48 protein-coding genes and 1 pseudogene (2 of these 49 running past the window's edge) are annotated in these 57,291 nt (G+C 62.9%); 19 read left to right on the forward strand and 30 right to left on the reverse strand.

Features of this window, described 5'->3' with window-relative positions:
- The 5 genes and pseudogenes from B9N88_RS04705 to B9N88_RS04720 form a co-directional block, all read left to right on the forward strand.
- On the forward strand, positions 1-643 hold the 3' portion of the coding sequence (locus B9N88_RS04705; RefSeq protein WP_027603552.1) for a pectate lyase family protein. The gene continues 296 nt to the left of window position 1, outside the view; only the last 643 of its 939 coding nucleotides appear in the window; its start codon lies beyond the left edge, outside the window; the stop codon is at positions 641-643.
- 251 nt (positions 644-894) lie between these two features.
- Positions 895-2,145, forward strand: coding sequence for a glycoside hydrolase family 68 protein (locus B9N88_RS04710; RefSeq protein WP_027603553.1), 1,251 nt, complete (start codon positions 895-897; stop codon positions 2,143-2,145).
- Between the two features lie 920 nt (positions 2,146-3,065).
- Positions 3,066-3,485 (forward strand): annotated as a pseudogene (locus tag B9N88_RS33195) (HAMP domain-containing protein); the annotation flags it as partial.
- Between the two features lie 102 nt (positions 3,486-3,587).
- Complete coding sequence (locus B9N88_RS33200) at positions 3,588-4,343, forward strand: methyl-accepting chemotaxis protein (protein ID WP_371263347.1); 756 nt, start codon at positions 3,588-3,590, stop codon at positions 4,341-4,343.
- A 17-nt stretch (positions 4,344-4,360) separates the two neighbouring features.
- A complete protein-coding gene (locus tag B9N88_RS04720) occupies positions 4,361-5,281 on the forward strand; it encodes a substrate-binding domain-containing protein (protein WP_027603555.1) in 921 nt (306 codons plus the stop codon).
- A 73-nt stretch (positions 5,282-5,354) separates the two neighbouring features.
- Here B9N88_RS04720 and B9N88_RS04725 read toward each other — a convergent pair whose 3' ends face one another.
- Complete coding sequence (locus tag B9N88_RS04725) at positions 5,355-6,773, reverse strand: MFS transporter (protein ID WP_027603556.1); 1,419 nt, start codon at positions 6,771-6,773, stop codon at positions 5,355-5,357.
- An 88-nt stretch (positions 6,774-6,861) separates the two neighbouring features.
- Between B9N88_RS04725 and soxR the strand changes: the two genes are divergently transcribed.
- Positions 6,862-7,314 carry a redox-sensitive transcriptional activator SoxR gene (gene soxR, locus B9N88_RS04730; RefSeq protein ID WP_027603557.1) on the forward strand — a complete coding sequence of 151 codons (453 nt, stop codon included), beginning with the start codon at positions 6,862-6,864 and terminating at the stop codon, positions 7,312-7,314.
- Between the two features lie 5 nt (positions 7,315-7,319).
- Here soxR and B9N88_RS04735 read toward each other — a convergent pair whose 3' ends face one another.
- The 4 genes from B9N88_RS04735 to xylA all read right to left on the reverse strand — a co-directional run bounded on the left by B9N88_RS04735 (position 7,320) and on the right by xylA (position 12,743).
- Entirely contained in the window at positions 7,320-8,456 is a 1,137-nt protein-coding gene (locus B9N88_RS04735) for a sugar ABC transporter permease (protein ID WP_027603558.1), read from the reverse strand.
- A complete protein-coding gene (xylG, locus tag B9N88_RS04740) occupies positions 8,457-10,001 on the reverse strand; it encodes a D-xylose ABC transporter ATP-binding protein (RefSeq protein WP_027603559.1) in 1,545 nt (514 codons plus the stop codon). It lies immediately after the preceding gene.
- A gap of 5 nt (positions 10,002-10,006) precedes the next feature.
- On the reverse strand, positions 10,007-11,008 hold the full coding sequence (gene xylF / locus B9N88_RS04745; RefSeq protein WP_027603560.1) for a D-xylose ABC transporter substrate-binding protein: 1,002 nt from the start codon (positions 11,006-11,008) through the stop codon (positions 10,007-10,009).
- Positions 11,009-11,426: 418 nt separating this feature from the next.
- On the reverse strand, positions 11,427-12,743 hold the full coding sequence (gene xylA / locus B9N88_RS04750; protein ID WP_027603561.1) for a xylose isomerase: 1,317 nt from the start codon (positions 12,741-12,743) through the stop codon (positions 11,427-11,429).
- A gap of 139 nt (positions 12,744-12,882) precedes the next feature.
- On the opposite strand from xylA, the gene B9N88_RS04755 reads away from it, so the two are divergent.
- On the forward strand, positions 12,883-14,109 hold the full coding sequence (locus B9N88_RS04755; RefSeq protein WP_051429293.1) for a XylR family transcriptional regulator: 1,227 nt from the start codon (positions 12,883-12,885) through the stop codon (positions 14,107-14,109).
- 189 nt (positions 14,110-14,298) lie between these two features.
- Entirely contained in the window at positions 14,299-14,970 is a 672-nt protein-coding gene (locus B9N88_RS04760) for a hypothetical protein (RefSeq protein WP_133822149.1), read from the forward strand.
- An 86-nt stretch (positions 14,971-15,056) separates the two neighbouring features.
- Here B9N88_RS04760 and B9N88_RS04765 read toward each other — a convergent pair whose 3' ends face one another.
- The 4 genes from B9N88_RS04765 to B9N88_RS04780 form a co-directional block, all read right to left on the reverse strand.
- Entirely contained in the window at positions 15,057-17,465 is a 2,409-nt protein-coding gene (locus B9N88_RS04765; RefSeq protein ID WP_027603562.1) for a glucose/quinate/shikimate family membrane-bound PQQ-dependent dehydrogenase, read from the reverse strand.
- A 209-nt stretch (positions 17,466-17,674) separates the two neighbouring features.
- Positions 17,675-18,421 (reverse strand): IclR family transcriptional regulator, encoded by a 747-nt coding sequence (locus B9N88_RS04770; protein ID WP_027603563.1) that lies wholly within the window; start codon positions 18,419-18,421, stop codon positions 17,675-17,677.
- 100 nt (positions 18,422-18,521) lie between these two features.
- Complete coding sequence (locus tag B9N88_RS04775) at positions 18,522-19,847, reverse strand: MFS transporter (protein WP_027603564.1); 1,326 nt, start codon at positions 19,845-19,847, stop codon at positions 18,522-18,524.
- A gap of 82 nt (positions 19,848-19,929) precedes the next feature.
- Complete coding sequence (locus B9N88_RS04780; RefSeq protein WP_027603565.1) at positions 19,930-20,907, reverse strand: hydroxyacid dehydrogenase; 978 nt, start codon at positions 20,905-20,907, stop codon at positions 19,930-19,932.
- A 313-nt stretch (positions 20,908-21,220) separates the two neighbouring features.
- On the opposite strand from B9N88_RS04780, the gene B9N88_RS04785 reads away from it, so the two are divergent.
- Positions 21,221-21,895 (forward strand): RraA family protein, encoded by a 675-nt coding sequence (locus tag B9N88_RS04785; RefSeq protein ID WP_027603566.1) that lies wholly within the window; start codon positions 21,221-21,223, stop codon positions 21,893-21,895.
- Complete coding sequence (locus tag B9N88_RS04790; RefSeq protein WP_027603567.1) at positions 21,892-23,112, forward strand: MFS transporter; 1,221 nt, start codon at positions 21,892-21,894, stop codon at positions 23,110-23,112. Before B9N88_RS04785 ends, B9N88_RS04790 begins: the two co-directional genes overlap by 4 nt.
- Before the next feature lie 28 nt (positions 23,113-23,140).
- On the opposite strand, the gene B9N88_RS04795 is transcribed toward B9N88_RS04790, so the two are convergent.
- Both B9N88_RS04795 and B9N88_RS04800 read right to left on the reverse strand, forming a co-directional pair.
- Complete coding sequence (locus B9N88_RS04795; protein ID WP_027603568.1) at positions 23,141-24,184, reverse strand: LLM class flavin-dependent oxidoreductase; 1,044 nt, start codon at positions 24,182-24,184, stop codon at positions 23,141-23,143.
- A gap of 194 nt (positions 24,185-24,378) precedes the next feature.
- Positions 24,379-24,864 (reverse strand): flavin reductase family protein, encoded by a 486-nt coding sequence (locus B9N88_RS04800; protein ID WP_027603569.1) that lies wholly within the window; start codon positions 24,862-24,864, stop codon positions 24,379-24,381.
- Positions 24,865-25,186: 322 nt separating this feature from the next.
- Here B9N88_RS04800 and B9N88_RS04805 point away from each other — a divergent pair, with 322 nt between their 5' ends.
- Positions 25,187-26,593: a purine-cytosine permease family protein gene (locus B9N88_RS04805; RefSeq protein WP_027603570.1), complete on the forward strand. Its 1,407-nt coding sequence runs from the start codon at positions 25,187-25,189 to the stop codon at positions 26,591-26,593.
- Here the strand turns inward: B9N88_RS04805 and B9N88_RS04810 are convergent.
- The 7 genes from B9N88_RS04810 to B9N88_RS04840 all read right to left on the reverse strand — a co-directional run bounded on the left by B9N88_RS04810 (position 26,581) and on the right by B9N88_RS04840 (position 34,290).
- Entirely contained in the window at positions 26,581-27,147 is a 567-nt protein-coding gene (locus B9N88_RS04810; RefSeq protein WP_043293246.1) for a sarcosine oxidase subunit gamma, read from the reverse strand. The genes B9N88_RS04805 and B9N88_RS04810 overlap by 13 nt on opposite strands.
- Positions 27,148-27,150: 3 nt before the next feature.
- On the reverse strand, positions 27,151-30,048 hold the full coding sequence (locus tag B9N88_RS04815) for a 2Fe-2S iron-sulfur cluster-binding protein (protein ID WP_027603572.1): 2,898 nt from the start codon (positions 30,046-30,048) through the stop codon (positions 27,151-27,153).
- Positions 30,045-30,344, reverse strand: coding sequence for a sarcosine oxidase subunit delta (locus B9N88_RS04820; RefSeq protein ID WP_027603573.1), 300 nt, complete (start codon positions 30,342-30,344; stop codon positions 30,045-30,047). Before B9N88_RS04820 ends, B9N88_RS04815 begins: the two co-directional genes overlap by 4 nt.
- A gap of 13 nt (positions 30,345-30,357) precedes the next feature.
- Positions 30,358-31,599 (reverse strand): FAD-dependent oxidoreductase, encoded by a 1,242-nt coding sequence (locus tag B9N88_RS04825; protein ID WP_027603574.1) that lies wholly within the window; start codon positions 31,597-31,599, stop codon positions 30,358-30,360.
- Positions 31,581-32,486 (reverse strand): bifunctional methylenetetrahydrofolate dehydrogenase/methenyltetrahydrofolate cyclohydrolase FolD, encoded by a 906-nt coding sequence (gene folD / locus B9N88_RS04830; protein WP_027603575.1) that lies wholly within the window; start codon positions 32,484-32,486, stop codon positions 31,581-31,583. Before folD (B9N88_RS04830) ends, B9N88_RS04825 begins: the two co-directional genes overlap by 19 nt.
- Positions 32,483-33,349: a formyltetrahydrofolate deformylase gene (gene purU, locus B9N88_RS04835; RefSeq protein WP_027603576.1), complete on the reverse strand. Its 867-nt coding sequence runs from the start codon at positions 33,347-33,349 to the stop codon at positions 32,483-32,485. Before purU (B9N88_RS04835) ends, folD (B9N88_RS04830) begins: the two co-directional genes overlap by 4 nt.
- Positions 33,350-33,690: 341 nt before the next feature.
- Positions 33,691-34,290 carry a helix-turn-helix domain-containing protein gene (locus B9N88_RS04840; protein ID WP_027603577.1) on the reverse strand — a complete coding sequence of 200 codons (600 nt, stop codon included), beginning with the start codon at positions 34,288-34,290 and terminating at the stop codon, positions 33,691-33,693.
- 282 nt (positions 34,291-34,572) lie between these two features.
- Here B9N88_RS04840 and glnT point away from each other — a divergent pair, with 282 nt between their 5' ends.
- The 5 genes from glnT to B9N88_RS04865 all read left to right on the forward strand — a co-directional run bounded on the left by glnT (position 34,573) and on the right by B9N88_RS04865 (position 40,365).
- Entirely contained in the window at positions 34,573-35,907 is a 1,335-nt protein-coding gene (gene glnT / locus B9N88_RS04845; protein ID WP_027603578.1) for a type III glutamate--ammonia ligase, read from the forward strand.
- A gap of 22 nt (positions 35,908-35,929) precedes the next feature.
- Complete coding sequence (locus B9N88_RS04850) at positions 35,930-36,835, forward strand: class II glutamine amidotransferase (protein ID WP_027603579.1); 906 nt, start codon at positions 35,930-35,932, stop codon at positions 36,833-36,835.
- An 11-nt stretch (positions 36,836-36,846) separates the two neighbouring features.
- Positions 36,847-37,521 (forward strand): GltB/FmdC/FwdC-like GXGXG domain-containing protein, encoded by a 675-nt coding sequence (locus B9N88_RS04855; protein WP_027603580.1) that lies wholly within the window; start codon positions 36,847-36,849, stop codon positions 37,519-37,521.
- A gap of 14 nt (positions 37,522-37,535) precedes the next feature.
- Positions 37,536-38,858, forward strand: coding sequence for an FMN-binding glutamate synthase family protein (locus B9N88_RS04860; protein WP_027603581.1), 1,323 nt, complete (start codon positions 37,536-37,538; stop codon positions 38,856-38,858).
- A gap of 181 nt (positions 38,859-39,039) precedes the next feature.
- Positions 39,040-40,365: an ammonium transporter gene (locus tag B9N88_RS04865; RefSeq protein ID WP_027603582.1), complete on the forward strand. Its 1,326-nt coding sequence runs from the start codon at positions 39,040-39,042 to the stop codon at positions 40,363-40,365.
- Positions 40,366-40,907: 542 nt separating this feature from the next.
- On the opposite strand, the gene folD (B9N88_RS04875) is transcribed toward B9N88_RS04865, so the two are convergent.
- The 9 genes from folD (B9N88_RS04875) to B9N88_RS04915 form a co-directional block, all read right to left on the reverse strand.
- Positions 40,908-41,843, reverse strand: a complete 936-nt coding sequence (gene folD, locus B9N88_RS04875; protein ID WP_043293248.1) for a bifunctional methylenetetrahydrofolate dehydrogenase/methenyltetrahydrofolate cyclohydrolase FolD — start codon at positions 41,841-41,843, stop codon at positions 40,908-40,910.
- A gap of 73 nt (positions 41,844-41,916) precedes the next feature.
- On the reverse strand, positions 41,917-43,596 hold the full coding sequence (locus tag B9N88_RS04880; RefSeq protein WP_027603584.1) for an APC family permease: 1,680 nt from the start codon (positions 43,594-43,596) through the stop codon (positions 41,917-41,919).
- Positions 43,597-43,670: 74 nt separating this feature from the next.
- Positions 43,671-45,980: a DUF1989 domain-containing protein gene (locus B9N88_RS04885; RefSeq protein WP_027603585.1), complete on the reverse strand. Its 2,310-nt coding sequence runs from the start codon at positions 45,978-45,980 to the stop codon at positions 43,671-43,673.
- A gap of 2 nt (positions 45,981-45,982) precedes the next feature.
- Positions 45,983-47,350, reverse strand: coding sequence for an NAD(P)-binding domain-containing protein (locus B9N88_RS04890; RefSeq protein ID WP_027603586.1), 1,368 nt, complete (start codon positions 47,348-47,350; stop codon positions 45,983-45,985).
- Between the two features lie 20 nt (positions 47,351-47,370).
- On the reverse strand, positions 47,371-48,237 hold the full coding sequence (gene purU, locus B9N88_RS04895) for a formyltetrahydrofolate deformylase (RefSeq protein ID WP_027603587.1): 867 nt from the start codon (positions 48,235-48,237) through the stop codon (positions 47,371-47,373).
- 30 nt (positions 48,238-48,267) lie between these two features.
- Entirely contained in the window at positions 48,268-49,398 is a 1,131-nt protein-coding gene (locus B9N88_RS04900) for an aminomethyltransferase family protein (RefSeq protein WP_027603588.1), read from the reverse strand.
- 30 nt (positions 49,399-49,428) lie between these two features.
- Entirely contained in the window at positions 49,429-50,445 is a 1,017-nt protein-coding gene (locus B9N88_RS04905) for a heme-dependent oxidative N-demethylase family protein (protein WP_027603589.1), read from the reverse strand.
- Between the two features lie 11 nt (positions 50,446-50,456).
- Positions 50,457-51,386 carry a PDR/VanB family oxidoreductase gene (locus B9N88_RS04910; RefSeq protein WP_027603590.1) on the reverse strand — a complete coding sequence of 310 codons (930 nt, stop codon included), beginning with the start codon at positions 51,384-51,386 and terminating at the stop codon, positions 50,457-50,459.
- Positions 51,383-51,829, reverse strand: a complete 447-nt coding sequence (locus B9N88_RS04915; RefSeq protein ID WP_027603591.1) for a dimethylamine monooxygenase subunit DmmA family protein — start codon at positions 51,827-51,829, stop codon at positions 51,383-51,385. Before B9N88_RS04915 ends, B9N88_RS04910 begins: the two co-directional genes overlap by 4 nt.
- 249 nt (positions 51,830-52,078) lie before the next feature.
- Here B9N88_RS04915 and B9N88_RS04920 point away from each other — a divergent pair, with 249 nt between their 5' ends.
- Genes B9N88_RS04920 through B9N88_RS04930 form a run of 3 tightly spaced genes read left to right on the forward strand, consistent with a single transcriptional unit; the run spans position 52,079 to position 54,494 of the window.
- The gene (locus tag B9N88_RS04920; protein ID WP_027603624.1) at positions 52,079-53,125 is read left to right on the forward strand and encodes an ATP-binding protein; all 1,047 of its coding nucleotides are present in this window, start codon (positions 52,079-52,081) and stop codon (positions 53,123-53,125) included.
- Positions 53,094-53,753 (forward strand): response regulator, encoded by a 660-nt coding sequence (locus B9N88_RS04925; RefSeq protein ID WP_027603592.1) that lies wholly within the window; start codon positions 53,094-53,096, stop codon positions 53,751-53,753. Before B9N88_RS04920 ends, B9N88_RS04925 begins: the two co-directional genes overlap by 32 nt.
- Positions 53,754-54,494 (forward strand): PAS domain-containing protein, encoded by a 741-nt coding sequence (locus tag B9N88_RS04930; RefSeq protein ID WP_027603593.1) that lies wholly within the window; start codon positions 53,754-53,756, stop codon positions 54,492-54,494.
- Positions 54,495-54,609: 115 nt separating this feature from the next.
- On the opposite strand, the gene B9N88_RS04935 is transcribed toward B9N88_RS04930, so the two are convergent.
- The 3 genes in view from B9N88_RS04935 to B9N88_RS04945 are tightly spaced (at most 17 nt apart) and all read right to left on the reverse strand, a layout consistent with a single transcriptional unit that may run on beyond the window.
- On the reverse strand, positions 54,610-55,764 hold the full coding sequence (locus B9N88_RS04935; protein WP_027603594.1) for an ABC transporter ATP-binding protein: 1,155 nt from the start codon (positions 55,762-55,764) through the stop codon (positions 54,610-54,612).
- 17 nt (positions 55,765-55,781) lie between these two features.
- Positions 55,782-56,591: an ABC transporter permease gene (locus B9N88_RS04940; protein ID WP_010567348.1), complete on the reverse strand. Its 810-nt coding sequence runs from the start codon at positions 56,589-56,591 to the stop codon at positions 55,782-55,784.
- A 6-nt stretch (positions 56,592-56,597) separates the two neighbouring features.
- Positions 56,598-57,291, reverse strand: the 3' portion of a protein-coding gene (locus B9N88_RS04945; protein ID WP_027603595.1) for an ABC transporter permease. 224 nt of this gene lie beyond the right edge of the window; 694 of the gene's 918 nt are visible here — the last part of the coding sequence; its start codon lies off the right edge, out of view — the gene reads right to left on this strand; it ends in the stop codon at positions 56,598-56,600.

The following is a 57,291-nucleotide window of genomic DNA, read 5'->3' on the forward strand; positions in this document are numbered from 1 at the left end:
TATCTTCAAGCATTCGGCAAGTATTAAGGCCAATGACGATATTCAGGTCTACCTGAACTACGGCAGCAAGTACTGGATTGATCATTGCTCCTTTGTCGGTCACAGCTGGTCAACCACTGACGGCAGTGAAGATAAACTGCTGTATATCGGTGAAAAAGCCGATTATGCCACCATCAGCAACTGCTTCTTTGGCAGCCACAAGTACGGGCTGATCTTCGGTCACCCGGCGGATGATAATAAGGCAGAGTTCAACGGTTATCCGCGCCTGACGTTGTGTCATAACCGCTTCGACAATATGGAAGTGCGCGCACCCGGCTTGATGCGCTACGGTTACTTCCATGTGTACAACAACTACATCAATAACTTCCACCTCGGTTTTACCCTGGCGCAGAACGCCAATATCCTGTCTGAAAGTAACTATTTTGGCGAAGGCAGCCAGAATAAAGGCATGTTGGATGACAAAGGCACCGGGACGTTCACTGATATAAACAGTGTGCCGCCGATCACCAACCAGAAGTCGCCCAAAGCACAATGGACGGCCAGTTCCAACTACGCCTATACCTTGAAGACCGCGACGCAAGCCAAGGACTTCACCCAGAAGAATGCCGGTGCCCAGGCTGCGGCGCTGGTATTCGGTAGTTGAGTAGCTAGCTTTCTATTGAGCTGTCATTTATTGCAAGTGCCACTGTATTTATATCAAGGATATAAATACAGTGATGGCCTTTGTAATCTAAATAATTCTTCATGTTGCGATAAGCAAGTGCCCATGTTAAACCTTGGGGCGCACTTGCAGGGCCAACTATCTCTTGCTCTTTCAGTCAGTATTAAGTTGCTGGCTGCCAGGTGCTATTTAATCTTCGCTTGTCACTTAAGCGTCAGCAAAAGGACATCATCATGAAACATGCGAATCACACACCCACTCGCTGGACACGGGCCGATGCGCTGAAAGTTAATGAAAATGACCCGACGACGACACAGCCGTTAGTGAGTCCTGACTTTCCTGTCATGAGTGACACGGTCTTTATCTGGGACACCATGCCCTTGCGTGAACTGGATGGCACGGTGGTATCGGTGGATGGCTGGTCGGTGATCTTCACCCTGACCGCCGATCGTCGCCCCCATGATCCACAATTCATCAATGCCGATGGCCGCTACGACATCAAGCGCGATTGGGAAGACCGTCATGGTCATGCGCGGATCTGCTACTGGTATTCGCGCACCGGCAAGGACTGGATCTTCGGCGGCCGGGTCATGGCCGAAGGGGTTTCGCCGACCACCCGTGAATGGGCGGGTACGCCGATCCTGCTGAACAACAACGGCGATATCGACCTGTACTACACCTGCGTCACGCCGGGTGCCACGATTGCCAAAGTCCGGGGCCAGGTCATTACGTCCGACACCGGTGTCACCCTCCAGGGCTTTGATCAGGTCAAGTCGTTGTTCGACGCCGACGGCACCTATTATCAAACCGAAGCGCAGAATGCGACCTGGAACTTTCGCGATCCCAGCCCCTTTATCGATCCCGTCGATGGCAAGTTGTACATGGTGTTCGAAGGCAATGTCGCCGGTGAGCGCGGCACTCACGAAGTGGGCCCGAACGAGCTGGGCCTGGTGCCGCCGGGGCACGAGGACGTGGGCGGTGCCCGCTACCAGGTGGGCTGCATCGGCATCGCCGTGGCCAAGGACCTCAACGGTGACGAGTGGGAAATCCTGCCGCCACTGGTCACGGCCGTCGGCGTGAACGACCAGACCGAACGGCCGCACTATGTGTTCCAGGACAACAAGTACTACCTGTTCACCATCAGCCACAAGTTCACCTATGCCGATGGCGTGACGGGGCCGGATGGCGTCTATGGGTTTGTCAGCGATCATCTGTTCGGGCCCTATACGCCGATGAACGCGTCCGGGCTGGTCCTCGGCAATCCGCCGTCGCAACCGTTCCAGACGTATTCCCACTGCGTGATGCCCAACGGCCTGGTGACGTCGTTTATCGACAGCGTGCCCACCACCGGCGATGACTATCGCATCGGCGGCACCGAAGCGCCGACGGTCAGGATCGTGTTGAAGGGCGCACGTTCGTTTGTGCAGGAGGCTTATGACTATGGCTATATTCCGGCGATGCGGGATGTGGTGTTGAGCCAGTGACCGCAGTGCAAAACCCAGCCTGATTTCATCAGGTAGGTGGGAGGGGGCTTGCCACCTCCCACTTTTTTTTGACCGCATTTCAGCCTGCCTTCAAGGCTCAAGTCCTCGCCCACCTGGCCGATACAGGCACTAGCAGCACGAGTGATCCCGAACTCGTAGGTGCACGCCTGGTCGTCGCTCAGGTCAACGAATAAAAATCAAAAGGGGTGGCCATGACCATATTGCAGCGTGTGATCGGCGGGTTTGCGGTGTTGGTGCTGTTACTGCTAGTCATGGCGGGGATCAGTTATCAGAACACCCAGTCCATCAGCAGTCGCTTGAACATTATCACCGGCGAGTCGGCACCCTTGAGCCGGGCCGCCAGTGAGCTATACGTGCACATCCTGCGCGCCAACCAGGCGTTGCTGGCCCTTCAGATCAGCACCGACCCCAAGCAGATCGAGGACGGCAAGCGACCGTTCACCGAGAGCATCGCCCAGTTCAATCAATTGCTCGACAGCACCGTTGCCTATACGGGCGAGCATGAGGCGCTGCGGGCGAACCTGGCGCAGCAGCGCCAACAGGTCGCGGCCTACGCCGAACAGGCGCAGGCGCTGATGGCGTCCCACGTGCAACACGTGCAGCAATTGGCGCTGACCCGCCAACTGCAAGGCTACAGCAGTGCACAGGCGATACAGCTGACCAGCTATCTGCGCGATTACATTGCCCATGCACGCAGTGTCGGCGAACCGCAACAGGTGGCCGCAGCGGAAAAGCTGCTGTTGGAAGTCAACAAATCCTACGATGGCTTCGCGGCTCATACCGTCACGCCGGCCATTGATAAATTACAGCGTGTGCTCAATCTCCAGGACGAAGTGATCAGCACCCGGGCCCAGGCCCTGGCGGCGATTGACCCCAGGGTCGGGCGGATTGCCGGCGTCATGGTCAATCGCCTGCTGACTGACCTGACCGCCCCTGACGGCCTGTTCCAGGCTTATCAGGTGGAGGCAAAACTGGCCACGCAGGTGCAGCAGCAACGCAGTGCGGTTGACGCGGCGCTGAAAGCCACCCTGGACAGGATTGGCGAGTTCGGCAGCCAGTCCCTGGAGGTCGCCAACCAGGCCAGCCAGTCGGCCAATGCCACCATCGGCACCAGCCGCAGCTTGCTGTTGATCGCGTGTGTGCTGGCGGTGCTGGCGGCGGTGGCGATTGGTACCTGGGTCGCCTTCAGCCTGCGGCGTCCGCTGGCGGCGTTTCGCGAAGTCCTCAAGACGCTCACGGCGGGAGACATGCGGGTCAGTTTCGATGTCAGCCGTAAAGACGAGTTCGGAGAGTTGGGCGGTTACCTGAACGAACTGACCACGGCCCTGCGCAAAACCTTCCGTGAATTGATCGGCTCTGCCGATGCGCTGGCCGTTACCGCGGGCAGCAACGCCCTGAACAGCGAGCAGACCACCCGGGTGGTGGATGAACAGAAGGACCGCTTGCAATCGGCGGCTTCGGCCATGACGCAGATGGAAAGCACGGTCGAAGAGGTGGCCCGGCGTGCGCAGGACACCCGCCAGGCCGTGGACGACACGAGTGAGCTCACGCACAAGGTGCAGGCGCGTGTGGCCGAGACCATCGTCAATATCCGCCAGCAGGCCGACCAGGTGAACAAGGCCACGCAGGTGACCGATGAGTTGCAGAAGTACGGACAGAATATCGAGGGCATTGTTGTCGCCATTCGCACCATTGCCGAACAGACCAACCTGCTCGCCCTGAATGCGGCGATCGAAGCGGCCCGTGCCGGCGAGCAGGGACGCGGTTTTGCGGTGGTGGCCGATGAAGTGCGCTCCCTGGCCAGCCGTACCCAGACCTCGACCAGTGAAATCCAGGACATGATCGGGCTCATGCAGGAAAAGATTCACTCGGTGGTGCACGTGATGAACGAAAGCCAGGCGCAGTCCACCCAATGCGTGTCCCTGGCCTCGGGCGCGGGTGACTTGCTGCTGTCGATGAGCGACTCGGTCGACAGTATCCGCGACATGAATATCCAGATCGCCGCCGCCACCGAGGAGCAGAGCGCCACGGTGCAGGAAACCAGTCGGATGGTCATCCAGATCAACGATTCGGCCCAGCAGACGGCAGACGGCGCCGAGCAGTCCGCCATCAGCAGCCACGAGCTGGCGGACATGGCCAAGGTGCAGCGCGAGCTGCTCCATCATTTCAGCGTTTGAGCCGTGGGAGTCAGAACATGAAAGCATGGTTAATCCTCGCCTTGGGGGCGACGCTGTTCATTCCGGGCCCGGCCCAGGCCGCCACGCCCTTGCTGGGTGTGGGCATGGCAAAGTACGACGATAACTTCCAGACCCTGCTGCGCAACGGGGTGCAGCAACAGGCCAGCGTCATGAACGCCGACATCTTTATGGAGAACGGGCAGGACAGCGTCGATCTGCAGATGCGCCAATTCCGCAACCTGGTCAATTCCAAGGTGGATGCGATCATCGTCGCGATGGTCGACGGCAAAAGTGCGGCGCAGATGATGCAGCTGGCCTCGGATGCAAAGATCCCGCTGGTGTTCGTCAACCGCAACCCGAACCCGCAAACGTGGCCGGCGCAGACCGCGTTTGTCGGCTCCAACGAGCTGGAGTCGGGTACGTTGCAGATGGAAGAGCTGGCGCGCCGCGCCGGTTACAAGGGCAACGTGGTGATTCTGGTGGGCGACCCCGCCAACGCGTCCTCCTTGATGCGCACCGAGGACGTGGAGAAAGTCGTCGCCAAATACCCCGGTATGAAAGTCGTACAGAAAAAAGTCGGCAACTGGGAGCGTAGCCAGGCCGCCACGATTGTCATTGACTGGGTCAAGCAGGGCGTCGATTTCTCGATCATTGCGGCCAATAACGATGAAATGGCGATCGGCGCGATCATGGGCCTGGAAAAGGCCGGCAAGCAGGCCAAGGACTATTGGGTCGGCGGCATCGACGGCACACCGGACGGCTTGAAATTGATGGCTGAGGGCAAGATGGCGGTCAGCGTGTTCCAGGATGCCGCCGGCCAGGCCGGCGGCGCAGTGGACACCGCACTGCGCCTGGTACGCGGCGAGGTGCTGGAGTCGGCGGTGGTCTGGGTGCCGTTCAAGTTGATCACGCCTGAGAATCGCCAGGCGTTTGAATAGCACTGGGCACCTCGATCCAACCTTGGAGTGCAGTCAAATGTGCTCAGGCAGGGGGTTTGGTGAGCTTGGCATGCTACTGACCGATCATGCGAACCACCCGCCTGGCAATCAGAACACCCACCACGGGCGCCAGTGCAAACACCCCAAACAACCACACCGCCGCGCTCGCGGTGCCTTCGACACCGCCGGGCTCAGTGAGGCCGGCGACGTTCGCGACCATCCCCGCCAGTGCCGCGCCAAATGCGGTGGCGAACAGTTGCACGGTAGTAATCGAGGCGCTGGCGAGGTCCTGCTCACCGGCCGGCGCCACCTGGAACACCCGCGTCAGCAAGTGCGGCCAAGCCAGCCCCACGCCCAACCCAATCAGGATAAGCGCCAGGCAGATCGGTGTGAGCGTCTGCCCGCTGCCGTTGCTTTCGACGGGCATCAAGATGGCCAGCGCCACCATGCCCACCACGCCCAGGATCGGCCCGGCCAGGATCGCCCGTCGAATGTTGCTGCCCGTCACACCCGCGCTGGCGATTGACCCCAGCGTCCAGCCGGCCGCCATCAGTGCCGCCAGATAACCGGCCACCAGCGGCGACTGGTGGTGCAGGACTTGAAGAAACAACGGCACGAAGATTTCGCCACTGGTCACCGCCACCGCCAGCAATGACATCGTCGCGTACAGCGCGCCGAGTGCCGTGGTGATCCGAAACGCTCCGGCGGGCAACAGTCGATGGCGGGCGCGGCTTTCCGTGACGATCAGCAGCGCGGTGAACACCGCAGCCACGGCCAGCCCCAGCAGGTTCAGGGGCAGGGTGGACGAGACACTGCCGGCCGACACCGCCAGTACCGCCGCCGTCAGCAGCACCAGTTGGGCGAGTGGCAACGCGGTCGGCGCAGCGCTCTCGGTGCTGCGCCTGGGCAGGACCGCCGCCGCCAGCACCGCGAATAACCCGGCCACCGGAATCAACGACCAGAACGCCGCGCGCCATATGCCCAGCTCGGCAAACACTCCGCCCACCGCCGGGCCGACCAGCGTCGCCACGCCCCACATCCCCGACACCAACGCCATCGCGCGCGGCCACAGGCTTTCATCGAACACCAAGCGGATCATCGCGTAGGACAGCGCGAACAAGAACCCACCGCCCAGCCCCTGCACCAACCGCCCAACGAGCATTACCGGCATGGACGGCGCAAACGCACAGGCCAAGGCCCCGCCGGCAAACACCAGGCTGGCGGCCAGGTACGCCGCACGCGGCCCGAGGCTGCCGAGCAGGCGCGCCGACAACGCCGAGCCGAGGATCGAGGCGGCGACAAATAACGTGGTGTTCCATGCGTAGTAGTCGATGCCGCCGATGTCCTGGACCACCGACGGCAGAATCGTGGTGGCGATGTACACGTTGATCGCATGCAGCACCACGCCGCCGGCCAGTGCGAGCGAACGTACGCCGTTGGTACCGGACAACAGCGCGGCCCAGTTGGAGGGGGAGGGTTGAGGTGTGTCCATGCAGGCTCCGATTCAAAGGGCTGAAGGCTTGCCAAGGCAAGCCGACACCCTTTATAAAACCTCATGTTTAGATGAGGTCAAGAGCTGGATGGAAGCGAAAATCGATGTGCGCATCCCCCTCGGCGTGGGCGAACTGGCCCGGCGCAGCGGCGTGACCGTGGCCACGGTGCATTTCTACGAGGCCAAGGGGCTGATCCACGGCCAACGCAGCGCCGGCAATCAGCGTCGCTATCAGCGTGACGTACTGCGCCGGATCGCGGTGATCAAGGTCGCGCAGCGCGCGGGCATTCCCTTGGCGGCCATCAAGGACGCGTTGGACGAACTGCCTTCAGGACGGCCGTTGACGGCCAAGGACTGGACCCAACTCTCCACACACTGGCGCGACCTGTTGAGTGAGCGTATCAACAGCCTCACTCAACTGCGCGACCAGCTCGATGGCTGTATCGGCTGTGGATGCCTGTCCCTGGATGATTGCCCGTTGCGCAATCCGGGGGATCAGTTGGGACGGCTGGGGGATGGGGCCGTATTGCTCGGAAAGTGAGACAGTCAGCGCCGACCCGTGCGCGTACTCACATCCACCCACACCGCCAATACCAGGATGCTGCCCTTCACAATCATCTGCCAGTAACTGTCCACGTCCAGCATCGACATGCCGTTATCCAGGCTGGTAATCACCAATGCCCCGAGCAAAGCGCCATACACCGTGCCCGAGCCGCCGCGCATCGACGTCCCCCCAATAAAGCACGCAGCGATGGCATCCAACTCACCCATATTGCCCGCCGACGGTGAACCCGCCGCCAGGCGTGCGGTATTGACCAGGCCGGCGAGGGCGCACATCACGCCCATGATCCCGAAGATCCACAGTTTCACCGCCTGCACGTTGATGCCCGACAGGCGCGTGGCTTCCATGTTGCTGCCCACCGCGTAGACGCGGCGGCCGAACACGGTCTGGCTGGTGACGTAGCTGAACACGCCGAGCAGCACCAGCAACAGCAGCACCGGTACGGGGATGCCGTCGTAGCTGTTGAGGGTAGTAACGAACCCGGCGAGCACCGCGCCGATCACCCCCACGCGCAGCACATCGCGCATCAGGGCGTGCGGCGCCAAGCCATGCAGCGCGCGGTTGCGCCGTTGTCTCCAGGTCAAAAACAGGGTCAGGGCAAACAGCAAGACCCCAAGGCCAACCCCCACCGAATGCGGCAAATACCCCTGGCCTACATACACCAGCGACGGCGACACCGGCGCGATGGTGGTGCCGCCGGTGATCCCCAGCAGAATCCCGCGAAACGCGAGCATGCCGCCGAGGCCAACGATAAACGACGGAATGCGCAGGTAAGCGGTCATGTAGCCGTTGGCCAAGCCGATCATCAGGCCGCACAACGCCACCAGGCTGAGGTTGGCCAGCAGCGGAATGTGATAGACCACATCCAGGATCGCTGCGAGCCCGCCCAACAGTCCCAGCAACGAACCCACCGACAAATCGATCTCGCCGCTGATGATCACCAGCACCATGCCGCACGCCAATATCCCGGTGATCGACATCTGCCGCAGCAGGTTGGACAGGTTGCGCGGGGTGAGGAAGCCGCCCTCGGTCTGCCAGCTGAAAAACAGCCAGATAAACGCCACGGCGATCACCAGGGCGAGCATTTTGTAGCGAGTGAACAGCTGTTTGACCTGATTCATCTACGCGTTTTTCCGATTGTTATTGTTTTGGCTGAGCGCGGCGGCGAGCACCTGTTCCTGGGTGAGCCCCTCGTTGATGAAGTCGCCACGCAACTGGCCGTCGCCGATCACCAGCACGCGGTTGGACACGCCGAGCACTTCGGCCAATTCCGAGGAAACCATGATGATCGACACGCCTTCGGCCGCCAGCGCGCCCATCAGTTTGTAGATCTCATACTTGGCGCCCACATCCACCCCGCGCGTGGGCTCGTCGAGGATCAGCACCTTGGGCTTGGCCATCAGCATTTTCGCCAGCACGGCCTTTTGCTGGTTGCCACCGGACAGGCTGGTGATCGGCAGGAACGGGCTGGCGGTCTTGAGGTGCATGCGCGCGATCTGCTGGTCGATGTTGCCCAGTTCGGCCTCGGCGTCGATGCGGGTCAGGTGGGCATAGGTGTCGAGCACCGCCAGGGTGATGTTCTGGCCCACGCCCAGGTCAGGGATGATGCCCTGGCGCTTGCGGTCCTCGGGCACCATGCACAGTCCGGCGCGGATCGATTTGAGCGGCGTGCGCGTGTCGATCACCTGGCCGTCGAGCCACACCTCGGCGCTGTAGCGGCCGGGGTAGGCGCCGAACAACGCCGACACCAGCTCCGTGCGCCCGGCGCCCACCAGCCCGGCTATGCCGAGGATTTCGCCGCGCTTGAGCACGAAGGAAATATCGTCGACGCGCTTGCGCCTGGGGTTGTCGACGTCATAGCAGGTGACATTGCGCGCTTCGAAAATCACCTCGCCGATGGCATGGGGCTCGGTGGGGTAGAGGTTACTCATTTCGCGGCCGACCATCTGCGTGATGATCTGCGGGATGTCCATGTCGGCCATGGCCGTGGTCGCGATGTGCTTGCCATCGCGGATCACCGTGATGGTGTCGCACACGGCCGCCACTTCATCGAGCTTATGGGAGATGTACACGCAGGCCACGCCCTTGGCCTTGAGGCCGCGGATGATGTCCAGCAGCACTTCGATTTCCGAGCGGGTCAGGGCCGAGGAAGGCTCGTCAAGGATCAGCAGGCGCGCCTGTTTGTTCAGGGCCTTGGCGATTTCCACCAGTTGCTGGTAGCCGCCGCCGTACTGCGACACCGGCAGCGCCACGTTCATGTCCGGCACCTTGAGCTCGCGCATCAACGCTTCGGCGCGGTGCAGCATCGCCGGGTAGTTCATACGCCCGCCGGGCAACGTCAGCTCGTGGCCCATGAAGATGTTCTCGGCTACCGACAGGTCAGGCACCAGGGTCAGTTCCTGGTGAATGATGACGATGCCGGCGGCCTCGGTTTCGCTGATGGACTGGGCCCTGAGCGGTTGCCCGTCCCAGAGGATTTCCCCCTCCCAGGTGCCATGGGGGTAGACCGCCGACAGCACCTTCATCAGGGTGGATTTACCGGCGCCGTTCTCGCCGCACAGGCCGACGCATTCCCCCGGCCGCACCTTGATGTCGATGCCGTTCAGCGCGTGGACACCGCCAAAGGTTTTGACGATGCCGTTCATTTGCAGCAGGTAGTCGGCCATGGCGATCACTGCCCGCCGATCTGCTCTTTGGTATAGAACCCGTCCTTCTCCAACAGGTCGATATTGGCCTTGGTCAGCGGGGTCGGGGTGAGCAGGATGGTGTCGACTTTCTTGCTGCCATTGTCGTACTGCGAGCTGTAGGTGGGCTTCTCGTTACGCGCCAGTTGCACCGAGAGCTTGGCGGCTTCGGTGGCGATCAGCTTGAGTGGCTTGTACACGGTCATGGTCTGGGTACCGTCGATCACGCGCTTGACGGCGGCCAGGTCGGCGTCCTGGCCGGAGATCGGCACCTTGCCTGCCAGTTTCTGCGCGGCCAGGGCCTGGATCGCACCGCCGGCGGTGGCGTCGTTGGAGGCGACGATGGCGTCGATCTTGTTGCTGTTGCGGGTCAGGGCGTTCTCGACGATGCTCAGGGCTTCGGTGGGGTTCCATTCCTTGACCCACTGTTGGCCGACAATCTTGATGTCGCCCTTGTCGATGGCCGGTTGCAGCACCTTCATCTGGCCTTCGCGCAGCACCTTGGCGTTGTTGTCGGTGGGTGCGCCGCCGAGCAGGAAGTAATTGCCCTTGGGCGCCGCCTGCAGCACGCCGCTGGCCTGCATCTCGCCGACTTTTTCGTTATCGAAGGAGATGTAGGCATCGATGTCCGCGTTGAGAATCAGGCGGTCATAGGACACCACCTTGATCCCGGCTTTCTTGGCTTCGGCGACCGCGTTGGTCAGCACCGTGGCGTTGAACGGCACGATCACGATCACATCGACACCCCGGGAGATCAGGTTTTCGATCTGCGAAATCTGCTTCTGCTCGTTGGCATCGGCGGACTGCACAAAGACCTTGGCATCGAGTTTTTCCGCAGCGGCGACGAAGTAGTCACGATCCCGGGACCAGCGTTCCAGGCGCAGGTCGTCGATGGAAAAACCGATTTTCGGGTGGGCGGAGTCGGCCATCACCGGCAGTGCGAACAGGGCCAGGGCGGTGGCGAGCAGGGTACGTTTGAATGACTTCATGGTGGTGCGTCCTTTTATTGTTGTTGGAAAGACACTGGGTGAAGACTCTAGGCGAACACTGTAGGTGTGGCTAACCGGCGTGTTGTGGCAAGCCGGGCTTTTGTGGTGAACAGGACTTTTGTGGTGAATGGGCTTGTCGTGGTGAATGGGTTTAGTGTGGTGAGCGGGCTTATTGTGGTGAATGGGTTTGGTGTGGTGAGCAGGCTTGTTGTGGTGAGCGGGCTTGCCCCGCGCTGGGCTGCGAAGCAGCCCCAAACCCAGGCACCTCGGTGTGTCAGCTAAAAACACATCGCCTGCAATGGGGCCGCTTCGCGCCCCAGCGCGGGGCAAGCCCGCTCACCACAACAAGCCCCCTCACCACAATAAGCCCCTCACCACACCAACCCCGCTCATCACAACAAACCCGCTCGCCACACGGTCACCGATAAATAAACCGGTTGACCACCCCCTCCAGCATCTCCTGCCGACCACTCACGGCCTGCGGGTTCAGTTGGTGGGTAAACGCGTGTTCGGCCAGTGACTCCAGGCTGAACTCACCGGCCAGCACGGCCTGGCCCAGCGGCTGCTGCCAGCCGGCATAGCGCTGGTCCTTGAACTGCTGCAGCCGGTCGTTCTGCACCATCGCCGCCGCACGTTCCAGCGCCAGGGCGAGTACATCCATGGCGGCGACATGGCCGTGGAACAGGTCGACCTCGTCCAGGCTCTGGCGGCGTACCTTGGAGTCGAAATTGTAGCCGCCATTCTTGAAGCCACCGGCCTTGAGGATTTCATAGGTGGCGAGGGTCATCTCCTCGACGCTGTTGGGGAATTGGTCGGTGTCCCAGCCGTTCTGCGGGTCGCCCCGGTTGGCGTCGATGCTGCCGAAGATGCCCAACGACACGGCTGTGGCAATCTCGTGATGGAAGCTGTGCCCGGCCAGGGTGGCGTGGTTGGCCTCGATATTCACCTTGATCTCATGCTCCAGGCCGTACTCATGCAAAAAGCCGAACACCGTGGCGCTGTCGTAATCGTACTGGTGCTTGGTCGGCTCCTGGGGCTTGGGCTCGATCAGCAGGTCGCCCTTGAAGCCGATCTTGTGCTTGTGCTCCACCACCATGCGCATAAAGCGCCCGAGCTGTTCGCGCTCGCGCTTGAGATCGGTGTTGAGCAGGGTTTCATAACCTTCACGGCCGCCCCACAGCACATAGTTGGCGCCCTTGAGTCGCAGCGTGGCGTTCATCGCGCTGAACACCTGGGCAGCGGCGTAGGCAAACACCTCCGGGTCCGGGTTACTGGCGGCACCGGCGGCAAAACGCGGGTTGCTGAAGCAGTTGGCGGTGCCCCACAGCAACTTGATGCCGGTCTGTTCCTGATGGCGCTCCAGATGGTCGACCATCTGCGCAAAGTGGTTGCGGTACTCCTTGAGCGAACTGCCTTCCGGCGCCACATCGGTGTCGTGAAAACTGTAGTAGTCGATGCCCAGCTTGGAGAAAAACTTGAAGGCCGCCTCTGCCTTGCCGATGGCCACGTCCATCGGCTCGCCGCTGCGCTGCCACGGGCGCTTGAAGGTGCCCATGCCGAACATATCGGCGCCGGGCCACACGAAGGTGTGCCAGTAACACGCGGCCATGCGCAGGTGCTCGCGCATCGGTTTGCCGAGGATCAGCTTGTTGGCGTCGTAATGGCGAAAGGCGAGGGGGGCATCGCTGCTGGGACCTTCGAAGCGAACCTTGTCGACACCGGGGAAGTACGGCATGGCGTTTTCCTTATTGTTCTTGGCGGTGTCTGGATACTAGCAACGGCACCGGGCCCGCTGATTATGAAAATCACCAAGGGGTGGTGCGATTTTGACCGGCGAGGGCTAGTCTGTTGCCACAGGCCCGAGGACAAAAACAATGAAAACCCTACCGCCCGTGCACCGTATCGCCTTGCTTTTCAACGGCAGCAAAATCTATGACCGCGGCATCATCGCCGGTATTGGCAATTACTTGAGCAGCACCCGCGCGTCTTGGGACTTGTTCCTGGAAGAGGACTTTCTATGCCGGCTCAAAGGCATTGAGCGCTGGCAGGGCGACGGCATCATTGCCGACTTCGACGACCCGCTGATCGGCGAAGCGTTGGCCGACAGCACGTTGCCGGTGGTGGCGGTGGGTGGCTCCTATGAAGACGCGCGCGCCTATCCCAAGGGCATTCCCTATGTGGCGACCGATAACCACGCATTGATGAAGTTGGCTTACGAACACTTGATCGAAGCCGGCCTGACCCGATTTGCCTGTTTCAGCCTGCCCGAGGCCCAGGCCAATCGCTGGGCCCAGGAGCGTGAAAAAGCCTTTCGCCGCCTGCTGCAACGGGATGGTTTGCACGTCGAGGTGTATCGCGGCCTGGGCACCAGCGCGCCGTTGTGGGACAGCGCGGTGGAACAGCAGATTGCCTGGCTGCACAGCCTGCCCAAGCCCATCGGCATCATCGCCGTCACCGATGCCCGCGCCCGGCAACTGCTGCAAGCCTGCCTGACTGCCGGCATCGCCGTGCCGGAGCAAGTGGCGTTGATCGGCATCGACAACGACCCCCTGACCCGCACCCTCACGCGGGTGCCGCTGAGTTCGGTGATCCAGGGCACGGAAACCATGGGGCGCACGGCCGCCGCCTTGCTGCACCAGATGCTGCACGGCAAACCGTGCCTGGGCACGCAGGTCCTGGTGCCGCCGGAGGCGATCAACGTTCAGGCCTCCAGCCTGCATCAACCCTTGGGTAATCCGTACGTGATGCAGGCGCTGCTGTTTATCCGCCAGTACGCCTGCCAGGGCATCAAGACCGCGCAGGTGGCGGCCTATGTCGGCGTGTCGCGTTCATCCCTGGAAGCGCACTTTCGCAAGGTACGCGGCTGCAGCGTGCATGACGAGATCCTGCGCTTCAAACTCGCCGCCGCCGCCAAGGGCCTGGAAAGCCACGAACTGGCGATTGCCGATATTGCCGCCAAGTGCGGGTTCAAATCGGCGCAGTACCTGCATACGGTGTTTCGGCGAGAGTTTGGCTGCACGCCCCGCGAGTATCAGCAGGGCGCAGGGGGGACGATGCCTGCGTCGCACTCATCCACAACGTTCAACCACAGTGTCATTTAGCTCGCTAGGCTGCTGTCCGTGTGCAAGTGCAACCTGTTCGCTTGCTCTGCGTAGCGGAACTTGGCACGCTCAAACGGTGAGTGAGTACGCCAGGATGATCAATAAGGAAGCATTACATTGAGTTGGGGAAACGTTGGAAAATTTCTGTTGGCCCTAGTGACGGGTCTGGGATCAATTACCGGGATATACGTGGCTTTCAAGGATGACACTAAGCTCGAGGCTGATCTGTCCTACCGGTATGAAAGTGCACCCCGTCAATTCTCTGAGCGTTTAGGCAGTACTGCTGAAAAGCTCAAGTACGCCGATTTGTATGACAGCATCAAGCGCATTGGCGACGGTGCGCTCAGCCATGAACAGATCGATAAAATGGTCAACCTGAGCCAGGCGCCTTACCTCGCGCTACTCGATGCGCCGTTCGAAAAAGGGCCGGACAATTACCCCATAAGCCTGTTGATTACGCTGAGGAACAGCGGCAGCAAGGTCATCAAGGATGTACACATCAAGCTGCCTGCAAAGGGACTGGTCCAGATCAGGGATGATTCGCGCTCTGATACGGTGATGCCTGATCCGGTCAGCAGTGTTGTCATTCCTTCGATTGTGCAAAACGGTGTGTACACGCTCTGGATTCATTTTCAGGGTGATTTAAAAACGCTAAAAGAGCAGGACGTGTACATCGGTTACAGTGACGGCGTTGCGCAAGTTCGGGTGTATGAGGATTTCATAGGGTTTGAAGCGAGCATGGCCCGATATGGCATTTTGGTGTTGGGTGCTCTGGTGATGCTTGCGTACTGTTTCCTGGTAGCTGTTTATCTTTTGATAACGACCGATAGAAACAATGATGCGAATACGGTCCAGAGGTGACCGCCTGCACTTGAACGCGAGCATTGCTTGCTCGAAGAGCGATCCAGTCCAGACAGCGCGGTACCGGGGCACCGCGCCAGGAGGGGTTATGGCAGGGCGTAGGCGATCACGTAGTCGCCACGGTCGGTGGACTGGCGCGCACCGCCGGCGGTGATCACGATGTACTGCTTGCCGGTTTTCGGCGACACGTAGGTCATTGGGCCACCCTGGCTGCCGACGGGCAGGCGGGCCTTCCAGATTTCATCGCCGTTGCCGCTGTTGAAAGCGCGCAGGTAGAAGTCCTGGGTGCCGGCGATAAAGATCAGGCCGCCCTGGGTCGACAGCGTGCCGCCGAGGGTCGGCAGGCCGATCTTGATCGGCAGGTGCATGCGGATGCCCAGGGGGCCGGTGTCTTCAACCGTGCCGACCGGTACTTGCCATGCGACTTTCTGGGTCTTCATGTCGATGGCGGTGAGGGTGCCGAACGGCGGCGCCTGGCACGGAATGCCGGCCACCGACAGGAAGCGGTTTTTGTTCACCGCATACGGCGTGCCCTTGAGCGGGACCGCGCCCATGCCGGTGTTCAGCGCTTCGCCACCGGACGAAGACTGGGCCTTGTTCTGCGACGGCAGCATCTGGATCCACAGGCCCAGGCGCATGTCGTTGACAAAGATAAAGCCATGCACCGGGTCGGTGGAAATGCTGCCCCAGTTCATGCCACCCAGGGAACCCGGGAAGCTCAGGGATTTATCCGTACCCGGCGCAGTGTACAGGCCGTCGTAGCGCATGCCCTTGAAGTCGATGCGGCACAGCAACTGGTCGTACGGGGTGGCGCCCCACATGTCCGACTCGCTCAGGGTCTGCGCGCCGATCTGCGGCATGCCCACAGACTTGGGCTGGGTCGGCGAATAAGGCTCGTTTGGAATGTTGGCGGCCTTGACCGGTACTTCCTTGACCTCGGTCAGCGGCGTGCCGGTGGCGCGGTCGAGTACATAGATCTGCCCGGCCTTGGTGCCAATCACCACCGCCGGTACCGCCTTGTCGCTGCCCGGTGGGGTGAAGTCGATCAGGCTCGGCTGCATCGGCAGGTCGAAGTCCCACAGGTCATTGTGGACGGTCTGGTACACCCACTTTTCAGCCCCGGTCGAGGCATCCAGCGCCAGCACGGACGCGCCGTATTTATGGTTGAGCGGGGTGCGTTCCACGCCGTAGATGTCGGTGGACGAGCTGCCCATCGGCAGGAAGACCGTGTTCATCAACGGGTCGTAGGACATCGGCGCCCAGCTGTTTGGGGTGCTGCGCACGTAGGTCTTGTCGCCGGTCGGGGCCTGTTTGTCTTCCGGGTTGCCCGGGTCGAAGGCCCAGCGCATTTGCCCGCTGATCACATCGAAGCCACGGATCACGCCGCCGGGCATGTCGGTCTGGACGTTATCCGCGACGCGGCCGCCCACCACCACGGTAGTCCCGGCGATCAACGGCGCGGACGACAGCTGGTAGTAGCTGTCCGGCACATTGCCCAGGCCGGCTTTCAGGTCCACCTGGCCGTGGGTGCCGAAGTCTTCGCAGAATTTGCCGGTGTCGGCATCCACGGCGATCAGGCGCGCATCGATGGTGTTGGTCAGCAAGCGGCGCTGGCACTGCGCACCGGCGGGAACGCTGGCGGCGATGATCGGCGAGCTGTTGGGCTGGGTCGGCTGGGCAATCGGCGCGGTGGCGTCGAAATACGCCATGCCCCGGCAACGCTGCCACACCGCCGACTTGGCGTTGACTTCGTTCTTCCACAGCTCTTTGCCGGTGTCGGCGTCGAGGGCGATCAGGTTGTTGTGGGGCGTGCAGATGAACACCTTGTTGCCGATCTGCAGGGGCGTGAGCTGGTCTTCGGCGCCGTTGCCGTCGCTGAGGGCCACGTCACCGGTGTGATAGGTCCAGGCCACCTTGAGCTTGTCGACAGTGTCGCGGTTGATCTGGTCCAGCGCGGCGAAGCGGCTGCCCCCTTCGGTGTTGCCGTAGTGGGCCCAGTCTTTCTGAGCATCGGCGGGGGCTACCGGGGTGATACCAGGGCCAGCACCGGTCGGGGCGACGCTGGGGTGGGCGACAAACATATTGCCCGCCGCCACCGCCACGCCCACTGCCAACACGGCGGCAACGCCATAGGCACCGCGCGCGGGCCGGCCGGCCAGCAGCGGATACACCAGCGCCACCACCAGGCCGATGACCGCGAACATGAACAGCCGCGAGAACAGCGGCCAGAACACCAGGCCCACATCCGCCACCGCCCAGATGGCCGTGCCGATCAGGAAAGCCGCGAACAGCCATGCACCTGCGGTTTTTTGCCGGGCAATCAGCAGGCCGGAAACCGCCATGGCCACGCCGCCGACCAGGAAGTACCAGGAACCACCGAGGCTCACCAGTTTGGCGCCGCCAACGGCCAGCGCGAGGCCGAGCAGGGCGATGATTACGCCCAGGCCCAAGAGTAGGAATCTAGAGACGCCAGTGGCGCGCGATGCTCGTTTCATGTCGAAAGGACTCGAGTGAGAGAGGGCAAAGACGCGATTTTAGCAAGATAATTAACTGGTTAGTACATTAGAGTCCTGCAATAGACTATTACAGGTGCTGCGATGATGGGCTGGGGCTAAATGTCGCGCGTGTCACTGAAGTGTAGGCACGCCTTGGGCAATATGTGGCAGCGCGTAAGCGGGTTGCCACATACGGGGTGGGTTTGGTTTTACGCCTCGGCTGGTTTTTTGCCGCGAGGTTTTTTCTGCGCAGTTTCCCCATCCTCCAGTGCGTCGCCCCCCAGGCTGCGCGTCAACTCGACGGCGGCCTGCTGGAACAGGGGGTGCAATGTCTGCGCCTGCTCGGCGGTCAGGCGACTGGCCGGGCCGGACAGCACCAGGGCACCGATCAGGTTTTCCCCTGGGCCGAAGATCGGCAATGCCATCGACGCGGCGTGGGGGTCGGTGGCGCCATGGGAAAACAACGGCTTGATCATCTTCGCCGCCAGCGAATACGGCGTGCGTAACGCTTCGGCACCGGCTGCACCGTCCATGGGGCGGGTGTCGCCCGGTTGCAGGTGCAAGCGCAGGTGATGCGGGGAGTTGACCCGGTAGAGGCACATTCGGTAGGCGCCGTGGCGCACATAGAATGAAGCTGTTTCGCCGGTTTCCTGGGTCAGGCGATGCAGCAGCGGGGTGATATGGCGCTCAAGGTCGAGGCCGTCCTGGTACACCGTGTTCAAGCGCATGATCTCGGTCGCCAGCTGGTAGCGACCGTCCGCCAGGCGAGTGATCAGGCCGTGGTCTTCCAGTGACACCATCAGGCGCATGATGGTGCTCTTGATCAGCCCGGTGCGCGCGGCCAGCTCGGCCAGTTCCAGGGCCGTGTCCCCCATCTTGAAGGCGGTGAGCACGGTCAGCACCCGATCAGCCGAAGCAACTCCGGTGACGGCGGGGCGTGGGCGTGTTTTTACCATGGGGGGCTCCTTGAAGGGGGGGGGCGGGTACGCTGCAAAATACTGGCATTGCCCGCAGGGAGCAATGCCAAGCGATTGAGCGTACAGCGATTTCAGCGCGTTACCGGGCGATCAGTTCGCCTGTGCCGCTCAAATCCCGCATCTGCCTGCGCCCCATCAGCAGCACCATCACGGCACCGGCGGCACACAGCGCCGCCAGCGGCAACAGGGCCAGGGCGTAACTGCCGGTGGCGTGGTGAATGGTGCCGTACACATTCACCATGATGCCGCCACCAATCAGATTGGCCATCGCGCCCACGGCGGCCAGACCGGCGGCGGCAGTGGAGGACGAGAGCCAGGTCGAAACCAGTGCCCAGAACGGCCCCTTCATTGAGTACGCCCCGATCAACACCATGGACAGCATGAACACCGTCGCCACCAGCGAGGAGGTGACCAGTGCGAGCAGCAAACCGGCGGTGATCAGCAGCAAGGTCATCGCGGTGTGCCAGCGGCGTTCACCGCTCTTGTCGGAGCTGCGTCCCCACAGAATCATCAGCACCGAAGCCAGTCCGTAGGGAATGGCATTGACCAGGCCGATTTCCAGGTTGTTCAGGTCAAACGTCTTGAGCAATTGCGGCGCCCACACGCTCATGGTGCTGCCGGCCGCCGACGCCCCGGAGTAGATCAGTGCCAGTACCCAAATGTGCTTGTGGCGCAGCAGTTTCCACAGCGAGATATGCCCGATGGCGGTCTTGCGGCTGCGCTCTTCGTCCAGGCGGCCGGTGAGCCAGCTGCGTTGTTCGTTGCTCAGCCACTTGGCCTGTTCGGGGCGGTCGGTGAGTACGAACAGGCAGGCGATGCCCAGCAGTACGGCGGGGATGCCCTCGATGATGAACAGCCAGTGCCAGCCGCGCATGCCGAACCAGCCGTCCAGGCTCAGCAACAGGCCGGACAGCGGCGAACCAATGAAGTTGGCGCCGGGAATGGCGACCATGAAGATAGCGACCATGCGTCCACGGTATGCCGCTGGCAGCCAGTAGGTGAGGTACAGCAGCACGCCCGGGAAGAAGCCGGCTTCGGCCGCACCCAGCAAAAAGCGCATCACGTACAGCGAATTGGCTCCGGTCACAAACGCGGTGCCGGCGGAAATCAGTCCCCAGGTGATCATGATCCGCGCAATCCACACCCGTGCGCCGAAACGTTGCAGCGCCAGGTTGCTTGGCACTTCCACCAGGAAATACGACACGAAGAACAGGCTGCTGGCAAAGCCGAAGATCGCCGGTGTAAGGCCCAGGTCCTGGTTCATCTGCAGGGATGCCATGCCGATATTGCCGCGATCAATGATCGCCAGCAGGTAGCAAAGTATCAGGAACGGCAGGAGTCGCCACGCCACCTTGCGCATGGTTGAGCGCTCGATCGCGCTGATGTCGGTAGAACTGATAGGCATGACTCTCTCCCATTTTGTTTTTTTTGGAGAAGCGTAATGAGCTCGACCTTCCTTGGGTGAAGGCCGGGCGATGGGCGTTCAATCAGTGTGCGAACAGGTGGCGGTTGACCACCGAACGCGGCTCCGGTGCGCAGCCGTCCCAGAAGTCGATGATCTGTTGCACGGCCAGCAGGCCCACGCGATCGCGCGCCTCGGCAGTGTTGGCGCCTACGTGGGGGGTGGCGACCAGGGTCGGCAGGCCCCACAGCGCTGAGTCGGTGGGTGGCGGTTCGGGGTTGAAGGTGTCGAGGCCGGCGCCGGCGATCTGGCCGGTGCTCAGCGCCTGCACCAGCGCTTCGGTATCGATCAGTTCGCCGCGTGCGGTGTTGATCAACAGGCTGCCTGGGCGCATGCGCTTGAACTGCGCCGCGCCGAAAAGGTTGCGGTTCTGCTCGGTCAGCGGGCAATGCAGGCTGATGATATCGCAGCTCGCCAGCAAGGCATCGAAGTCCTCGGCGCGCTCGACATTCGGCAGGTCGGGCAGGTTGCTCAAGTAGGGATCAAATACCTTGATGGTCATGCGCAGCGGCGTTACCAGTTCCATCAGGATTCGCCCGATAGCGCCCAGGCCCACCAGGCCCAGGGTCTTGCCGGACAGCTCGATGCCCACGGCGGTCGCTTTGTCCCAATGGCCGTCACGCATGCGCGCATCGAGCAGGGCAGTCTGGCGCGCGACGCTGAACATCAGCGCCAGCGCATGCTCAGCCACCGATTGCGCATTGGCGCCCAGGGCGATGGTGACGGGGATGCCGCGTTCAGCGGCGGCGGCGATGTCGATGGTGTCGTAGCCCACGCCGTGCTTGGCGATGATCTTCAGCGCGGGCGATGCATTGATCATGTCCCGGGTCAGTTTGCCCTGGCGCACGATGATTGCGTCCGGCTGTTCGCGGGCAATGATCGCGGTGAGTTCGTCGGCCGGGGCATACGGGGTGGTAGGGATTACGCGCACGCCATGGGCGGCGGCGTGGGCCATGGCTTCGGCAGTTAATTGCGGGCCGGTCAGCAGGAGAGTTCGGGTCATTTGGCGCACCTTGGTTTTCTTATCTGTGTGCAGTTGGCGGTTCGTGATGTCGCTCAACAGTGCTCGAAACCTAACATAATGAAATGGCGTTGCAATAAATAATTTTTGTTGATTTGCGCGAAACGGTTGAGTGCATGCGTGCAACCCCGTGTTATTCAACGAATTAAGGGTTTTATTCAGCCTTAAACCGTTTTTCATGTGCCGAAGCCGCTGTGGGTGAGTCTTGTCAGTTTTAAATTGCAGTGTTAATTTCGAAATGCCATTTCATTTTATGAATTTTCACGTTTAATAAAAACCACAAGAGGAATGCCCCATGTCCATCGGATTCAGAGTGCTCAAGCAGCAACGTAAAGTCGCTGCCGAGTGGGTCGAGCGTTACCGGACAATGCCCGTCGCCAATATCAGCGATTCGATGAACCGCATGACCGCCGGTGGCGCCGCCCTGCAACCGATGCACCACCAGGGCGTGCTGGTGGGGCCGGCGCTGACCGTCAAAGCGCGGCCTGGGGACAACCTGATGCTGCATTACGTCCTGGATATCGCCCAGCCTGGCGACGTGATTGTGGTCGACGCCGGCGGCGACTTGAGCAACGCACTGATCGGCGAAATGATGGTGGCGTACGCGATCAAGAAAGGCGTGGCCGGCATTGTGATCAATGGCGCCATTCGCGATGCTGCGAGTATCGGTGCCGGTGACTTCCCGGTGTTTGCCGCCGGCATCACCCATCGCGGCCCGTACAAGGACGGCCCGGGCGAGGTGAACGTACCGATTGCCTTGGCGGGCATGGTGATCGAACCGGGAGATCTGGTGATGGGTGACGAAGATGGCTTGATCTGCGTGCCCTTCGATCAGGTCGGCGAGGTGTATGATCGCGCCTACGCCAAGCATGCCGCTGAACAGAAGCAGCTTGAACAGATCGCGCTGGGCGAGAACGATCGCACCTGGGTCCTGAAATCGCTCACACAAAAGGGCTGCGAGTTTATTTGAATCCTGCTTCCCACTCCCGTTGGCCGGCGCCTGTGCGCGCGCTGCGCCATCGAAATTTCCAGATCTACTTTGTCGGCCAGGGCCTTTCCACCCTGGGCAAGTGGGTGCAACAGGTCGCGCTGTCCTGGCTCGCCTATCACTTGACGGGCTCGGCCGTGCTGCTGGGGGCGATTGCGTTTCTGACGCTGTTGCCTCAGCTGCTGGTGGGACCGCTGGCGGGCGCCTGGTCCGACCGCCATGACAAACGCCGCCTGTTGATGGCGGTGCAGGCCGCCCTGGCCCTGCAATCGTTGGCCCTGGCCGTGCTGACCTGGCAGCAGTGGATGGGCCGTGAAGTGATCATCGCCATGGCGCTTCTGCTGGGTTTGCTCAACGCCCTGGAAACGCCGCTGCGCCAAGCCTTGATCGCGAGCTTTGTCGATGAGCCCAAAGACCTGCCCAACGCCCTTGTGCTCAACGCGATGCTGATCAATGCCGCACGCTTTATCGGCCCGCCGTTGGCCGGCTTGCTGATCAACTGGAGCGGCGAGGCCGGTTGCTTTGTGCTCACTTCCATCGCGTTCGGTATGTTGCTGATCGGCCTGGGCAGGGTGCAAAGCCGAGCGCAGGCCAGGGCCCAAGGGTCTACCGGGGAGATTTTCCGCGAAGGTCTGCGCTACCTGTGGACCACCCTGGCGATTCGGCGGCTGCTGGTCAGTGTGGTGATGGTCAACCTGTTGGCGTCCTGCTACACCGTACTGCTGCCGATCCTGGCCAAGCATGCGTTCAGCGGCGATGCGCAAACCCTCGGCTGGCTGTGGGGCGCAGCCGGTGCCGGTGCGTTTGTGGCCACGATCTTCCTGGCGTTTGCCGGCAGTGCTTCGAACCTGGGCCGCATTATCGTGCTCGGCACGCTGGTGTGTGCGGTGTCGCTGTGCGCGGTGGCGGCCAACCCGCCGCTGTGGTTCACCCTGGTGGCGCTTGCCGGGCTGGGCTTCGGCATCACGGTGAGCAATGTCAGCAGCAATATGACCCTGCAAAGCGCGGCGCCGGAAGCGTTGCGCGGCCGGGTGATTGCGTTCTATATCGCCATGCGTTTCGGCTTTGAAGCCATCGGCGGATTGTTGGCCGGCCTGCTGGCGGCAGCGCTGAGCGTGCAATGGACATTGCTGCTGGCGGGGCTGTTGCTGGGGGTTTATCAGGGTGTCAGTGGGTACATCAGCCGCAGGCGTGGTTGACAGCAACCACGCCTGCGCCGCGTGTCTCTCAACGAAACGCCGGCACCACCTGCTCGATAAACAACGCCAACGACTTCTTCTTCTCGGCATGGGGCAGGCTGTTGTCGCACCAGAAGCTGAACTCATCCACCCCCAGTTCCTGGTAGTAGCGGATGCGCGGGATGATTTCTTCGGCGGTGCCGATCATCGCGGTCTTGTGCAGGCTTTCCAGTTCGAACTCCGGGCGGGCGGCGAATTTTTCTTCCGGGCTCGGTGCCAGGAAGCCATTCACCGGCACCTCTTTATTACCGAACCAGGCATCGAAGGTGCGATAGAACTTCGAGATCGCCTTGGCCCCGACTTTCCAGCCGTCCGGATCATCGGCGGCATGCACGTGGGTGTGGCGCAGCACCATCAGTTGCGGGCGCGGTACGCCGGGGTTGTTGTCGAGGGCTGCCTGGAATTTGTTTTTCAGGTCGAGGACTTCCTCGTCGCCCTTCATCAGCGGCGTGACCATCACGTTGCAGCCGTTGGCCACCGCAAAGTTGTGCGAGTCCGGGTCGCGGGCGGCGATCCACATCGGCGGGTTGGGCTGCTGGATCGGCTTGGGCACGCTGGTGGAGGTGGGGAATTTCCAGATGTCGCCGTCGTGGGCGTAGTCGCCTTTCCACAACGCACGCACCACCGGCACCATCTCGCGCAGCGCCTGGCCGCCGCTGGAAGCGGGCATGCCGCCGGCCATGCGGTCGAACTCCACCTGGTAAGCGCCACGGGCCAGGCCGACTTCCATGCGCCCGTTGCTGATCACGTCGAGCAAGGCGCATTCGCCCGCCACCCGCAACGGATGCCAGAACGGCGCGATGATGGTGCCGGCGCCCAGGCGAATGGTGGTGGTCTTGGCCGCGAGGTAAGCCAGCAGCGGCATCGGGCTTGGCGAGATGGTGTATTCCATGGCGTGGTGTTCGCCAATCCATACGGTGCTGAAACCGCCAGCCTCCGCCATCAAGGTCAGTTCAGTCAGGTCTTCGAACAACTGACGGTGGCTGACACTTTCGTCCCAACGTTCCATGTGTACGAACAGGGAAAACTTCATGACGCTTACCTCGGATCTATTGTGATCGGCCTGTCGACTGCGGGCCCTTAAGTGCTCTCGCCAATGTGAAGCCTGCCAGTGATGACGGCGGTTCGGCGGATTGATTGTTGGTATACCATAATACGTAATGTCCGCAAAATTTTTCTCTCAACCGGTTACCGGGCTGACACCCGCAATCAAACTGTGGGAGGGGCTCAGGCCGGCAGCGGCAGGGCGCCCATCTTGCCGTGGCAATACACCAGTGGCCCGGCGTTGTGCCGGGGCACAATCAGGTTCTTCACCGCGCCGACCATGATCGCGTGATCGCCGCCTTCGTATTCGCGCCACAACTCGCACTCGATCACCGCCGTGGCATTCGCCAGGATCGGGTTGCCCAACTCACTGAGGGTCCATTCAATGCCCTGAGCCTTGTCCTTGCCCTTGCGCGCAAAGGCATAGGCTTCTGTTTGCTGCCCCCCGGAAAGCACATGAATGGCAAAGCGTTTGTTCTTGATCAACACCGGGTACGAGTCGGAGCTGTAGTTGGGGCAGAACAGCACCAGGGCCGGGTCCATGGACAACGAGCTGAAGGCACTGGCGGTCAACCCGACGATTTGCCCGTCGTCATCGAGCGTGGTGATCACGGTGACCCCGGACGGAAACGAACCCATCACTTGTTTGTAGATAGCGGCATCGATCATGGGGCGGTCCTCTGCGGATAAAGCGGTTTTTATGGGGTTGTAGGTCTGATGGTATACCGTAATACAATCGATGCAACCGCTTTTTCAGTCGCCCGATGAACGTCAAGGCTGGGTCTAATAGCCAATAAATACGGGCGCCATGGCAGGAAATAACGGGGTGCCCTGTGGCACACTTGCGGATCAGATGGGCGCTGAAACTACGGATCAGCCTTGTGAAAATGTTGGAATACCATAATATGGTGTTCATCTGAGGGGCGGCCAGAGAGCTCCCCCGGTGTGGCGTCAAACAACTATAAGATCAGACAAACGCGAGTTCATTTCCATGCCCCAGATGTCCCGGCAAGACCCCCTGATCGAGCATCACACGGTCGATTACGTCCCCCTCGCAGAGCGCCATGGAAAGGCCCGCGACCTGTTCACCTTATGGTTCAGCACCAACATCGCACCGCTGCCGATTGTCACCGGTGCCATGGTGGCCCAGGTGTTCCATCTCAATCTGGCGTGGGGGCTGCTGGCGATTGCCCTCGGGCATCTGCTCGGCGGCATCGTGATTGCCCTCGCATCAGCCCAGGGCCCGCGCATGGGCATCCCGCAGATGGTGCAGAGCCGTGGCCAGTTCGGCCGTTACGGCGCGCTGCTGATCGTGTTCTTTGCCGCGCTGATCTACATCGGCTTTTTCATCTCCAATATCGTCCTGGCCGGCAAGTCCATCGTCGGCATCGTGCCGTCGGTGCCGGTGCCGGCGAGCATCCTGATCGGCGCCCTCAGCGCCACCGCGATCGGCGTGATCGGCTACCGCTTTATCCATAGCCTCAACCGCATCGGCACCTGGGTGATGGGCAGCGCGTTGCTGGCCGGTTTTATCTACATCTTCGCCCATGACCTGCCGGCAGATTTCCTGACCCGTGGCGGCTTCAACGCCGCTGGCTGGTTGGCCACCGTGTCGCTGGGGGTGATCTGGCAGATCAGCTTTTCGCCCTACACCAGCGACTACTCGCGCTACCTGCCGGCGGATATCGGCATCACCCGGCCGTTCATTGCGACCTACCTGGGCGCCACCCTCGGCACCATCCTGTCCTTCGCCTTTGGCCTGGTAGCCGCACTGGCCACGCCCGAAGGCACCGAAGCCATGGTCGCGGTCAAGCAAGCCACCGGCTGGCTGGGGCCGATCCTGATGGTGCTGTTCCTGCTCAATATCATCAGCCACAACGCCCTGAATCTGTACGGCGCGGTGCTGTCGATCATCACCTCGGTGCAGACCTTCGCCAGCCACTGGACCCCGAGCATCAAGGTGCGCGTGCTGCTGTCGGGCGTGGTCCTGGCCGGTTGCTGCGTGGTGGCGTTGGGCGCGTCGGCGGACTTCATCTCGCAATTCATCGGCCTGATCCTCGCGCTGTTGCTGGTGCTGGTGCCGTGGGCGTCGATCAACCTGATCGACTTCTACATCATCAAGCGCGGGGTCTATGACATTGCCTCGATTTTCCAGGCGGATGGCGGGGTGTATGGGCGTTTCAACCTGCATGCAATCGTGGCGTACTGCATCGGCATCATCGTGCAACTGCCGTTTGCCAATACGTCGCTGTATGTGGGGCCGTGGGCCAACCTGGTGGAAGGCGCGGACCTGTCGTGGCTGATGGGACTGGTGGTGACGTGCCCGTTGTATTACTGCCTGGCGACACGTCAACACACCCGGAAGATCAGGGCGGTGCGGTTGGGCTACACCGACTGAGCCACTCCGCCGAACTCCTCCAACGCATCCCGCAACGTGCCCTCGAAGTATTCCTTCGAGGCGCGATCCCAGAGGATATGAAACGCCGGCAGCTCCACACTCCCTGTGTGGATGACAATCGCATTGACCCGCGCCACTGACGTCTGCGCCACCATCCCGGGCTTGAACGCCGGGTCGCTCAAGTCAACCCCGCACAGCTTGGCCATCACCTGCGCAATCACGCCCCCGCTGAGTCGCACACAGGCATGGCTGTCCTGGCGCGGCAGCAGGTAATTGGCGCGGTGGTCCAGTTCCCAACGCGCTTCTTCATCGGCAATCCGTTGCCCCTGATCCTGCGGACTGCCCAGCACCAGGTATTCGTTCTGCGACAGGCGCGCCACCCAGCTGCCGTCCGCTTGTGCGCTGGCTTGGTTGGGCGCGCCCGGCAACGTGAAGCCGCGCGCGGTAAGGTACTCGGCGCTTTGTGCGCCGCGAAAGCCGACCCGGGGCAGGTCGGTCTGGTCCTGCAGTTGGCAGGGCGGCGTGAACAATTCGTGGGCTTTCAGACTGGTCATGGCTTAACCCTCCTGGCGTTGGTTAGTGGGGTCGAAGAACGGCAGTTGCACCACCTCGGCCTGGACGACGATGCCGCCTTCGACGCGAATCGGAATGCGCTGCCCCGGTGTGCTCTGGTCGATCCCGGCGTAGGCCAGGCCGATGATGCGGCCCAGACTGGCGGAATATTCACAGGAGGTGACGTTGCCGCTGATGTCCGCGCCGTTGAGCACCAGGTGGCCTTCCAGCGGTTGCACGCTGCCCTTGGGCAGGCTGAAGCCCACCAGTTTGCGTTTCAGCGGCTGGGCTTCAAGGATGTCCACCGAGCGGCGGCCGACGAAGAACGGCTTGTTGCGGCTGACCGCCCAGCCCATGTCGATTTCTGCCGGGTGAGTCATGCCGTCGGTGTCCTGGCTGATGATCACATGGCCTTTTTCCAGGCGCAGCAGGCGTTGGGTTTCGACGCCGAAGGGGCGAATGTCAAAGGCCTTGCCGGCCGTCATCAACGCGTCCCACAACGCCAGGCCGTGGCGTGCCGGTACGTGGATTTCATAGCCCAGCTCGCCGACGAACCCGACCCGCAGCAAGCGGGCCTTGATTCCGGCCACCGTGCCCTGGCGCACGCCCAGGTAGGGGAAGCCTTCGGCACTCAGGTCGAGGTCGTTGCACACCTGCTCCAGCACCTTGCGCGAATCCGGCCCGGCCACGTTCACCGCACAGATCGCCGCCGTGACGTTGGTCACGTCCACGTCCAGGCGCCACTGTGCGTTCCACTTGAGCATCTGCTGGTAGATGCGGTCGACGCCGCTGGTGGTGGCGGTGACGTAGAAATGCTTGTCGGCCAGCCGCGCGCACACGCCGTCGTCGATCACCACGCCGTGTTCGTTGGTCATCAGTGCATAACGCGAACGGCCCACCGGCTGCTTGAGGAACGCGAAGGTGTACATGCGGTTGAGCAATTCGGCGGCGTCCGGGCCGCGCACGTCCAGGCCACCGAGTGTGGACACATCGATCAGCCCGACCTTGTTGCGCACGTGCAGCGCTTCGGCCTGCATGCACGCTTCGCGGTCCTGGGGCTTGCCGTAATAGGCCGGGCGCTGCCAGATACCGGCGGGCATCATCTTCGCCCCGGCTTGCACATGGCGCGCGTGCATCGGCGTTTGCCGGTAGGGGTCGAAGGCCCGTCCGGCGACATGGGCGAGTTTCTCCGCCACGAACGGCGGCCGTGCGGTGGTGACCCCGGTTTCGCTGATCGTGCGCTGGGTCGCCCAGGCCACCAGCCGTGCGGTCGGCAGCGCCGAATGGCGTCCCTGGGACGGGCCCATGCCGACCGTGGAGTAACGCTTGACCAACTGCACATCGCGGTAGCCGATGCGGGTGGCGTTGACGATGTCCGCCACTTGCAGGTCTTCGTCGAAGTCGACGAAATCCTTGCCCTTGGGGTGCGGGAAGATCGGCCAGTGGAAGTTGACCTGGGCTTCGCTGCGCAGCGCTGCACGCGGGCTGGTGCTGTTCAAACCAAGGGCGCGCAGGCTATCGGCGGCGGCGTTGGTCCCATCCGCCAGCACATTGTCCAGTTGATGCCGACCGTGTACGGAACCGGCCACGCCCAGGTTGCGCGGCAGGCCACTGAGGCTGAACTCCGCCCGCGAGTCGTCATAGGCCAGCTTGCCACCGGCCTGGCATAGCAGTTGATAGACCGGCATATAACCGGCCGACATGCACAGCAGGTCGCAGTGGATCACGTGCCCGCTGGCGCTGACCTGGCCCTGGCCGGTGATCTGGCGCACGTCGACGCCCTTCACATGGCGCAGGCCTTTTTCATGCAGGGCCTCGAACACGGTGCTGTTGCTCAGGCACGGGATCTTGCGCTGGGCCAGGGCACCCGGCAGGGCTTTGTCCGCCGGGGCGTGACGCAGGTCGATCACGGCGGCCACCTCCACGCCCTGGTCATGCAGGTCGAGGGCGGCGAGGTAGCCGTCATCGTTGCCGGTGAGCACTACCGCGCGCTTGCCGGGCTTGACTGCATACAGCTTCATCAGGCGTTGCGCGGCGCTGGTGAGCATCACCCCCGGCAGGTCGTTATTGCGGAAGACCACCGGTTGGTCGAACGAACCGCTGCACACCAGGCACTGCTGCGCGCGCACTTTGTACAGGCGCTTGCCCTGGATCACCGGCAGGTAGTTGTCGGTGAACCAGGCATTGCAGGTGGCGTCGGTGAGCACCTGGATATTCGCGTGTTGCTGCACCGCGCCGAGCAACTCGCGGCGCAGGGTGTCGGCACGGGTGCCGGCAATATCGAAGCGCGCGTAGGTCAGCGACCCGCCGAGAATCGGCTGCTGCTCGATCAGCAGCACCTTGGCGCCGGCATTCGCAGCGGTCAGCGCGGCCTGCAAGCCGGCGGGACCGGCGCCGATCACGGCGAGGTCGGTGAACAGGTAGGCCTTGTCGTAGTACTCGGGCTGGAAGGTCAAGTCGAGCACGCCCAGGCCGGCCTTTTTGCGGATGATCGGCTCCCAGACTTTCCACATGCCCTTGGGCTTGTAGAACGAACGGTAGTAGAAACCCACCGGCATGAACCTGGAGAACTTGCCCAGGTAGGCGTCCTTGTCGTTATCCAGCGAGCCGTTGACGTTCTGCGCCGTCACCGCCAGGCCGGCGGACAGCGCGTGGGCATCGGCCAATACGTTGGGTTCGCGGGGCAGTTGCACCAGGCTGTTGGCGTCATGGCCGGCCATGGTCAATGGGCCGCGTGGGCGGTGGTACTTGAACGACCGCGACATCAGGAAGCGCCCGTTGGCGAGCAGCGCGCTGGCGATGCTGTCGCCCTGTAAACCCTGGTAGGGCAGGCCGTCGAAACTGAAATCGAGTGGCTGGTCACGCTGGATCAGCAGGCCCATGGGGGCGGGGAGGCGGTTCATCCGGCGATCTCCTTGGCGGTGGTGAAGTCGACGCGGGTAGTGAACACTTCGCGCGGATCGAAGGTGCGCAGGATCTCGTCGGTGACCGTGTGGCGCTCGGCGAGGAACCAGTAACTGGACGGCGTGTGCATCCACCATTCGCGCACCACACCGGCGAGGTTATCGGTGTTGAACACGTAGTCGGCCCATTCGGCATCGCTGCAGGTCACCGGATCGGGCATCGGTTTGAATTCACCGCCGTAGGTGAACTCGCTGATATTGCGCGGCCCGTTGAGCGGGCAAATCATGATTTTCATCGTCTGCTCTCCGTCAGTGGCTGGCCGCTGTGGCGCCCATTTCGTTGACTTGCTGGAAGGTCGAGAAACGTTCGAGGCCGAAGGGCTTGATCAAGTCCGGGACCTTGCCGCCGCTGGCGACCAGCTCGGCCATGGTCTTGCCGCAGATCGGCGTGGCCTTGAAGCCCCAGGTGCCCCAGCCGGCGTCGAGGTAGTAATTCTTCAGCGGCGACAGGCCCATGATCGGGCTGTAGTCGGGGGTCATGTCGGTGATCCCGGCCCACTGGCGCATCAACTTGGCGTTGGCCAGGAACGGGAACATCTCGATGGCATGGGCCAACAGGCTTTCCTTGAGGTCCAGGGTCGAGCGCGTGTTGAACAGCGGGTACGGGTCGGAGCCGCCACCGAACACCACTTCGCCACGGCTGGTTTGCTGCACGTAGCAGTGCAGGGCCGAGGAACTCACCAACGGGTCGAGGAACGGCTTGAACGGCTGGGTGACCATGGCCTGCAACGGGAAGGTCTGGATCGGCGAACGGATACCGGCCTTGGCCATCAGCAGCGAGCTGTGCCCGGCAATCGCCTGCACCGCGCAGCCGCACCGGATGGTGCCGCGATTGGTCTTCACCGCGGTGATGGCGCCGTTTTCGATGATCAGGTCCTGCACTTCGGTGAGCTGATGGATTTCCACGCCGCGCTTGGCTGCCTGCTTGGCGTAGCCCCAGGCCACGGCATCGTGACGCGCGGTCGCGCCGTCGATATGCCAGAGCCCGGCAATCACCGGCAAGTGGCCGGGGTCGAGGTTGAGGCTGGGCACCAGCTCGCGGATCTGTTGGCGGTCAATCATCTCGGTACGCCCGCCGAAGTGCTTGTTGACCTCGGCGCGCTGGCGGAACGAACGCACGGTGGCGTCGGTGTGGGCCAGGGTCAGTTGGCCGCGCTCGGAGTACATGATGTTGAAATCGAATTCGTTGGACAGCGACTGGAACATCTTCACCGACTCGGCGTAGAAACGAACGCCTTCGCTGGTGAGGTAGTTGGAGCGGATCACCGCCGTATTGCGCGCGGTATTGCCGCCGCCCAGGTAAGCCTTTTCCAGCACCGCTATGTTGGTGATGCCGTGGTACTTGGCCAGGTAGTAGGCCGTCGCCAGGCCATGGCCACCGGCGCCGATGATCACCACGTCGTAACTCGACTTGAGTTCCTTGGGCGGTGGCAGGTCCACCTCCACCGGGTACTCCGAACTCAGCCCGTATTTCAATAGATTGAATGGCATACGGCCTCCGATTGGCTGCGTAGGGCGTGGTGTTGCGCCAGGGCGGCGGCCACGGTGTTTTTCATCAGGAAGGCAATGGTCATCGGCCCGACACCGCCGGGCACCGGGGTGATGGCGGCGACATGGGGCAGGGCGCTGTCGAAGTCGACATCACCCACCAGGCGGCTGCGGCCGTCGTCGTCGATGCGGTTGATGCCGACATCGATCACCACCGCGCCGGGCTTCAACCAGCTCGCGTCAATCAAGCGGGCGCGGCCCACGGCGGCGATCACGATATCGGCCTGGCGACACAGGGCCTGGGCGTCGTGGCTGCGCGAATGCAGCACGGTCACCGAGCAATCCGCCTTGAGCAGCAGCGCGGCCATGGGCTTGCCGACGATGTTCGAACGGCCGATCACCACCGCGTGTTTGCCACGCAGGTCGCCGCAGGTTTGCTCCAACAGATACAGGCAACCGCTCGGGGTGCACGGCGTGAGCACTGCGCGGCCCTGGCTGAGGCCGCCGACGTTCTGGCTGTGAAACCCGTCGACGTCCTTGTCCGGCGCGATGGCCTCCAGGGCGCGCAGTTCGTCCATCTGCGCCGGCAACGGCAATTGCAGGAGGATGCCGTGGATCGCCGGGTCGGCGTTCAATTGGCCGATCAGGATCAATAAGTGTTCGGTGCTGGTATCGCCGGGCAGGCGATGCTCCACGGAGCGGATGCCCACCTCTCCGGCGCGCAGGATCTTGTTGCGCACATAGACCTGGCTGGCCGGGTCGCTGCCCACCAGGATCACCGCCAGCGCCGGTTGAATAGCCTGCCCATGCAGTCGCGCCACGTCCTCGCGCACTTGCAGCAGCACTCGCGCCGCAGCGGCTTTGCCGTCGATCAGTTTATGCGCGCTCACCGGAACACCACCGTTCTGTCCTGATTGAGGAAGACCCGGTGCTCCAGGTGGTACTTGACCGCCTTGGACAAGGCTACGGTTTCGGTGTCGCGGCCGATGGCGACGAGGTCGTCGGGCTTGTACACGTGGTCGACGCGCTGCACTTCCTGCTCGATGATCGGGCCCTCATCCAGGTCGCTGGTCACATAGTGCGCGGTGGCACCGATCAACTTCACACCGCGTTGATACGCCTGGTGATAGGGCTTGGCACCCTTGAACCCGGGCAGGAACGAATGGTGGATATTGATCGCCCGCCCCGACAGTTGCCGGCACAGGTCGTCGGAGAGGATCTGCATGTAGCGCGCCAACACCACCAGCTCGGTGCGGGTGTCGTCGACGATCTTCATCAGCTCGGCTTCCTGCGCGGCCTTGTTGTCCCTGGACACCGGCAGGTAGATAAAGCGAATGCCCTCGCGCTCGGCCATCGGCCGCAGGTCGAGGTGGTTGGAGACGATGGCGGTGATGGTCATGTCCATCTCGCCCTTGTGGTAGCGGTAGAGCAGGTCGGTGAGGCAGTGGTCGAACTTGCTCACCATCAGCATCACGCGCATCGGCTCGCGGGTGTCGTACAGCTCCCACTGCATGTCGAAGGCCTGGGCGACATCGGCGAAACCGTCTCTGATCGCTTGCAGGTCGCCTGTGTGGCCATCGTTGAAACGGAACACCGCACGCATGAAAAAGCGGCCGCTGAAGTCATCGTCGAACTGCGCCATTTCCCCGATGTAGCACGCCTTGTCCGCCAGGTAAGTGGTGACGGCAGCGACAATGCCGGACACGGCGGGGCACGTCACCTTGATGATGAAATGGTTTTTTTCGTGTTGCATGACACGTCCTCGGGATGATGGCGGCAGCTCATCGCATAGCGAAAAAATGTCTGAGGACAGCAGGCTCATTCCTTGAGCGCGTTTTCTTGTGGGGAATAAAATATTCCTGAAGTGGCTTTATAGGGGAATGGGGCCGGGGCGTCCAGGGTTTTGGGAAAGTTTTTTAACTGAGGGGAATTTTTACACAGGCCCAACGGCATCGAACGCTGTTAAAAATGTGGGAGGGGGCTTGCCCCCGATGAGGGGGGGGCAGTGAAAGATGCATTCACTGACACTCCCTCATCGGGGGCAAGCCCCCTCCCACAATTGGATCTCTGTGCTTCAGGTGTATCGAGTCCGGATTACTCTTTGTCGTTGCCGTAATTCATGATCGACAGCAGGCGAATCGGCACCCGCACCAACTCTTCCGGCCCATGGGGAATCTCGCCTTCAAACGTCAAGCTGTCCCCGGCCTCCATCCGATACAGCTGGTTGCCATGCCGGTAAATCAACTCCCCCTCCAGCAAATGCAGAAACTCCGTCCCTGGATGGGCAAAGGTCGGGAACTCCTCGCTGGCGTCATCCATGCTGACCATGTACGCCTCGAAGCTCTTCTTCGGACCGCGCGTGTGGTTGAGCAGGTGATAGGTATGCCCCTTCTCCGTCCCACGGCGCACCACTTCCATGCCCTGGTCGGCCTTGACCAGCAAGGCGCTGCCATCCTGCTGATCGTATTCGCTGAATAACTTCGACAGCGGCAGCCCGAGCACATCGCACAGGCGGCTCAATGTATCGAGGCTGGTGGAGACCTGGGCGTTCTCGATCTTGCTCAACATGCCCTGGCTGATATCGGCAATCTTCGCCACGTCGGACAGCTTCAGGTCCTGGGCCTGGCGCTGGCGTTTGATCTGCAGCCCCAGGTATTGCTCGAGCTTGAGGCGCGGGGCGGTTTCGGTGGACATGATCATCGGCTCCTGCACGGTTTCCGTTCAGTAATATTATTTTCGCACTGGGAAAGTGCAAGGTCTGGCGCTTGAAGGCCACCCCGCTGTGCGTATTCCTGCGGGGAAAAGAATTTTCCCATATATACAGCACAAAAGCGCAGCTCCACCCACTTCGATGTGTCGATCGCGATTCTGGCAAGGGTATTGCATTCCTGTAAGGAAACTAACTTTCTTTTTAGGAATAAAAAGACAGCCTAGGCCCACCCACACGGTTTTGCCTTTCGCGAGGAGTGACACGCAATGTTGCCAGCAGAAACCCAGCGCATCATCGACAAGCACGGGATCAAATACGTGCTTGCGCAGTTTGTGGATATACACGGTGCGGCCAAGACCAAGTCGGTGCCCATCTGCGGGCTCAAGACCGTGGCCGAAGAGGGCGCGGGGTTTGCCGGGTTTGCCATCAGCGGCATGGGCATGGAACCCCATGGCCCGGACTTCATGGCGCGCGGCGATCTGTCGACCTTGACCCCGGTACCCTGGCAGCCGGGTTATGGGCGCGTGGTGTGCGTCGGGCATGTCGACGGCAAGCCCCATCCCTACGACAGCCGCTACGTGCTGCAGCAACAAGTGCAGCGCCTGCAGGACAAGGGCTGGACGCTGAACACCGGCCTGGAGCCCGAGTTCAACCTGATGCGCCGCGACGAGCAGGGCAAGCTGCAACTGGTGGACCCCAGCGACAACCTCGACAAGCCTTGCTACGACTACAAGGGCCTGTCGCGTTCGCGGGTGTTCCTCGAGCGCCTGACCGAAGCCTTGCAGGCGGTGGATTTCGAGGTCTATCAAATCGACCACGAGGACGCCAACGGCCAGTTCGAGATCAATTACACCTACAGCGATGCCTTGACCTCCGCCGACCGCTTCACCTTCTTCCGCATGGCCGCCGGCGAGATCGCCAATGACCTGGGCATGATCTGCTCCTTCATGCCCAAGCCCGACCCGAAACGCGCCGGCAACGGCATGCACTTTCACCTGTCGATCAGCAGCGCCGAGAACAAAAACCTGTTCCATGACGCCAGCGACCCGAGCGGCATGGGCCTGTCGACACTCGCCTATCACTTCGCCGCCGGCTTGCTCGCCCATGGCCCGGCGCTGTGTGCGTTCGCCGCGCCCACGGTCAACTCCTACAAGCGCCTGGTGGTCGGCAACTCGTTGTCCGGCGCCACCTGGGCCCCGGCCTTTATTGCGTTTGGCGCCAACAACCGCTCGGCCATGGTCCGCGTGCCGTATGGCCGCCTGGAGTTCCGCCTGCCGGATGCCGGCTGCAACCCCTACCTGGTCAGCGCTGCGATCATCGCCGCGGGCCTGGACGGTATCGATCGCCAGCTGGAAATCGACCACGTCTGCAACGAAAACCTCTACAGCCTGAGCCTCGAGCAGATCGCCGAGCGCGGCATCAAGACCCTGCCGCAATCCCTCAAGGAAGCCTGCGACGCGCTGGAAGCCGACGCGCTGTTCGCCGAAATGCTCGGCCCGCAGATCGTGGGCGAGTTCATCAAGCTCAAGCGCATGGAGTGGGTGGAGTACAGCCGCCATGTGAGCGACTGGGAAATCCAGCGCTATACCGAATTTTTCTGACACCGTGTGACGGAGACTTGTTATGTGTGGAATCGTAGGCCTGTACCTGAAGAATCCGCAGCTGGAACCCCAGCTCGGCCAGCTGTTTGAACCCATGCTGCAAGCCATGACCGACCGTGGCCCGGACAGCGCCGGTTTCGCCATCTACGGCGATGAAGTCGCCGATGGCTGGGTCAAGCTGACCCTGCAAGCCACCACCGAAGCCTTCGACTGGAAAGGCTTGATGGGCGAGCTGGAAGGGCGCCTCGGCTGTTCCCTGGACTGGTTCCAGAACGCCAGCGCCGCCGTATTGAAGATCCACGCCGACGAAGCCCCGGTGCGCCTGGCCCTGGCCGAACTGGCGCCGAGCGTGCGCATCATGAGCGCCGGGCAGAGCATCGAGATCCTCAAGGGCATGGGCCTGCCCCAGGAAATTTCCCAACGCTTCGGCCTGGCAAACATGCAGGGCAGCCACATCATCGGCCACACGCGCATGGCCACCGAAAGCGCGGTGACCATGGAAGGCAGCCACCCGTTCTCCACCGGCGCCGACCTGTGCCTGGTGCACAACGGCTCGCTGTCCAACCACTTCCGCCTGCGCCAGGAACTCAAGCGCGAAGGCATCCACTTCGAAACCGACAACGACACCGAAGTCGCCGCCGGCTACCTGACCTGGCGCCTGCAACAGGGCGATTCGCTCAAAGAGGCGCTGGACCACTCCCTGGAAGACCTCGACGGCTTCTTCACCTTCGCCATCGGCACGCGCAACGGCTTTGCGGTGATCCGCGACCCGATTGCGTGCAAGCCGGCGATCTTGGCCGAGACCGACGACTACGTCGCCATGGCCTCCGAGTACCAGGCGCTGTCGAGCCTGCCGGGCATCGAAAACGCGCGGATCTGGGAGCCGGCACCGGCCACGTTGTACATCTGGGAACGCCCGTCAGCTTAAGGAGCGCACACATGAAAACCATCGATCTTTCCACCGCCACCGTGCGTGACCTCAACCAGGCGCTGCACGCCCAGGCCATCGACAACGAGTGGCGCGTGACCCATTCCAACGGCAAGCACAACCTTGCGGTAGGGGTGAACCAGGCCGTGTCCATCGATATCGAGGGCCACGCCGGCTACTACTGCGCGGGCATGAACCAGCAGGCCTCGATTACCGTGCACGGCAATGTCGGCGTGGGCTGCGCCGAGAACATGATGTCCGGCTCGGTGCGCGTCAAAGGCAGCGCGTCCCAGGCCGCCGGGGCCACGGCCCATGGCGGTTTGCTGGTGATTGAGGGCGATGCGGGCGCGCGTTGCGGGATTTCCATGAAGGGCATCGACATCGTCGTCGGCGGCAGCATTGGCCATATGAGCTGCTTCATGGGCCAGGCCGGGCGCCTGGTGGTGTGCGGCGACGCCGGCGATGCGCTGGGGGATTCGCTCTACGAAACCCATATCTACGTGAAAGGCACGGTGGAGTCCCTGGGCTCGGACTGCGTTGAAAAAGAGATGCGCAGCGAGCACCTGCAAGAGTTGCAGGAACTGCTCGACCGCGCCGGCTTCGCCCACCAGGCGGCGGATTTCAAGCGCTACGGCTCGGCCCGTCAACTCTACAACTTCAAAGTCGATAACGCCTCCGCGTACTGATCAGGAGCTTCACCATGACTGAACAAACCCCTCCGGTCCTGCGCGAGTCGGCCACCTTCGACCGCCTGACCATCCAGGAAATCCAGCGTGCCGCCGAAACCGGCATCTACGACATTCGCGGTGGCGGCACCAAGCGCAAGCTGCCGCACTTCGATGACTTGCTGCTGCTCGGCGCCAGCGTGTCGCGCTATCCGCTGGAAGGCTATCGCGAGAAGTGCGGCACCGATGTGATCCTCGGCAACCGCTTCGCCAAGAAGCCGATCCACCTGAAGATCCCGGTGACCATCGCCGGCATGAGCTTCGGTGCGTTGTCGGCCAACGCCAAGGAAGCCCTGGGCCGTGGCGCGACCATCGCCGGCACCAGCACCACCACCGGTGACGGCGGCATGACCCCGGAAGAGCGCGGCCAGTCCCAGCACCTGGTGTATCAGTACCTGCCGTCGCGCTACGGCATGAACCCGGATGATTTGCGCAAGGCCGACGCCATCGAGATCGTCCTCGGCCAGGGCGCCAAGCCCGGCGGCGGCGGCATGTTGCTCGGCATGAAAGTCACCGAGCGTGTGGCCGGCATGCGCACCTTGCCGATCGGCGTGGACCAGCGCAGCGCCTGCCGCCACCCGGACTGGACCGGCCCCGATGACCTGGCGATCAAGATTGCCGAGCTGCGCGAAATCACCGATTGGGAAAAACCGATCTACGTGAAGATCGGCGCGAGCCGGCCGTATTACGACGTGAAGCTGGCGGTCAAGGCCGGTGCCGATGTGATCGTGCTTGACGGTATGCAAGGCGGCACCGCCGCGACCCAGGAAGTGTTTATCGAGCATGTGGGCATCCCGATTTTGTCGGCCATCCCGCAAGCGGTACAGGCTTTGCAAGAGATGGGCATGCACCGCAAGGTCCAGTTGATCGTGTCGGGCGGGATCCGCAACGGTGCCGATGTGGCCAAGGCCATGGCGATGGGCGCGGATGCGGTCGCCATCGGCACGGCGGCGCTGATTGCCCTGGGCGACAACCACCCACGGCTGGACGCGGAACTGAAAAAGATCGGCTCGGCCGCCGGTTTCTACGACGACTGGCAGAACGGCCGCGACCCGGCCGGCATCACCACCCAGGACCCGGAGCTGTCCAAGCGCCTCGACCCGGTGGAAGGCGGGCGGCGGTTGGCCAACTACCTGCGGGTGATGGTGCTGGAAGCGCAGACCATGGCCCGTGCGTGCGGCAAATCGCACCTGCACAACCTCGACCCCGAGGACCTGGTGGCGCTGACGGTGGAATCGGCCGCCATGGCGCGGGTGCCGCTGGCAGGAACCAGCTGGGTGCCGGGTTCCGGTTACTAGCGGGCCCCTGTAGTGAGCGGGCTTGCCCCGCGCCGGGTGGCGAAGCCACCCCAATAAAGCCGCCGCATTCATTGAGGTAGAAATGCGGCGGTTGGTTTACGGGCGGCTTCGCCACCCAGCGCGGGGCAAGCCCGCTCACTACACCCAGGTACTTCCCATTTCTTTTGCAGGAGCTTTGAACATGGTCAATCGTCTTCTCGGCAAATCCCTCTTCGGTTTATTGGTGGCCAGTGCCTTTGCACCCTTGGCCCAGGCCGCCGACGCCCCCACCTTGAACACCGGCAGCACCGCCTGGATGGTCACCGCCGCCGTGCTGGTGCTGTTCATGTGCTTGCCGGGGCTTGCGTTGTTCTACGGTGGCCTGGTCCGTGCGAAAAACATGCTCTCGTTGTTCACCCAGTGCTTCGGCATCGCCGGCCTGGTGGGCGTGCTGTGGGTGATCTACGGCTACAGCATGGTGGTCGACACCACCGGCATGGTCGAAGGGCAGGTGACCTTCAACAGTTTTGTCGGTGGCCTGAGCCGCGCCTTCCTGGCGGGCATGACCCCGGAGAGCCTGGTGGGGGATATTCCGGAAGGGGTGTTCGTGACCTTCCAGATGACCTTCGCCATCATCACCCCGGCCCTGATCGCCGGCGCCTTTGCCGAACGCATGAAATTCTCGGCGGCGCTGCTGTTCATGGCCATCTGGTTCACCCTGGTCTATGCCCCGGTGGCGCATATGGTCTGGGGCGGTTCGGGGGCCTTGATGCATAACTGGGGCGTGCTCGACTTTGCCGGCGGCACCGCCGTGCACATCAATGCCGGTGTGGCTGCGCTCGCTGCGTGCCTGATCCTCGGCAAGCGCAAGGGCTACCAGAACACGCCGATGCCGGCGCATAACCTCAGCCTGACCATGGCCGGTGCGGCGATGCTCTGGGTCGGCTGGTTCGGCTTCAATATCGGCTCCGGTGGCGGCCTCAGCGGCACCTCGGGCATCGTTATGCTCAACACTCAGTTGGGCGCCTGCGCCGGGATCCTGGGCTGGATGTTCACCGAGTGGTTCAAGGTCGGCAAGCCCAGTGCCCTCGGCCTGGCCAGCGGCGCGTTGGCCGGCCTGGTGGGGATCACCCCGGCGTGTGCCTACGTGGGCGTCGGCGGTGCGTTGGCCATCGGCTTGCTGTGCGGGGTGTTCTGCTACTTGAGCGTGACGGTGTTGAAGCGCCGTTTCGGCTACGACGACAGCCTCGACGTGTTCGGCCTGCACGGCATCGGCGGGATGATCGGCGCGGTGTTGACCGGGGTGTTCTGTGTACCGTCCATGGGGGGCCTGGTGGAAGGTGTGACCATGGGCGGGCAGGTGGTTGCCCAGCTCAAGGGGGTGCTGCTGACTACGGTGTACTGCTTTGTGATCAGTTGGATCATCCTCAAGGGGGTCAATGTCCTGGTTGGCTTGCGTGCCCATGAGTCGGTGGAGGAGATGGGGCTGGACCTGGCCGAGCATAATGAGCGGGCCTACAACCACTGATCATTCCCCCTGAGTAAACGCAGCTCAAAATGTGGGAGGGGCGGTGCGACGATTCGACTTGCCCCGTGGCGGCTCGGGAGCCGACGACTCTCTAACGGGTGCCCCGGGACTGAAATGTGGGAGGGGGCTTGCCCCCGATGGCGGCCTGACAGCCGACCAGGATGTTGGATCGGATCGAGTACATATCCGTTGCTGCGGTAAAGGCGGCTATTGGTTCCGCCCTTACGGCGGCTCACTTTGGAAAAGCCCCAAAGTAAGCAAAGGGCTCTTGCCCCACCACTCGGCACCTCGCCCAGGCTCGGTGTGCCCGTAATCCGACAGTGATGTGGGGGGCCGCCGCCACGCGCCATCCATGGCGCGGGGCGGCTAAACCGGCATCCCTGCCGGTTTACCCCCCACATCACTATCGGATTCCGGCCAGCGTGGTTAACGGGGCGCCTGAGATCAAGATCAAGATCTACAGCAAGAGCAAGAGCAAGAGCGGCTCGCTTCGCATCGTGGTTACCGTTGTGGATACCTATGCGCCGACAGCGGTCTTTCAGTCAGCTGGGTTGTAGCTGAGCCACGGCCATCGGGGGCAAGTCTCCTCCCGCATTTGCCTTGCTGCGTTGCAGCTGGCTCGCCACCAGGGTGTTCTTCAGCAGGTAGGCAATCGTCATCGGCCCCACACCGCCGGGCACCGGCGTGATCGCGCTGGCTACGGTGCGTGCGCTGGCATAGTCCACATCCCCCACCAACCGTGTGCCGGTCTCGGTGGTGATGCGGTTGATCCCCACATCAATGACCACTGCGCCGGGCTTGAGCCAACTGGCATCGATCAGCTGCGGCCGGCCTACGGCGGCGACGACGATGTCGGCCAAACGGCACAACGCCGGTGCATCGACGCTGCGCGAGTGCACCACGCTGACCGAGCAGTTGGCCTGCAGCAGCAGGGTTGCCATGGGTTTGCCGACAATGTTCGAACGCCCGATCACCACCGCGTGCAAGCCGCTCAAGTCGCCGCAGGTTTCGTGCAGCAGGCGCATGCAGCCGCTGGGCGTGCAGGGCGTCAGCACTTCGATGCCTTGCACCAGGCCACCGACGTTTTCGCGGTGGAAGCCATCCACGTCCTTGATCGGGTCGATCGCGTGGATCACTGCCGCCTCGTCGATATGCGCCGGCAGCGGTAACTGCACCAGAATGCCGTTGACCGTTGCATCGGCGTTCAAGCGGGCAAGCAGGTCGAGCACCTGCGTCTGGCTGGCATCTTCCGGCAGCCGGTATTCCAGGGAGCGAATCCCGACTTCCTTGGCCCGCAGCAGCTTATTACGCACGTAGACGTGGCTGGCCGGGTCATCGCCCACCAGCAATACCGCCAGGGCCGGGTAGATTTGCTGCGAGGCTAGCAGCAGGACCTCTTCGCGAACCTCGTCGAGCACCTGGGCAGAGATGGCCTTGCCGTCGATATCGCGGGCAGGCGTGGGGAGAGAGCTGGTCAAAAGCGTCACCGTTGTCTGGGGAAATAAGGCGCTGAGGGATAAGAATCCCTCAGCCATAGGCAGGCCGGAAGGCTCAGGCTACCAGTTGATGGCAGGCATACACCACCAGCACACCGGCGACCAGCGTGGCATAGGGCAGCCAGCCGGCGCGGCGCTGGCCGTCATCGGCCTGGATATACAGGTCGGTGAGCATGGCGGCGGGGAAGTGGCCCTTGTCCTGCACATAGTGGCGGTAGCAGAACACCGGCAGGATCAGCAGCGCCAACAGCAGGCCGGTGACCAGCGTGCCTGCGCCCCAGATGTCCGCGCCCAGGCCCATGCAGGCCAGGTTGACGAAGCTCAGCACGCCGCCGGCCGCCAGCAGCACGGTGGGGGCTTTGTACGGACGCACCCAGTCGGGGCGGTCCAGGCGGTGGATCCAGCCGGCATTGAGGTTGAGGAAGTTGAAGATGATATAGCTGACGTTGGACGCCGCAAGTACGAACACGTAGTCCGACATCAGCAACAGCAGCAGGTTGAACGACAGGTCGGTCCACATCGCAGCTGTCGGCGCGCCATGTTCGTTGGTGCGCCCCAGGTACTTGGGCAGCCAGCCATCCACCGAGGCCTGGTACAGGGTGCGCGACGAACCGGACATCGAGGTCATGATCGCCAGCAACGTCGCCAGCACCAGCATGATCAATACGATATTGGCCACCACCTTGCCGCCGCCGATGCTGTCGGCCAACACCTGGCCAACGCCCATGCCGCTGTAGATCGCGGGCGAGAGCAGGCCGCTGTACACCGCGGGCGTCACGATTGCGCCACTGGCGTCGAGCACCGCCGGCGTCACCAGTTGGCCCAGCCCGAGGCTGCCTTGAAATGCCAGCGGCACCAGGGTGAACACCAGGATGCACAGCAGGCCGGCGTAGAAGATCGCCTTGAAGGTGTCGCGCTTGGGGTCCTTGAACTCACGGGTGTAGCACACCGCCGTTTCAAAGCCGTAGGTGGACCACGCCGCCATGAACAGCCCACCGGCCATCAGTGACCAGCCGGACATATCCCACGGCCCATCGATGACTTGCCCGGCCGCGTCATGGGCCAGGGGGTACAGCGGCAGGAAGTTGGCCTGGGCCGCATCCCCGGTGAACAACGGCACCACGCCCACCAGCAGCAGCGGAATCAACGAGGTGACGCCGAGCACCAGGGTCAGGCGCGCCGACCGCAGGATGCCGCCGTGCTGCACGGCAAACACCGTGAGCAAAATCAACAAACCAATGGCGAACGTCGCGTTGATGCGCAACGACAGGCCGCTCTTGACCCAGCCCAGGTCCAGCAGGGTCAGTTGCCAGGTGTTGATCAACGTATCGGCGGGAAACAGCGCCGTGAGGATATACCCCGCCGCCAGCCCCGAACCGATGGACAGCACCGGCGACCAGGCCAGCCAGTTGCACCACACCGACACCGGTGCGATCAGCTTGCTGTAGCGCACCCAGGCCACCGCGCCGTACACCGAGGCGCCGCCGGATTTGTGCGGGAACAGCCCGGCGATCTCGGCATAGGTGAAGGCCTGGATAAACCCGAACAGGATCGACACGATCCACACGATCCATGCCGGTTTGCCCACCGTGGCGGCAATCGCACCGATGGAGAACAACACCAGCGCGGGCACGCCACTGGCGACCCAGAAGGCCCCGCGCCAGTCGATCTTGCGGTGCAGGCTGCCCACCGAGCCGGCAGCCTGCGGTACAGCCTCGAACGTCGTCGCTTCCATCTTCGTATTCCCATGTCTGAATAGCGGTTAGGTTGGGGCAGTCAAAATGGGGTGGCACACACGTTTCGGGACGATCAGCTACGCACCCGGCTTTTGTCCGGGTCGTAGAAAATCGCTGCGCTGACCGTGGCGCTGATGCGCTTCTGCAGGCCATCGACTTTGCCAATCTCAAGTTCAGTGCCGGGCTCGGCGCAGCTCACGTCGACCCGGCACAGTGCGATATTGCTGGCCAGTAGCGGTGACCGGCAGGCACTGGTGATCACCCCGACCTGGGCCCGGCCCTGGTACACCGGGTCGCCATGGTGGGCGGCCTCGTTGCCGCTCAGGTGCAGGCCAACGAGCTTGTGGCTGGGATGGGCACTGCGCCGCAGCAGGGCGTCACGCCCGATAAAGTCGTCGGTCTTGCTCTTGAGCGGCACGCTGAAACCGATACCGGCCTCGAACGGATCGGTCTGATCGCTGAACTCGTAGCCGGCGAAAATCAGCCCGGCTTCGATGCGCAGCAGGTCCAGGGCTTCCAGGCCCAGGGGCACCAGGCCCAAGGGTTGGCCGAGTTGCCAGATGCGGTCCCAGACCCGTTCGGCGTCTTCGGGCTGGCACCACACCTCAAAGCCCAGTTCGCCGGTGTAGCCGGTGCGCGAAATCATCAACGGGCAGCCGTCGAAACCGTCCAATCGACCGACCAGGAAGCGAAACCAGCCGAGGGTCTCCACACTCGGTTGTGTGGGCGGGGTCCAGACCATCTGCTTGAGCAGCTCGCGACTCAGCGGCCCCTGCACCGCCAGGTTGTGAATCTGCTCGCTGGCGGACTTGACCCACACCTTCATGCCCAGTTTCTGTGCCTGCTCGCGCAACCACACGCCGGCGTAGTCTTCGCCGCAGATCCAGCGGAAGTTGTCCGGGCCCAGGCGCAGCAGGGTACCGTCGTCGAGCATGCCGCCGTGGGCGTGGCACATCGCTGAATACACCACCTGGCCCACCGCCAGGCGCCGTATGTCGCGGGTCAGGCAGTACTGCAACAGGGCTTCGGCGTCGGGGCCGATGATTTCGAATTTGCGCAGGGCAGTCAGGTCCATCACCGCCACCCGTTCGCGGCAACCGAGGTATTCCTCGGTGACGCCGTAACCGTCGTAGCGCAGCGGCAGCCACCAATTGCGGTAGTCGGTGAAGCTGCCGGTGAGGGCGCGGGTACGTGAGTGAAACGCGGACTCACGGGTGAGGATCGGGTCGGCATCCGCCGTGGTTCGAGTGCTCATGGCGATGGAAAAACGCTCCTTCTCGCTGTAGATGCGGACATGGATGTCGGTCGGGTTCCAGCCATTGGCCGGGTCAATGTCATCCGGGCACGAGGTACTGCCACACAGCAGGTCGGTCATGGCCCGCAGCAGCACGTAATCGCCGGGCCGTGACCAGGGTTCATCCAGGGTCATCTGCTGGTGCGCATCGATACCGGTGTTGAAGAAGAAATTGATCGCCGGCCAGCCGTTGCGCGCCTGCACGCCATGGGGGGCGAGGACGCGGCTGAGGTTGTCGCTGCAGTTGTCGTGCCCGAAATAGCCATGGGTTTCGTAGTAGCGCGCCGCGCAGGCCAGGGCGAATGAATCGTGGCGCCCGACGGTGTCTTGCACCACCTCCAGCATCGGTTGCATATGGCGGTCGAAAAACTTCGAGAACAGCCCCGGTGCCGGGTAGGCGCTGCCGTTCAGGGTGCGCGTGACGGTCTGGTCCAGGTCCAGCTCGACGCCGCGATCCAGGGCGCGCCGGTCGAGGGCGACGAAGTCCGAACACTGGCGGCCCGCGACGTCCAGCACCTGGATGTACTGCCCCTTGGCGACGGTGTAGCCGTGGGCCGTGCCCGCGCGCAGGGTGAATTCGTCGAGTACATCGCCCAACGGCTCGGGCAGGGCCGGCAGCAGCAGCGGCGACGAATTGGCCCGCGTCACTATCAGACGCAGCTCGCTGGGCCGGTATTGCCGGTCCACGGCGGTGGCCTCGGCGGGTGCGGCGACGATCACCAGCAGCGCGTCCTCGGCGACAAACTGTCGGCTGTGGCCGGGCGGGCTGTCGGCGTCCCATAGCGAGGCCGCCAGCGGCAAGGCCTGTGCATCGATGCCGCGCCGCTGGAGCGCCTGGCCGATACGCCCAGGCACGCTGCACGCCGTTGACCCGCTCAGGCCCCAGCTCGCCAGGGCGCTGCGGCCGCCGGCGTCGAGGGCCAGCAGTGCGCAGGTTTGCCGGCCTTCGACGTCGATCACTTGCAGGCCGTCGCCGGGCTGCAAGTCGACCAGGGTCACGCCGCCGGCGGCCACGCGGTAGCGTTCCAGGTTCGGCGCGCGGGCAAACAGCCCGGGTTCGCGGGGATGGGAAACACGCGGTGCATTCATCATCAGCCGACCGACTTGATGGGGGTCGCGGGCTCGCCCAGGTACGCCGCCATCGAGTCATCCAGGGCCTGCAACCACGGCGTGTGGTGCGGCGGCGACTGGGTGCCGGTCATCAGCGAGCGATAGGACTTGTCGCGATAGCCCATGATGTTTTCCGCCTTGTCGTGCTTCCAGTGCAGAAAGGTTTCGTTGACGGCGGCGATGTCGAAATTCGGGTAGTCGGTGGCGTCCACCAGTTGCTGGATATAGGCGCCCTGGTACTCGAACATCTGCTGGTTGGTTTCCAGGGCCTGTTCCCGTGCGTGCCACGCTTGGCTGTCGGCGACCATGTCGGCGTGGCCGGGCAACTGAATGCGCCCGAGGATCACGTCGCGGGCATACCAGGCCTGGGCGTCGAACATGTTGAAGGAGTACCACTGGTCCTGCATGCCGAGGTAGATCAGGCGGGGGTTGGGTTCCCAGAACACGCCCTTGTAGAGGTTCATCGGCCACAGGCGGTTGTCGGTCTTGAGGCTCAGTGCATCGGGCAGGAACGGGAAGTGGTGCTTGTAGCCGGTGCACAGGATCACCGCGTCGATGTGCTTGCTGCTGCCATCGACAAAGTACGCGCGGTTGTTTTCCAGGCGCTGGAGCAGCGGTTTTTCTTCCCAGTTATCCGGCCAGGCATAGCCCATGGGCGCGCTGCGGTAGCAACTGGTGATGCTGCGCGCGCCGTATTTGTAGCATTGCGAGCCGATGTCCTCGGCCGAATAGCTGCTGCCGACGATCAGCAGGTCCTTGTCCTTGAACTCCAGCGCCTCGCGGAAATCGTGGGCATGCAGGATGCGCCCGGCGAACTGTTCGAAGCCTTCGAAGTACGGCACCTTGGGCGTGGAGAAGTGGCCGCAGGCGTTGATCACGTAGTCGAATGTTTCGCAGGTCAAGGTGTCGCTGGTGTAGTCGTGGGCGTAGAGGGTGAAGCGCTGGCTCTGTTCGTCGAAGGTGACTTGGCGCACCACATTGTTGAAGCGGATGTAGTCGCGCACGCCGGCCTTTTCCACGCGGCCCTTGATGTAGTCCCACAGCACTTCACGCGGCGGGTAGGAACCGATGGGTCGGCCGAAATGCTCTTCGAAGGTGTAGTCGGCGAACTCCAGGCATTCCTTGGGGCCGTTGGACCACAGGTAGCGGTACATGCTGCCGTGCACCGGCTCGCCGTTCTCGTCGAGGCCGGTGCGCCAGGTGTAGTTCCACATGCCGCCCCAGTCCTGCTGTTTTTCAAAGCACACCAGCTCAGGGATGGCGGCGCCTTTGTCACGGGCCGACTGGAACGCGCGAAGTTGCGCCAGGCCGCATGGGCCGGCGCCGATGATTGCAACACGTAGGGTCATGAGCGTGCCTCCTGAAGGTTTCAGCGAAAGATCACTGTCTTGTCCTGGTTGATGAACACCCGGTGTTCCAGGTGGTATTTCAGGGCTTTGGAAAGGGCCACGGTTTCGGTGTCACGGCCGATAGCGACCAGCGAGTCGGGCAGGTGGGTATGATCGACGCGCTGGATTTCCTGCTCGATGATCGGGCCCTCATCCAGGTCGCTGGTGACGTAGTGGGCGGTGGCGCCGATCAGCTTGACGCCACGGTCATAGGCCTGGTGGTAGGGCTTGGCGCCCTTGAACCCTGGGAGGAACGAGTGGTGGATATTGATCGCCCGGCCCGACAGTTGCTGGCACAGGCCGTCGGACAGGATCTGCATGTAGCGCGCGAGCACCACCAGGTCGGTCTGGGTGTCTTCGACGATGCGCATCAGCTCGGCTTCCTGGCCGGCCTTGGTGTCCTGGGTGATCGGCAGGTAGATGAAGCGGATGCCTTCGCGTTCGGCCATCGCCCGCAGGTCCAGGTGGTTGGAGACCACGGCGGTGATGTGCATGTCCATCTCGCCCTTGCGGTGGCGGTAGAGCAGGTCGGTGAGGCAGTGGTCGAACTTGCTGACCATCAGCAGTACGCGGGTCGGTTGGCGCGAGCTGAACAACTGCCAGTGCATGTCGAAGCCACCGGCCAGGTCGCCGAGGCCTTTGCGCAGGGCGCCGACGTCGCCGCTCACGCCGGTGTTGAAACGGAACACCGCGCGCATGAAAAACTGCCCGGTGAACTCATCGTCGAACTGCGCCAGCTCGCTGATGTAGCACTGCTGTTGGGCCAGGCACGCGCTGATCGCGGCGACAATCCCGGACGCCGCCGGGCAGGTGATCTTGAGGATGTAATGTTCGCGGGAGGCGTCCATCGAAGGCTCCTGAATTGCGTGAAGGAAGGCTCAGCCCTTGGCCGTGCGCTTGGTTTTTTGCGGGTCGTCGAAGGGCAGGGCGTGGGTGCTGGCGCTGGCCTCGAGGCTGCCGCGAACCTGCAAGGCAATACCGGGTTCGGAACAGGCGACGCTCATGCGCGCGATGGCCATCGAGCGTTTGCTCAGGCGCGAATACATGCCGCAGGTGATCACGCCGACTTGCTGGTTGCCCTGCCACACGGTGTCGCCGGCCTCGGCGGCGCGGACGCCCTCAAGCAGCACGCCGGTGATCTTGAAGCGCTCCTGGCCGCGCAGGCGCAGGTGTTCTTCGGCGCCACGGAAGGCGTTCTTGCCAGGTGAAACAGTGAAGTCCAGGCCCATTTCCCAGAGGGTGTCGCCGGCCTTCTGGTCGGCGAAGGGGTACATCTGCGAGTTGTCGTAGGGGAAAAACATCAGCGAGCTTTCCACCCGCAACCAGTCCAGGGCGGTGAAGGCGCAGGGAATGATCCCCAGGCTCGCGCCTTGTTCGAGGATGCTGTCCCACAGGAACGGCGCATCGGCGGCCTTGCAGAAAATCTCATAGCCACGTTCGCCGGTGTAGCCGGTGCGCGAGATCATCACCGGGCGGTCGAACAGGCGGGTTTGCAGGTGGTGGAAGTACGCCAGCTGGCGGATGCCGGGCACGTGTTCGGCGAGGAAATCCACCGCCAGCGGACCTTGCAGCGACAGGTCGTGCAGGTCGTCATCGAACAGCACCGCCACTTGCCGGCCCTGGGCCGAGCGCACGAGCATTTCATGCCCGGTGCCGGCGCCATGCACCACCATGAACGCGTTGGGGCCGGTGCGGTAGACGATGCAGTCATCGACGAACTTGCCGTCCTCATCGAGCATCGAGGCATACACCGATTTGCCGGGGTAGAGCTTGGCGATGTCGCGGGTGGTGGCCCACTGCAACAGGCTCTCGGCGTGGGGCCCCACGTAATGGACTTTTTTCAGGCCGGATACGTCCATCAGGCCGGCGCGGGTGCGGATCGCCTGGTGGTGGTCGGCGAGGTCACTGCTGTAGGTCCAGGCAGTGCCCATGCCGTTCCAGTCTTCGAGGTGGGAGCCGAGGGCGCGGTGCCGGTCGGCCAATGCAGAAATACGCCATGAGTGGGTCATGTGAGGTTCCTTGTCGTAGAAGAAGGGGCGTCAGGCCTGTGGGTCGAACTGGCTCAGCCACTCGACCAGCGTATGGCGGTAGCGGGTCATGCCCTTGTAGTCGGCGATGGGGTCGGGCAGGTCGCGCAGCACGCGGTGCAGGCGACAGCCCCAGCCGGGTTGTGTGACCAGATCGTCCAGGCTGATCAGGTAGGTGCGGATGCTGAACATCACCGCGTGGCTGCGCGGCAGGCGCGCCATCACTTGCAGCTCGACCCGCAGGTGCACCTGCTGGCCGACATTCTGCGCAGTGATCCGGCCGCGATCGGCGCCCCACTCATGGAAGGTTTCCGGCGACGAATCCAGGCGCGGGTTGATGGTCAGGGTCCAGTTCAAGCGCCGTACCGGCTGGCCGACCTGCAGGTTGAGCAGGTACTTCAGCGCCCGTTCGAACACGCCCATCTGATGGGCCATGGGCACCGGTGCGTGCCATTGCTTGAAACTCATGCCGGCGTCGAACGCCAGCGACCAGTCGGCCGGGCTGGTGACCAGGCCGGCGTCCATGTACAGGTCGCCGTCGCGCTGGTCGAGCAGGGCGAAATCCCCCTGCACCTGGCGGCCGATGTACTCCAGCGGCGCGCAGGGCAGGCTGCTGGCATCGCCGAAGATGAAGGCCTGGTCGATGTCCAGCAGGTGGTTGCGCCACTGCCAGCGCTCGCCGTTTTGCGTCAGGCTGAACGCCTGCGGGTAGTCGGCGGCCAGGTGCTCCATGATCATCTGCAGCGCATCCCAGGCCGCCACTTGCATGTGGGGCATCACCAGGTAGCGGCGCGGGTCCTTGTCCAGCACCAGGGCGCGCTCGGCCATTTCCGAGCGGTAGTGCTCGTCGATGTCGAAGGCGTGCTCATAGATCGAGCCGGGGTCGCGGGAGATGGCCGGTTCGATGTTTACCGAGTACAGGTAGCTGTCCTCGATAAAGGGAAAGGGGAAACGCCGGATCGCTGCCGGGCTGTTGCGAAAGCTGAAATCGTCGCGATAGCTCAGCACGGGGCTCGTTTGCAGGGGCATGGCACTCACTCCTATAGGTCCAGCGAAACGCAGGGGCCGCTGCCGCGCGAGACGCAGGGCATCAGAAAGTCGGCCTGCTCGGCCGGGCTGAGGAAGCTGTCGCGGTGTTCGATGGCGCCGCCCTGGTGGCGTGTGATGCACTGGCCGCAGACCCCGCCACGGCACAGGTTGGGCACCTGTAGTCCGGCGTGTTCCAGGGCTTCGAGCAGGCTTTGCTCGGCCTCGACCCGCAGGCGCCGGCCGCTGCGCAGCAGCTGCAGGTCGAATGGCTGGCCGGGTTGTGCGCCCTTGAAGGCTTCCGAATGCACACGTCTGCTCGGCCAACCGAGGCGTGCAGCGTGTTGCTCAACCGCCTCGAGCAAGGGCTGCGGACCGCAGGTGTAGACGTGGCTGCCCAGCGGCCGGTTGCCGAGGATTGGGTTAAGGTCCGGGCGCCGGTCGTAGGTGTGCAGGCGCGGGCCGAGACGCTGTTGCAGCTCGTCGAGATAGGCGTCGCTGAGGCCCCGGCGGAACAGGTAATGCAGTTCGAAGTCGGCCTGCTGTTGTTCCATCGCGGCGATATAGGCCATGAACGGCGTGATCCCGATCCCGGCGGCGATGAGGATATGCAGGCGCGCGGTGCCATGGGGTGCGAACAGATTGGCCGGTGGTGAAATCTGCAAGGTGTCGCCGACCTGCACCTGCCTGTGCAGGTACTGCGAGCCACCGCGCGAGGCGTCTTGCAGGCGCACGGCGATGCGGTAGTGCTGGGGCTGCGCCGGGTCGCTGGTGAGTGAATAGGCGTTGCGCACCGTGCCTTCGGCCAGCGGCAGGTGCACCTGCACATGGCTGCCGGGCGAGAAGCCGGGCAGGCTGCCCGTGGCGGGCGTCAGGGTGAATTCGCGCACCACCGGCGTGAGCATGCGTGCGGCGCTGACCTGGACCTTGAGGGCCGCGCTCATGGCTGGAACCCCGCGTAGGGCTGGTCGGGGTTGATGCACACGCCGAGATACGCCCCCAGGCGCCGGGAAAAATGCGTGCGGACCTCCAGCCCGACGTGGCAGCCGATGCAGTTCAACAGCGGCTCCGGCCCGGCCGCCTGGGTCAGGCCGCAGTGTGCGCAATACACCTGGCGCAGGCCGGGTGTGGTGCAGGTCATGTCGATCTCGTCGTCTTCCAGGCCAGCGGCGCGGGCCTCGCCGTGCACACGCCAGATAAAGGCTTCGTCGCCCAGCAGGTAGAGCCGGCAGCCCACGGTGGCGCTGGCCAGCGCCTGTTGCAGGCGTCGCGCAAAGTCGGGGTGTTCGCCGTTCAACAGCACGGGCATGTGCAGTTCGCTGATGAACCCTGCGCTGGCGGCGGCTGATTGCATCACCACGATGGGGCGGCTGCGGGTGTGGGTCATGGGGGCTCTCCACGGTGAGTTTTGTTTCCTGTTGGGAGAGATACTTTCCTATGGGGAAAATCTTCTCAATCTGGAAAAAGGGCTATGCCTTTGGAGATAAGCCTTGCGCGCCGACCATTCGGGGCATGGAAGTTGCTGGGCCTTTCGACCACGCAGCGCAACCGGACGGGGAGTTATCGAAGAGTGCTGACACGACCAAAAGGCTGGCCGCTCTGGTTGGGGCCTGTACGCCCCGAACAGGCGCGCAGCGTGCGCAGGTTGTTGGCCGGGTTGCCCCTGCACGCTGACGGTGCCTTGTCAGGTTTCCTGGACCGTTTCGACGCACTGCTGCCGCCTGCCAGGCTCAACCTGATCCTCGGCGGCGAAGACCTGGGCCCGACGCGACGAGGGTGGGTCGACGGCTGCCAGGCGGTCGCGCGTTGCCCCTGGCGCGACGCCAGCGTGACGGACGCCCCCCAAGCCTGCGGACCGTGCCGGCAACGGGGCGTGCACCGTCTGGTGTGCGCCTTGCCCGAGGGTGAAAAGGGCGCATTGCTGCTCGACACTCCCCGGCGCGCCGGTGGCAGTTGGCGCCAGCTACTGGAAGAGGCGGCGCAGGCGGTAGGTGTGAGCGTGCGCCTGCGCAGTCAAACCCGTGAACAGCAGCGCAAACAGGCGACCTCCCGCCACGGTGCCCTGGCCCGTGAACTGCACGATTCGGTGGCGCAGCAGTTGGGTTACCTGTCGTTCCAGGCCCATGGCTTGCAGTCGCAACTGGGCGAGCCGGCACTGCAGGACCTGTGCACCGGCCTGAGCCAACTGCAACGCCAGGTGCGCGAGCTGATCACCAGTGCGCGCCTGACCATGGACGGGCGCTCGCTGCGTCAGGCCCTGGCCGACTCCGTCGCGGAGTTCTCGCGGCGCTGCATCATCGTCTTCGAACTCGACAACCGCCTGGCCGACGACGCCCTGAGCCCGGAAACCGAATTGCAGATCCTGCAGATCATTCGCGAGGCCCTGGCCAATGCGGTGCGGCATTCCCACGCGCGCCACGTGCGCATCGAACTGCGCCAGACCCAGGACGGCGACGCCTCGGTGTCGGTGGAAGACGATGGCATCGGCTTGATCCCGGCCTGCGACGAGCACAACCATTTCGGCCTGGCGATTATCCGCGAGCGCGCCGCCAGCATCGGCGCGCGGCTGAGCATAGAAGCGATCCGCCCGCACGGGGTGCGCGTGCACCTTGGCCTGCGCCGCCACCACGATCTGCCACAGGGGAGTCTCGATGGGCTGCACGACCTTATTACTGATCGATGATCACCCGTTGTTTCGCAAGGGCCTGGCGCAGTTGTTCGATGCCAGCGGCGACTTCGAAGTGGTGGGGCAGGCGGCCAGCGGCCGCGAGGGCATCAACCTGGCCGTGAGCCTGACGCCGCAACAGGTGCTGCTGGATTTGCACATGCCTGGCCTCAGCGGTTTGCAGGTGCTGGATGAACTGCGCCAGTTGCATCTGGATTGCCAGGTGGTGGTGCTCACCGCCTCCATGGACCGCGCCGAGTTGCTCACGGCCTTGCGCCTGGGCGCCAGCGGTTATGTGCTCAAGGAAACCGAGCCGGATGCGTTGCTGGCGTATATGCGCAACTGCCACAAGGGCGCGATCGTACTGGACTCGAGCCTGATTGCCTTGCTCGCCGACCAGGCCGAGCCCACGCAAGCGTGTGAAGCTGTGGGCAGCGAAAACCTCACCGAGCGCGAAGGCCAGACCCTGGCGCTGATCGCCGCCGGCATGAGTAACAAACAGATCGGCAGGGAACTGGGGATCAGCGACGGCACGGTGAAAATCTACGTGCGCAGCCTGTTGCAGAAGCTCGGCCTGCATTCGCGCCTGGAGCTGGCGGCCTGGGTGCACAGCGGTGCCTTGATGAAACACGAGGAGCGCCACTAGATGAGGGACAGCCCCGAAGCGTTTGCGCCGCCGCCGATTGACCTGATGGATTGCTTTCCCGCCGCCTTATTGCAACTGCGCGACAACGGTCAGATCGCCCACTTCAACCTGGCCTGGGCCGAGTTGATGGGCGCGCCGGGCGCGGAGCGCAACCTGATGGACTACGTGCACCAGGAAGACCGCCCGCTATGGCGCCAGGCCCTGAATGAACTGCGTCGCCGCCCCGACACCTCATTCAACCAGCGGCTGCGCTTTGTGCACCCCAGTGGCGAACTGCGCTGGTTCGAGATCAGCCTCAAGCGCGGCCCCCAAGGCTTCTACCTGGTGGCCGGGGACGTTACTGCCCACAAGCGCCGCGAAATCGCCTGGCAGGCCAGCCAGCGCAGCAGCATGAGCTTGCTCGACAGCATGCCGGGCCTGATCTATCGCGGCCGCAACAACCGCGACTGGACCATGGAATTCGTCAGCGCCGGCTGCCTGGAGTTGACCGGTTACCCCGCTGAGCGACTGGTGGACAACCATGAGTTCACCTACAACAGCCTGATCCTGGCGCAGGACGCCGATTATGTGTGGCGCGAGGTGCAATATGCGTTGTCACGGCAGGAGCCGTTCGAGCTCAATTACCGGATTCGCTGCGCCGACCGCTCGATCAAGCACGTGTGGGAGAAGGGCGTGGGGATTTATGCGGATACCCGTGAGGTGTTGGGGATCGAGGGGGCGATTTTCGAGCGCAAGAGTTGACGGATAAACGCGCTTCAAATGTGGGAGGGGGGCTTGCCCCCGATGAGGGCGTGTCAGTGAATGCATCTTTAACTGACACAACGCTATCGGGGGCAAGCCCCCTCCCACATGGAATTCAATGCGCGCCTGCGGCCTTGTTCAGATCACTCTCCGCCCACTGCGTATACACGCACGCATCCGCCGTCGCCCAGCGCACACGCACCGGGTCGCCGGCCTTGAGGGGCATGCCCGCAGCGGACAGCGCCTTGACCGTCATCGATGTGCCGCCGAGGGTTTTCACTGTGCAGGTCTGGCTCTCGCCGAGGAACAGCACCTCACCCACAATCGCCGACACTTCATTCCAGCCCGCTGCCAACGATTGCTCTGCGGCCTGTTCGACACTCAGCGCCAGGGCTTTTTCCGGGCGTACCATCAGCAGCACCTCCTGCTCGGTGTGCAACCCGCTGGTCAGGCGGATCGACACGGATTGGCCTTCGAACGCCGCCACGGCATTGCCCTGGGCCTTGAGCTTGAGGAAGTTGGAGTTGCCGAGGAACGACGCTACGAACGCGTTCGGCGGGTTCTGGTACAGGTCGAAGCCGCTGCCCAGGCCGACGATCTTGCCGTGGCTGAAAATCGCGATGCGTTGGGACAGGCGCATGGCTTCTTCCTGGTCGTGGGTCACGTAGACGATGGTGATGCCCAGGCGCCGGTGCAGTTGGCGCAGTTCGTCCTGCAGGTCTTCGCGCAACTTCTTGTCGAGGGCGCCGAGGGGTTCGTCCATCAGCAGGATGCGTGGTTCGTACACCAGCGCGCGGGCGATGGCGACCCGTTGCTGTTGGCCGCCGGACAATTGCGAAGGGCGGCGATGGGCGAACTGTTCCAACTGCACCAGCTTGAGCATGGCGTCGACGCGCTTGTCGCGTTCGGCGCTGGCCAGTTTGCGAATCGCCAGGGGGAAGGCGATGTTGTCGCGCACCGACAAATGCGGGAACAGTGAGTAACGCTGGAACACCATGCCGATGTCGCGCTTGTGCGGCGGTACGTTGACCAGCGATTGGCCGCTGACCAGGATCTCGCCGCTGCTTGGGGTTTCGAAGCCGGCAAGCATCGACAGCGTGGTGCTTTTGCCCGAGCCGCTGGAGCCGAGGAAGGTGAGGAATTCGCCGTCCCGGATGTCCAGCGAGATGTTGTCCACGGCAGCGAATTCGCCGTAGTGCTTGTTTAGGTTGCGCAGGCTGACCAGGGGTTGGCCATGGCTCTGCGCGACATCGTTGATCACTGCACTCATGTTCTTCTCCTCGGCGCTCAAGCGCGGGTTTCGGTACGCCGGCGAACGGCGGCGGCAATCACCATGACCAGCACCGAGAGGCCGATCAGCAGCGTCGACGCGACGGCGATCACAGGCGTCAGGTCCTGGCGCAGGGTGGTCCACATTTTTACGGGAAGGGTTTGCAGGGTCGGGCTGGCCATCATCACGCTGAGCACCACTTCGTCCCATGAGACCAGGAAGGCGAACAGCGCACCGGCGACCATCCCCGGACGAATCGCCGGAAAGGTCACCTTGAACACTGCCTGCAACCGCGAGGCGCCGCAGATCACCGCCGCGTCTTCGATCGACTGGTCGAACAGTTTCAGCGAGTTGATGATCGAGATGATGGTGAACGGCAGCGCCACGATCACATGGCTGACCACAAAGGCGAACATCGTGCCGGTGTAGCCCAGCTTCAGGAACAGCGCGTACACCGCCACGGCGATGATCACCAGCGGCACGATCATTGGCAGGGTGAACAGGCCGTAGAGCAATTCACGGCCGGGGAAGCGCCCGCGCACCAGGGCAAAGGCGGTGGGCAGGCCGAGGGCGACGGCGAATACGGTGGTCAGCACGGCCACCTTGAGGCTGGCCATGGCCGCGTTCATCCAGTCGGCGTTGGAGAAGAACTGGCCGTACCATTTCAGCGTCCAGCCCGGCGGCGGGAATACCAGCCATTGCGACGAGCCGAACGACAGCAGCACGATAAACACGATCGGCAGCAGCAGGAACAGGCCGATCAACCCGGTGGTGGTGTAGAGGCCCAAGCGCATCCTGCGGCTCATGGCATTGGGAGTCAGGAGCATGACGGCTTACCTCGCGTTGCTGGCACCAACCGGGGATTCCGGCTGAAGCTTCAGGTAGAAGTAGAACAGCACCAGGGTGATGAAGATCAGCAACGCGGCGCCGGCACTGGCCAGGCCCCAATTAAGGAACGATTGCACCTGCTGGATGATGAACTCGGGCAGCATCATGTTCTGCGCACCGCCGAGCAGCGCCGGGGTGACGTAGTAACCGAGGGACATCACGAACACCATCAGGCCGCCGGAGAACAACCCCGGCCGGCACATCGGCAGGAACACGCGCAAGAAGTTGGTCCACGGGCTCGCGCCGCAGATCGAGCCGGCCTGCAGGATCATCGGGTCGATGGCCTGCATGGTTGCCTGCAATGGCAGCACGATGAACGGGATCATGATGTAGCTCATGCCGATCACCACGCCGGTGAGGTTATGCACCATCTCCAGGGGCACATCGATGATGCCCATGGCCATCAGCGCCTTGTTGATCACCCCGGAGGCTTGCAGCAAGACCAGCCAGGAGTAAGTGCGGGCGAGCAGGCTGGTCCACATCGACAGCAGCACAATATTCAGGATCCAGCGCCCCCAACCGCGCGGCACCAGGGTGATCGCCCAGGCCAGCGGAAAGCCCAACAGCAGGCTGAACAGGGTCACCAGGCCCGCCACCGAAAAGGTGTTGAGCAGTACCCGCGCATAGGCCGAGTTGGCG

The sequence above is a fragment of the Pseudomonas sp. LAMO17WK12:I1 genome, from assembly GCF_900177315.1.
Taxonomy (GTDB): domain Bacteria; phylum Pseudomonadota; class Gammaproteobacteria; order Pseudomonadales; family Pseudomonadaceae; genus Aquipseudomonas; species Aquipseudomonas marginalis.

What these genes read in the sequence shown, in the direction of transcription:
- B9N88_RS04710 (WP_027603553.1), top strand. Translation starts at nt 895, where the DNA reads ATGAAACATGCGAATCACACACCCACTCGCTGGACACGGGCCGATGCG.
- B9N88_RS04720 (WP_027603555.1), top strand. Translation starts at nt 4,361, where the DNA reads ATGAAAGCATGGTTAATCCTCGCCTTGGGGGCGACGCTGTTCATTCCG.
- B9N88_RS04725 (WP_027603556.1), bottom strand. Translation starts at nt 6,773, where the DNA reads ATGGACACACCTCAACCCTCCCCCTCCAACTGGGCCGCGCTGTTGTCC.
- soxR (WP_027603557.1), top strand. Translation starts at nt 6,862, where the DNA reads ATGGAAGCGAAAATCGATGTGCGCATCCCCCTCGGCGTGGGCGAACTG.
- B9N88_RS04735 (WP_027603558.1), bottom strand. Translation starts at nt 8,456, where the DNA reads ATGAATCAGGTCAAACAGCTGTTCACTCGCTACAAAATGCTCGCCCTG.
- xylG (WP_027603559.1), bottom strand. Translation starts at nt 10,001, where the DNA reads ATGGCCGACTACCTGCTGCAAATGAACGGCATCGTCAAAACCTTTGGC.
- xylF (WP_027603560.1), bottom strand. Translation starts at nt 11,008, where the DNA reads ATGAAGTCATTCAAACGTACCCTGCTCGCCACCGCCCTGGCCCTGTTC.
- xylA (WP_027603561.1), bottom strand. Translation starts at nt 12,743, where the DNA reads ATGCCGTACTTCCCCGGTGTCGACAAGGTTCGCTTCGAAGGTCCCAGC.
- B9N88_RS04755 (WP_051429293.1), top strand. Translation starts at nt 12,883, where the DNA reads ATGAAAACCCTACCGCCCGTGCACCGTATCGCCTTGCTTTTCAACGGC.
- B9N88_RS04765 (WP_027603562.1), bottom strand. Translation starts at nt 17,465, where the DNA reads ATGAAACGAGCATCGCGCGCCACTGGCGTCTCTAGATTCCTACTCTTG.
- B9N88_RS04770 (WP_027603563.1), bottom strand. Translation starts at nt 18,421, where the DNA reads ATGGTAAAAACACGCCCACGCCCCGCCGTCACCGGAGTTGCTTCGGCT.
- B9N88_RS04775 (WP_027603564.1), bottom strand. Translation starts at nt 19,847, where the DNA reads ATGCCTATCAGTTCTACCGACATCAGCGCGATCGAGCGCTCAACCATG.
- B9N88_RS04780 (WP_027603565.1), bottom strand. Translation starts at nt 20,907, where the DNA reads ATGACCCGAACTCTCCTGCTGACCGGCCCGCAATTAACTGCCGAAGCC.
- B9N88_RS04785 (WP_027603566.1), top strand. Translation starts at nt 21,221, where the DNA reads ATGTCCATCGGATTCAGAGTGCTCAAGCAGCAACGTAAAGTCGCTGCC.
- B9N88_RS04795 (WP_027603568.1), bottom strand. Translation starts at nt 24,184, where the DNA reads ATGAAGTTTTCCCTGTTCGTACACATGGAACGTTGGGACGAAAGTGTC.
- B9N88_RS04800 (WP_027603569.1), bottom strand. Translation starts at nt 24,864, where the DNA reads ATGATCGATGCCGCTATCTACAAACAAGTGATGGGTTCGTTTCCGTCC.
- B9N88_RS04805 (WP_027603570.1), top strand. Translation starts at nt 25,187, where the DNA reads ATGCCCCAGATGTCCCGGCAAGACCCCCTGATCGAGCATCACACGGTC.
- B9N88_RS04810 (WP_043293246.1), bottom strand. Translation starts at nt 27,147, where the DNA reads ATGACCAGTCTGAAAGCCCACGAATTGTTCACGCCGCCCTGCCAACTG.
- B9N88_RS04815 (WP_027603572.1), bottom strand. Translation starts at nt 30,048, where the DNA reads ATGAACCGCCTCCCCGCCCCCATGGGCCTGCTGATCCAGCGTGACCAG.
- B9N88_RS04820 (WP_027603573.1), bottom strand. Translation starts at nt 30,344, where the DNA reads ATGAAAATCATGATTTGCCCGCTCAACGGGCCGCGCAATATCAGCGAG.
- B9N88_RS04825 (WP_027603574.1), bottom strand. Translation starts at nt 31,599, where the DNA reads ATGCCATTCAATCTATTGAAATACGGGCTGAGTTCGGAGTACCCGGTG.
- purU (WP_027603576.1), bottom strand. Translation starts at nt 33,349, where the DNA reads ATGCAACACGAAAAAAACCATTTCATCATCAAGGTGACGTGCCCCGCC.
- B9N88_RS04840 (WP_027603577.1), bottom strand. Translation starts at nt 34,290, where the DNA reads ATGTCCACCGAAACCGCCCCGCGCCTCAAGCTCGAGCAATACCTGGGG.
- glnT (WP_027603578.1), top strand. Translation starts at nt 34,573, where the DNA reads ATGTTGCCAGCAGAAACCCAGCGCATCATCGACAAGCACGGGATCAAA.
- B9N88_RS04850 (WP_027603579.1), top strand. Translation starts at nt 35,930, where the DNA reads ATGTGTGGAATCGTAGGCCTGTACCTGAAGAATCCGCAGCTGGAACCC.
- B9N88_RS04855 (WP_027603580.1), top strand. Translation starts at nt 36,847, where the DNA reads ATGAAAACCATCGATCTTTCCACCGCCACCGTGCGTGACCTCAACCAG.
- B9N88_RS04860 (WP_027603581.1), top strand. Translation starts at nt 37,536, where the DNA reads ATGACTGAACAAACCCCTCCGGTCCTGCGCGAGTCGGCCACCTTCGAC.
- B9N88_RS04865 (WP_027603582.1), top strand. Translation starts at nt 39,040, where the DNA reads ATGGTCAATCGTCTTCTCGGCAAATCCCTCTTCGGTTTATTGGTGGCC.
- B9N88_RS04880 (WP_027603584.1), bottom strand. Translation starts at nt 43,596, where the DNA reads ATGGAAGCGACGACGTTCGAGGCTGTACCGCAGGCTGCCGGCTCGGTG.
- B9N88_RS04885 (WP_027603585.1), bottom strand. Translation starts at nt 45,980, where the DNA reads ATGAATGCACCGCGTGTTTCCCATCCCCGCGAACCCGGGCTGTTTGCC.
- B9N88_RS04890 (WP_027603586.1), bottom strand. Translation starts at nt 47,350, where the DNA reads ATGACCCTACGTGTTGCAATCATCGGCGCCGGCCCATGCGGCCTGGCG.
- purU (WP_027603587.1), bottom strand. Translation starts at nt 48,237, where the DNA reads ATGGACGCCTCCCGCGAACATTACATCCTCAAGATCACCTGCCCGGCG.
- B9N88_RS04900 (WP_027603588.1), bottom strand. Translation starts at nt 49,398, where the DNA reads ATGACCCACTCATGGCGTATTTCTGCATTGGCCGACCGGCACCGCGCC.
- B9N88_RS04905 (WP_027603589.1), bottom strand. Translation starts at nt 50,445, where the DNA reads ATGCCCCTGCAAACGAGCCCCGTGCTGAGCTATCGCGACGATTTCAGC.
- B9N88_RS04910 (WP_027603590.1), bottom strand. Translation starts at nt 51,386, where the DNA reads ATGAGCGCGGCCCTCAAGGTCCAGGTCAGCGCCGCACGCATGCTCACG.
- B9N88_RS04915 (WP_027603591.1), bottom strand. Translation starts at nt 51,829, where the DNA reads ATGACCCACACCCGCAGCCGCCCCATCGTGGTGATGCAATCAGCCGCC.
- B9N88_RS04925 (WP_027603592.1), top strand. Translation starts at nt 53,094, where the DNA reads ATGGGCTGCACGACCTTATTACTGATCGATGATCACCCGTTGTTTCGC.
- B9N88_RS04930 (WP_027603593.1), top strand. Translation starts at nt 53,754, where the DNA reads ATGAGGGACAGCCCCGAAGCGTTTGCGCCGCCGCCGATTGACCTGATG.
- B9N88_RS04935 (WP_027603594.1), bottom strand. Translation starts at nt 55,764, where the DNA reads ATGAGTGCAGTGATCAACGATGTCGCGCAGAGCCATGGCCAACCCCTG.
- B9N88_RS04940 (WP_010567348.1), bottom strand. Translation starts at nt 56,591, where the DNA reads ATGCTCCTGACTCCCAATGCCATGAGCCGCAGGATGCGCTTGGGCCTC.